The sequence below is a fragment of the Pedobacter cryoconitis genome (assembly GCF_003259615.1).
Lineage (GTDB): Bacteria > Bacteroidota > Bacteroidia > Sphingobacteriales > Sphingobacteriaceae > Pedobacter > Pedobacter cryoconitis.
This window is the reverse complement of sequence record NZ_QLLR01000014.1, coordinates 57,672-115,342: the sequence shown is the minus strand read 5'-3', so window position 1 is coordinate 115,342 and position 57,671 is coordinate 57,672. Positions and strand designations below refer to the sequence as shown.

24 protein-coding genes and 1 tRNA gene (2 of these 25 cut by a window edge) are annotated in these 57,671 nt (G+C 41.6%); 19 read left to right on the top strand and 6 right to left on the bottom strand.

Features of this window, described 5'->3' with window-relative positions:
• Positions 1 to 2,253 carry the 5' portion of a ligand-binding sensor domain-containing protein gene (locus tag LY11_RS14680; protein ID WP_146610851.1) on the bottom strand. 942 nt of this gene lie to the left of the window's left edge, so 2,253 of the gene's 3,195 nt are visible here — the first part of the coding sequence; it begins with the start codon at positions 2,251 to 2,253; its stop codon lies beyond the left edge, outside the window.
• A gap of 220 nt (positions 2,254 to 2,473) precedes the next feature.
• Here LY11_RS14680 and LY11_RS14675 point away from each other — a divergent pair, with 220 nt between their 5' ends.
• The 6 genes from LY11_RS14675 (at position 2,474) to LY11_RS14650 (ending at position 13,951) form a co-directional block, all read left to right on the top strand.
• Positions 2,474 to 5,653, top strand: coding sequence for a SusC/RagA family TonB-linked outer membrane protein (locus tag LY11_RS14675; protein WP_111634421.1), 3,180 nt, complete (start codon positions 2,474 to 2,476; stop codon positions 5,651 to 5,653).
• Between the two features lie 4 nt (positions 5,654 to 5,657).
• Positions 5,658 to 7,559, top strand: a complete 1,902-nt coding sequence (locus LY11_RS14670) for a RagB/SusD family nutrient uptake outer membrane protein (RefSeq protein WP_245952775.1) — start codon at positions 5,658 to 5,660, stop codon at positions 7,557 to 7,559.
• A gap of 24 nt (positions 7,560 to 7,583) precedes the next feature.
• Positions 7,584 to 8,279 (top strand): DUF3823 domain-containing protein, encoded by a 696-nt coding sequence (locus LY11_RS14665; RefSeq protein ID WP_111634419.1) that lies wholly within the window; start codon positions 7,584 to 7,586, stop codon positions 8,277 to 8,279.
• Positions 8,280 to 8,335: 56 nt separating this feature from the next.
• Positions 8,336 to 10,177: a glycoside hydrolase family 2 protein gene (locus LY11_RS14660; RefSeq protein WP_111634418.1), complete on the top strand. Its 1,842-nt coding sequence runs from the start codon at positions 8,336 to 8,338 to the stop codon at positions 10,175 to 10,177.
• Between the two features lie 25 nt (positions 10,178 to 10,202).
• Entirely contained in the window at positions 10,203 to 12,719 is a 2,517-nt protein-coding gene (locus LY11_RS14655; protein WP_111634417.1) for a glutaminase family protein, read from the top strand.
• Between the two features lie 71 nt (positions 12,720 to 12,790).
• Complete coding sequence (locus LY11_RS14650) at positions 12,791 to 13,951, top strand: aldose epimerase family protein (RefSeq protein WP_111634416.1); 1,161 nt, start codon at positions 12,791 to 12,793, stop codon at positions 13,949 to 13,951.
• A 60-nt stretch (positions 13,952 to 14,011) separates the two neighbouring features.
• On the opposite strand, the gene LY11_RS14645 is transcribed toward LY11_RS14650, so the two are convergent.
• Positions 14,012 to 14,902 carry a PorP/SprF family type IX secretion system membrane protein gene (locus tag LY11_RS14645; RefSeq protein ID WP_111634415.1) on the bottom strand — a complete coding sequence of 297 codons (891 nt, stop codon included), beginning with the start codon at positions 14,900 to 14,902 and terminating at the stop codon, positions 14,012 to 14,014.
• 30 nt (positions 14,903 to 14,932) lie between these two features.
• Positions 14,933 to 20,620 carry an MBG domain-containing protein gene (locus LY11_RS14640; protein WP_111634414.1) on the bottom strand — a complete coding sequence of 1,896 codons (5,688 nt, stop codon included), beginning with the start codon at positions 20,618 to 20,620 and terminating at the stop codon, positions 14,933 to 14,935.
• A 257-nt stretch (positions 20,621 to 20,877) separates the two neighbouring features.
• Between LY11_RS14640 and LY11_RS14635 the strand changes: the two genes are divergently transcribed.
• The 10 genes from LY11_RS14635 to LY11_RS14590 all read left to right on the top strand — a co-directional run bounded on the left by LY11_RS14635 (position 20,878) and on the right by LY11_RS14590 (position 30,007).
• A complete protein-coding gene (locus tag LY11_RS14635) occupies positions 20,878 to 21,885 on the top strand; it encodes a Crp/Fnr family transcriptional regulator (RefSeq protein WP_146610850.1) in 1,008 nt (335 codons plus the stop codon).
• A 127-nt stretch (positions 21,886 to 22,012) separates the two neighbouring features.
• Positions 22,013 to 22,912: an SDR family oxidoreductase gene (locus LY11_RS14630; protein WP_111634412.1), complete on the top strand. Its 900-nt coding sequence runs from the start codon at positions 22,013 to 22,015 to the stop codon at positions 22,910 to 22,912.
• 131 nt (positions 22,913 to 23,043) lie between these two features.
• A complete protein-coding gene (locus LY11_RS14625; protein ID WP_111634411.1) occupies positions 23,044 to 23,448 on the top strand; it encodes a winged helix-turn-helix transcriptional regulator in 405 nt (134 codons plus the stop codon).
• A gap of 137 nt (positions 23,449 to 23,585) precedes the next feature.
• On the top strand, positions 23,586 to 24,491 hold the full coding sequence (locus LY11_RS14620; protein ID WP_111634410.1) for an NmrA family NAD(P)-binding protein: 906 nt from the start codon (positions 23,586 to 23,588) through the stop codon (positions 24,489 to 24,491).
• A gap of 329 nt (positions 24,492 to 24,820) precedes the next feature.
• Positions 24,821 to 25,462 carry a hypothetical protein gene (locus LY11_RS14615; RefSeq protein ID WP_111634409.1) on the top strand — a complete coding sequence of 214 codons (642 nt, stop codon included), beginning with the start codon at positions 24,821 to 24,823 and terminating at the stop codon, positions 25,460 to 25,462.
• Positions 25,463 to 25,489: 27 nt separating this feature from the next.
• Positions 25,490 to 26,026, top strand: coding sequence for a hypothetical protein (locus tag LY11_RS14610; protein ID WP_111634408.1), 537 nt, complete (start codon positions 25,490 to 25,492; stop codon positions 26,024 to 26,026).
• Complete coding sequence (locus LY11_RS14605) at positions 26,023 to 26,679, top strand: hypothetical protein (RefSeq protein WP_111634407.1); 657 nt, start codon at positions 26,023 to 26,025, stop codon at positions 26,677 to 26,679. Before LY11_RS14610 ends, LY11_RS14605 begins: the two co-directional genes overlap by 4 nt.
• Positions 26,664 to 27,464 (top strand): sensor histidine kinase, encoded by an 801-nt coding sequence (locus LY11_RS14600; protein ID WP_111634406.1) that lies wholly within the window; start codon positions 26,664 to 26,666, stop codon positions 27,462 to 27,464. The genes LY11_RS14605 and LY11_RS14600 overlap by 16 nt, the downstream gene beginning before the upstream one ends.
• Positions 27,465 to 27,474: 10 nt before the next feature.
• Positions 27,475 to 28,146, top strand: a complete 672-nt coding sequence (locus tag LY11_RS14595) for a response regulator transcription factor (RefSeq protein ID WP_111634405.1) — start codon at positions 27,475 to 27,477, stop codon at positions 28,144 to 28,146.
• A 226-nt stretch (positions 28,147 to 28,372) separates the two neighbouring features.
• The gene (locus tag LY11_RS14590; protein WP_111634404.1) at positions 28,373 to 30,007 is read left to right on the top strand and encodes a lamin tail domain-containing protein; all 1,635 of its coding nucleotides are present in this window, start codon (positions 28,373 to 28,375) and stop codon (positions 30,005 to 30,007) included.
• Positions 30,008 to 30,052: 45 nt separating this feature from the next.
• On the opposite strand, the gene LY11_RS14585 is transcribed toward LY11_RS14590, so the two are convergent.
• Positions 30,053 to 30,811, bottom strand: coding sequence for a rhamnogalacturonan acetylesterase (locus tag LY11_RS14585; RefSeq protein ID WP_111634403.1), 759 nt, complete (start codon positions 30,809 to 30,811; stop codon positions 30,053 to 30,055).
• Positions 30,812 to 31,015: 204 nt separating this feature from the next.
• Positions 31,016 to 31,086 (bottom strand) — tRNA-Met (locus LY11_RS14580).
• A 195-nt stretch (positions 31,087 to 31,281) separates the two neighbouring features.
• Between LY11_RS14580 and LY11_RS14575 the strand changes: the two genes are divergently transcribed.
• Entirely contained in the window at positions 31,282 to 31,461 is a 180-nt protein-coding gene (locus tag LY11_RS14575; protein WP_111634402.1) for a histone H1, read from the top strand.
• A gap of 61 nt (positions 31,462 to 31,522) precedes the next feature.
• Here the strand turns inward: LY11_RS14575 and LY11_RS14570 are convergent, their stop codons facing one another.
• Positions 31,523 to 33,121 (bottom strand): DUF6377 domain-containing protein, encoded by a 1,599-nt coding sequence (locus LY11_RS14570; RefSeq protein WP_245952773.1) that lies wholly within the window; start codon positions 33,119 to 33,121, stop codon positions 31,523 to 31,525.
• A 250-nt stretch (positions 33,122 to 33,371) separates the two neighbouring features.
• Between LY11_RS14570 and LY11_RS14565 the strand changes: the two genes are divergently transcribed.
• Entirely contained in the window at positions 33,372 to 34,973 is a 1,602-nt protein-coding gene (locus tag LY11_RS14565; protein ID WP_146610849.1) for a glycoside hydrolase family 71/99-like protein, read from the top strand.
• A gap of 871 nt (positions 34,974 to 35,844) precedes the next feature.
• Positions 35,845 to 57,671 carry the 5' portion of a non-ribosomal peptide synthase/polyketide synthase gene (locus LY11_RS14555; protein ID WP_111634399.1) on the top strand. Its footprint extends 1,696 nt past the window's final position, so the window shows 21,827 of its 23,523 coding nt (coding positions 1-21,827); the start codon lies at positions 35,845 to 35,847; its stop codon lies beyond the right edge, outside the window.

Genomic DNA, 57,671 nt, shown 5'->3' with positions numbered 1-57,671 from the left:
AAATATATATTCTCCCGGAGCAAGTTTTGTGAAATATATCTTTCTGTTGGTCTTCAGGTATTGCCAGTTATTATAAAGGCCGCTTATTTTATAAGCATACTCAGTTTTTTCCGGAGAGAAGTAGCTTAAGGCAGCAAAATCAATATTAAAAGAGGACTGATTGCTGTTCAGGGTAAGCTGATTGGTGTATAAAATAGATTGCTGCAGCACTGAGTCTCCTTTTTTTGGCTGCAGCGTTGTATTGTCAATCTTAAAACCTGTTAAAAATAAAGGGGCAGTTTTGGTATTGGTCGTCAGCTGGTTCGGGAGAAAGCTGATTAAACCCTTTACACTGCCAAAGTACATTCTATCATCCGTGTCCTTATAAGAAGAGCTATAATTGAACTGATCGGTGAGCAGGCCATCTGTTTTGGTATAGACTTTAACCGTCTTTTTAAGCGGATCAAAACTGACTAGTCCGCGGGTACTGCTGATCCATAATTTATAGTGCTCATCTTCCAGGATATTAAAAAGGAAGTTGGCAGGCATACCATCTTTCACCGTATAAGATTTGAAAGTGCCCGTCTTTTTATTAAACAGCGATAAACCACCACCATCTGTCGTAATCCAGAGGTTCTTTTTACTATCCTGAAAGATACAATTTACAGTATTATTAGGCAGACTGCCAATAGCTGTACTTTCATTCCTGTAATTTTTATAACTGCTGTTTCCTAATTTAAAACTGAACAGTCCGTCATTGAAACTTCCGGCCCAGATTGTTCCGTCCGCATCTTCTTTCAGGTTATTGAAAAACGCGAAAGGTAAACCCGGTATAGGGTCAAAGTCATCCTTTTTGCGGTTGTAAGTATAAATACCTGCTGTAGTTGCAATAATAAGAGCACCGGCCCTGGTTTTATACAGGCTTAAAATGAAATCTGACCGGAGCAAACTTCCCTTTCGCATGTGGTAGTGTTTGGTAATCAGCCCTGTATTGATATTCATCACATCCAGCCCATGTTCAAAAGTACCGATCCAAAGCTGGTTCCCATCGGCAAGTAAACCGTGAATATTATAATGGGCGATGGTCTGTTTACTGCCATCAGGAAAATAAGAGGAAAACTTACCCGTTCCCGGTACTAATTTATTGAGTCCTGCATCTTCGGTTCCGATCCATAAATTGCCGTTCTGGTCTTTACAGATTTCCCTGATGTCATTTCCGCTAATGGAATTCTCCTGTTGGGAGGGAAAGTATTTGGTGAAAATAGAAGACTGGGCCGCATAATAATTCATTCCCCCAAAATAGGTTCCAGCCCACATTCCACCTTCTGTATCCCTGCAAAGGGAATAAATTGCATTGTCTGATAAAGAATAAGGGTTGCTGTTCTGTTTTTGCAGGTGAACCAGTTTCTGGCTTTGAAGGTTATAAATATACAGGCCGGATTCTGTGCCGATCCAATACTCCCGGTCGTTCATTTTTTTTATAGTCCTGACAAAAATGTGGGTCTTGTCTTTATTCATCACCAGCAGATCCTTTAACACATTTGTTTTAAGGTCGAATAATTTGATCCCCTGGTTTGTAGTGCCAATAATGAGCTGCTGATCATTCGTTTCTTCGATCGCAGAGATCCAGCCTATTTCTACCGAATTCTCTGGAGACTTTAATACGGTGTTCTTTGGAGACTTTAAATAAAGGATTTCAAAAGTCCGCGAAGTTTTGTTGTATTTGCCAATATAACCAGAAGGGCTGCTCACCAGGATCTCCCCATTCGGGCGGCAATAAATATAAGTCGGCGTAAAGGAATGACCGAGTTCTACCCAGGTTAACTTTCTTTGAACCGGGTTGTAAGTGAATACTTTTCCTGCACTGAGTATCCACAAATTACCCTCATGGTCGAGCGCGAGCACAGCTATGCCCATACTTTTTGTTTCCCTGACCAGGGTGAAGGATTCATTGACTGCATTATAATGATATAAACCCTGATCTGTACCTACCCAAAGGCTTGCTGGTTTGTCACTGAGCAAAGAATGAACCTTATCATTGCCCAGACTTTGCGGGTTTGCCGGATCATGCCGGTAAGTTTTGAAAGAATAACCATCAAACCTGTTCAAGCCATCCTTGGTTCCCATCCACATCAAACCACTATGGTCCTGAGTACTGCAAAACACACTATTATTAGACAGCGCATTCTCTACCTGGTAGTGTTTAAAGTAGTAGGGCTGTGCCTGTAACAGGGTGGCAGAAAGCAATAAAAAAAATAAGGTTAGAATTCTCAATTTGATACAGTCATTATCTCAAATATATCAATTATTATAATGCTGAATCGATTTTATAATATAAACTCTGGAAGAGGAACCGAACATAAAAATAGAGACAAATTGAAGAATTATTGATACAAACGTGTGCAACAACCAAAAGCTAAAAAACTAATATTTGATTGTAGCCGGAGAGAACGGGCAAATTTATCCGGCTGCACCTAACCAAATATAAATCTTTATGGAAAAAAGTCTACACGCTTATTGCAGAAGTGTGCGCTTAAAGCAGTATCCGCTTAAAGCTTTTATCTTCTGTATTTTCCTCCTTTTCTCCTTCGCCAGTACCGCGCAAACCAGCAGCGTGAGCGGAACGGTAACGGACGACAAAGGACAGACACTGATCGGTGTCACAGTAAAAGTTAAAAATACCAAAATTGGCGCTATGTCTGATGCTAACGGGAAATTTAAACTGACCGTTGCAGATAAAAATGCCGTTTTAGTATTTGCTTACATCGGATACACTACGCAGGAAATCCCTTTAAACGGACAAACTGAGCTCTCCGTTAAACTGAAAGACTACGACAATGACTTGCAGGAAATCGTGGTCACAGGGTATGGTTCACAAAAAAGAGAATCAATTACCGGGGCCATTTCCTCAGTGACCAGCAAGGATATAGAGCGGGTACACGGAGGCGCTACAGTAAGTACAGCACTGGCAGGAAAGATTCCCGGGGTTACTTTCCGGATGACAGATGGCCGGCCGGGAGCAAGCGCCAGCATTCAAATCCGTAACATGGGCCGCCCATTGTATGTGATCGATGGTATTCAGCAGGATGAGGGCCAGTTTAACAACATTGCACCCAACGATATTGAAAGTATTTCGGTATTGAAAGATGCTTCTGCTGCCATTTATGGCGTGCGAGCAGCAAATGGAGTAGTGGTAGTGACCACTAAAAAAGGAACAACAGGTGAAAGCCGGATCAACGTCGATGCTTACCTGGGTGTGCAGAACTGGTCAAGGTTTCCCGATGTAGTGCGTACGTCTTACGATTATATGCGTTATAAAGCAGATGCGGAGATGAATTCTAACGGGAAAACCAGTATTACGCCAGCAGAACTGGATAAATACAAACTCGGCACCGATCCTGCCTACAGAAGTTTTGACTGGCGGGATTATATCCTGAAAAGTAATAACAATGCCCCTCAGAATTCGGTCAATGTGAACTTTACCGGAGGAACGGATAAAATGAGTTATTATGTTTCCGCGACGAATATGTATCAGAATTCTGTATTGGGAAAAGAGTATGAATTTAAACGGACCAACATTCAATCTAACATTACAGCAACTGTAGCCAATGGTCTTAAAGTAGGGGTAAATATTAACGGAAGAATTGAAACCCGCGAAAATCCTGGTGTTCCGGGTACGGATGATTACCTGCTGGCACGTTTGGCTGTACTGCGGAACAATCCTCTGGAACGTCCTTATGCCAATGATAACCCAGACTATCTGAACGACATCGGGCATACAGAAACCAATTATGCTTTTTTAAATAAAAAACTTTCAGGGGTATACAGGAACGACTGGAGAGTGCTGCAAACCAATTTTAATGCAGAATACCAGATCCCGGGCGTAAAAGGACTGGTTGCTAAAGCCGTATATTCCTATTACCTGGCAGATTATGTACTCAACAACCATGAGTATACCTATAACACTTACACTTACCGTCCCGCTACTGGTACTTATGACGTTACAGGTGGTAGTAATAATCCATACCGGGAACGCGAACAGAAAAAAGAGTTTGCGACCACTTTTCAGAGTCAGTTAAATTATAACAACACTTTTGGTAAACATACTGTAGGTGCCACACTGGTTGCGGAAAGGATTGAGCTGAAGCATCAGCGGAATTATATACACTCTTCACCAATTTCCAATAACCTGCCTTTAATTTATTTTCCAACTGCCGACAGGTATGATGACGTAGATGATGGTGAAGCACGTATCGGCTATATTGCAAGGTTAAACTATAATTACAACAATAAATATTATCTGGAAGCTTCTGCAAGAAGGGATGCCTCTTACTTATTTGCCCCTGATAAAAGGGTAGGTTATTTTCCGGGCGTTTCTGCGGGATGGAGAATTACTGAGGAAGGGTTTATGAAAAATATTGTGGGGGATAGAAAGATCCTGGGTGATCTGAAGTTCCGTGCTTCTTACGGCATACTTGGGGATGACCGGAATCCGAATGATCCGAATCAGTCTATTGTACCTCCATATGCTTATCTTCCAGGTTATAACTACAACCAGGGAACGGTTATTCTGGATGGAAACCCGGTGATTGTTTCCAGGGATAAAGGAATTCCTTTAAACAGAATATCCTGGTTAAAGAGCCGGACTTTTGATGTTGGTGCAGACTTCAGTATGTTCAGCAATAAGCTGACAGGTACGATAGATTATTTCTATAGAAAACGTACTGGATTACTGGGTGGCAGAAATGATATTATTGTTCCGGTTGAACTGGGCTACGGACTGCCGGATGAAAATGTGAACAGTGATGCACAATATGGTCAGGAGATCTCTTTAAATTACAGCAGTAAAGTTGGACAGGTTAACTTTAATATTGGGGGTAATATCTCCTATACCCGGTCTAAAAACCTGCAATCTTATAATCCATTATTCTTTAATTCCTGGGATCAATACCGCAACTCGTCCGAAAACAGGTTTACCAATATAGATTGGGGTTACGTGGCTATCGGTCAGTTTACTTCTCAGGAACAAATCAACAATTACCCGGTAAATATTGATGGTAAAGGAAACAGGACCCTTATGCCCGGCGATTTGATCTATGAGGATCAGAACGGCGACGGTAAAATTGACGGGTACGACAATAAGCCAATTGGCTTCGGTTATGGCAAGCAGCCTAATATTAATTTTGGTTTAAGCTTTGGCGCAAGTTATAAATCTTTTGATTTTCACGCAGATTTTTCCGGAGGAGCGGGTTATACCTGGTACCAGAATTATGAAACCAGGTGGGCCTTTCAGAACAATGGGAACCTGAACAGCATTTTTGAAGACAGATGGCACAGGGCTGATCCATTTGATTTAAACAGTGAATGGATTCCGGGCAAATATCCTGCAAACCGGTATAATGATGGCGGACATAGCAACAACCGTAACTCTACTTTCTGGCTGCACAGTGTCAAGTATATCCGGGCAAGAACGATAGAGTTTGGCTATACTTTACCAGCTGCAATGCTGGCTAAAATCAAAGTTAAGCGGGCAAGGTTCTATGTAAACGGATACAACCTGTTTTCTATTGATAATATGAGCCAGTATAACGTTGACCCGGAAGTTGCGGACGACAATGGTCTTCAGTTTCCACAGAGTAAAGTGGTTAACGTAGGCCTTAATTTAACTTTTTAAGCACATGATGAAGAAGATATATACAGTACTCACCTTTACTGCCCTTTTATTGACCGGGGCTTGTAAAAAAGACAGTGCATTTTTAGATGTACCCCCTAAACAAATTATTCCTGAAGAAATTGCTTTCTCAGATCCGGCTCTGGCGCTCTCTGTTTTAGGAGATTTGTATAACCGGCAACTGGATTTTTCAAGTTTAGACGGGGATGGCTGGCGATCATTCGTTGATTTTAGTGAAGCTTTTCCTTCTGAAAATGGAAGTTATAATATCGTTCAGCGCACAGGCTGGGGTTATGGAGAATGGGGGATCTGGGATTATGGGTATATCCGCGATATGAATCTTTTTATCAAACGGGCCACTGCAGCAACCAAACTGACGGAAACAGATAAGGCGAGGTTCATTGCAGAAGCACGTTTTCTCAGAGCTAATTTCTATTTTGAAATGGCAAAACGGATGGGCGGATTACCGCTGATTACAGAGCCTATGCAGTATGATTATTCCGGTAATATAACCAATTTACAGGTTCCAAGATCCAAGGAGTCGGAGGTTTATGATTTTGTGATCAGCGAGGCTGAAGCGATAAAATATATATTACCAAACGATGTAAACCAAAAATCAAGAGCATCTAAAGGGGCTGCACTGGCAATGGAAGCGCGGGCAGCCTTATATGCCGGGTCTATTGCCAAATATGGTTTTAAAACTCCGCAGGTTACTTTGCCTGGTGCGGAAGTGGGCATACCTGCTGGTTTGGCTGGAGGTTATTATCAAAAAGCCCTTGCAGCTGCGCAACAGATCATCAACGGGCAGGCTGGTGGTTATCAGCTGTACAAAGTTTTACCTGATCTTTCGGAGAACTTTGCGGCAGTGTTTCTGGATAAAAGCAGTGTCAATCAGGAATCTATTTTTATTGAAGATTTTAAAGTAAACTCTGCAAAAGTTCATGGCTTTACAACTAACAATCAGCCATTCTCTATTTCGGATGAAGGGCTGGATGCCGGGCGATTGAACCCTTCTTTAAACCTGGTACAGGCTTTTGAAAAACTGGACAATACTTATGCACCTATTGCTACAAAAGACGGACAGGGTAATCCTCTATATTACACCAATCAGCTGGATGCTTTTGCAGGCAGGGATGCCCGGTTAGCAGGAACAATTTTATTGCCTAATGGAGCTTTCAAAGGTAAGAATGTTGATGTCTGGGCTGGTTACCAGTTAGCTGATGGTAGTATTTTAACAAGTGATGATGCCAGTCACCTGGCTAAATTACCCGGAACTGATGTTGCCGTTCAGGTAGTGGGGAAAGACGGGCCGGTTAACGGGCAGGAGTTCAGGTCACAAACCGGGTTTTATATCCGCAAATATTTAGACCCGCAGGTGGGGTCCGGAAGAAGGGGAAGACAGAGTGATGTCGCTTTTATCCGCTACCGTTATGCAGAGGTTTTATTGAATGCTGCAGAAGCCGCTTTCGAATTGGGAATGGGTAGTGTTGCCGATGGATACATCAACCAGGTGCGTGCCAGAGCTGGTTTAACCAAAGCGATACAGGGAGTCACATTTGATCAGATTGTCCATGAACGCCGGGTAGAACTGGTCTTTGAAGGGCATACTTTATTTGATATGAAAAGATGGCGTTTAGCGCACATCGTTTGGGACGGAAGTAAAATGTCTGTGGGCCAGCTGGTGAGTGATATTGGGTTGTCTACTAAGAAAAATACCCAGCCTTATGGACTCTGGCCATATAAGTACTATAATCCTGGAAACCCAAACCATGGCAAATGGCTCTTTAAAGAAGTACTGCCTACAGCAGTTACCGGGGCAAACATGTTCCAGATGGGAAATTATTATTCGACTATTGGCAATGATGTTTTATCCGCAAATCCAAAAATTGTTAAACAACCAAACCAGTAAACCTGGTTTTTAAACGCTGCAATTATGAAGTTAAAACCTATATATATGCTGTTACTTTTACTCCCGGTTTTCTCCTGTAAAAAGGATAATTACAAGGAGCTTTCTACCACTTTAAAAGGAAAGATCCTGTATAATAATGAAGAAATTGGCTTGGAGTATGACCGGGTTCCTTTGGAATTTTACCAATTGGGTTTCGGGAAAAAGGGTGCGATGACGGCAAGCTTTGCTCAGGACGGAAGTTATTCGGTGCTTTTTTCTGATGGTGATTATAAACTCATTATCCCTAACGGACAGGGGCCTTTTAAATGGCACCAAAATACAGCCGGGGTAAATGATACTTTAGCCATTGCGGTGAAGGGGAGCCAGACTTTGGACTTGCAGGCAATTCCATATTACCTGGTCAGAAACGCAGTTTATAAAGCTTCCGGAACTGAGCTGACTGCCACCTTCCGGGTAGATCAGATTATTACAGGCAGTATGGCTAAAAATATTGAACGTGTAAATTTATACGTGAATAAAACTCAGTTTGTTTCTGGCTCAGACAATATTGTCAGTTCAGAGCTATCTGCAGGGGCTATTACCGATCCCGCTGCTTTAACCCTTAAAGTTAATGTTCCGGCTATTGTTCCGGCGCAGAATTATGTTTTTGCCCGTATAGGGGTAAAAATAGTTGGGGTGGAAGACATGATCTTTTCACCTCTTCAAAAAATCCAGTTGTAACCACGAAATATCAGTTTTAACCACGAAATACCAATTGTAACCACAAACTAAATAACATGATCAAGAAAACGCTAACGGGAACAATGCTCTTGCTTTTAGGCTTTGCTGCAAATGCACAGCAGACTAAATGGGCCTTAATTAAAGACAAAATTGTTTCTCCATGGGCAGAAAAGGTAAATCCTGCTGCTCCTTTGCCGGAATATCCGAGGCCGCAACTTGTGCGGAATAATAACTGGAAAAACCTGAACGGGCTTTGGGAATATGCGATTATACCAAAAGACGCGCAGGAACCTGCAAAATACCAGGGCCATATCCTGGTGCCGTTTGCTGTAGAGTCTGCTTTATCCGGAGTCGGTAAAACGGTCGGTAAAGACAGTATATTATGGTATAAAAATATCGTCACACTACCTGTATCAGCAAAAGGTAAAGACGTGCTGCTGCATTTTGGAGCGGTAGACTGGCAGGCAGAAATTTTTGTTAATGGCAAAAGCGCGGGCAAACATGAAGGGGGCTTTGATCCTTTTTCGCTGAACATCACTTCGCTGCTCAAAAAAGGGACGCAACAGGAAATTAAAGTACGGGTATGGGACCCAACTGACCAGGGACCTCAGCCAAGAGGGAAACAGGTGAAAAAACCTGAGAGTATCTGGTATACACCGGTAACGGGTATCTGGCAAACGGTTTGGCTGGAAGCTGTACCTAAATCTTATATCCAATCGACCAAACAGACCCCTGACATTGATGCACACTGGATTTCGGTGAGTGCTGCAGTTGAAAATAGTCAGCCTGGTGATCAGTTGAAAATCAGTATATTAGATGGTAAGGCTATCGTTGCCGAAGAAAAAGTAGCGGTGGATGCGACGGCAGAGATTTCCGTTAAAAATGAAAAACTCTGGTCGCCGGAAAGTCCGTTCTTATATGACATGAAGATCACGCTGCTGCGCAATGGGAAACCTGTAGATGAAGTAAAAAGTTATTTCGCGATGCGTAAAATTTCTATGGCTCCGGATGCGAAAGGTATTCAGCGGATGCTGCTGAACAACAAATTTGTATTTCAATATGGCCCGCTCGATCAGGGCTGGTGGCCGGATGGTTTATATACTGCCCCTACAGAAGAGGCGATGGTATACGACATTGACGAACTCAAAAAAATGGGGTTCAATATGATCCGTAAACACATTAAAGTTGAGCCCGCAAGGTATTATAACTATTGCGACAGGGTTGGGATGTTGTTATGGCAGGATATGCCAAGTGGCGATCTGGGCAATGGTTGGGAAAGCCATCCCGGAGTACTGGACCGCGCTTCAGATAAAAACAGGACTGCCGAATCTGAAGGATATTACCGTAAAGAATGGGACGCGATCATGAATACCTTGCATAATTTCCCTTCAATAGTGGTGTGGGTGCCCTTTAATGAAGCCTGGGGACAGTTTAAAACGGTTGAAATTACAGAATGGACGATGAAAAAAGACCCTTCCAGGTTAGTAAACAGTGCAAGTGGTGGTAATTTTTATACGACAGGTCATATGGTGGATCTGCACAATTATCCGCAACCGGCCATGCCAAGACCAGATTTGTTTGGCCAAAAACAGCTTCTTGTTTTAGGGGAATTCGGTGGATTAGGTTTACCAGTGGATGGACATACCTGGCAGCAAAAAGATAACTGGGGTTACCAGTCTTTCAAAAATTCCGGTGACCTGTTTAACAAATATGAATCCTTCACCAAAAGATTAGAAGAATTAATCCCATTGGGACTGTCGGCTGCAGTTTACACACAGACCACAGACGTAGAAGGTGAAATCAATGGCTTTATGACTTACGACAGAAAGGTGATTAAAATGCCTGTTGAAGAACTAAAACGCGTAAACGATAAACTTTATTTAATACCTGCACCTTAATTATAGCAATCATAACATACATAGCATGAAACGATTATTTATCTCTTTGGCTTTAGCGGGTTTGCTGCTGAACGCGTCCGCTCAGCAAAAGAATCCGTCTGTAAAGCAACAGCATTCTTCCGCTGGGCAGCAGCGGATCGCTCCGGCATATCCACTGCTTACACATGATCCTTATTTTAGCGTCTGGTCATTTACAGACAGATTAAATGCTTCGGCTACCAAACATTGGACGGGCGCAACACAGTCACTGACAGGTTTGTTAAAAGTCGATGGCAAAGTTTACCGCTTTCTGGGCGGACAGGAAGAAAGCTTCCAGACAGTCCTTCCTGCTTCAGACGAAAAAGCATATACCGCAAAATATGTAGAATCGGAACCAGACAAGGGATGGAATGAAGCAGGATTTAAGGAGTCGGACTGGAAAACCGGAACAGCTCCTTTTGGGGATGGTTCAGCGACTACGCAGTGGAGAACCAAAGACTTATGGATGCGCCGGACATTTAATCTGGAGCAGACAGATTTTAAAGGTTTGAAACTTAAACTGATGAATGACGATGATGTAGAAGTCTATTTAAACGGAACCCGGATTTTCACCTGCAAATGTTTCAATGGCAAGTTTATCTATATACCTGTAGATACGAAACTTTTAAAAAAAGGGCAAAACTTACTGGCTGTTCATGTTAAAAATAATGTAGGCGGTCAATGGCTGGATGCAGGATTGGTGTACGATAAACCAGCTGCAGGCACGCCCAATGTTTTACTGGCCAAACAGACTAAAATCGGAATAACTGCAACTCAGACTTCTTATAGTTTTGATTGCGGAAATGTAAACCTGGATGTGGACTTCACTTCCCCGCTGCTGATGAGTGATTTGAATCTTTTATCGCGTCCTGTTTCCTATGTGTCCTTTAAAGTGAAAGCTAAAGACGGTAAAAAGCACAATGCGGAAGTTTACTTTGGGGCAAGTACTGGTTTAGCAGTGAATACAGAATTTCAGGAAGTAAAAGCTGAACAGTATAAAACCGGGCAATTGTCTGTTTTAAAGGCAGGTACTACAGAACAGGCGATATTGAAAAAACAAGGTGACGATGTGCGTATCGATTGGGGTTATCTGTATGTCGCTGCACCGCAGCATACTCAGGCTAAACAATACGCTGGCCCTGCAGATGAAGCTATAACTTCATTTACAACAGGTAAAACAGCCAGTAAAACAACGGCTCAATCTACCGGAAAGACCAGTACAACAGGCAAAAAGTTAATGCTGTCTACTGTACTGCCTTTTAACCAGGTTGGCACTTCACCAGTTGAAAAATACATTTTAATCGGCTATGATGATCTGTACGCTGTGCAGTATTTTGGCCAGAATTTAAAAGCCTGGTGGAACCGCAAAAATGACCAGACGATAGAAAAACAATTGGAACTGGCTAATACTGAATATGCGGCTGTGCTTCAAAAGAGTAAAGATTTTGACCAGAGATTTCATGCAGATAATGTAAAGGCGGGGGGGCAGAAATATGCCGGCCTTTCAGATCTTTCTTACCGTCAGGCTATCTCTGCGCATAAATTGGCAGAGAGTCCGCAGGGAGAACTTCTTTTTCTTTCTAAAGAAAATTTCAGTAATGGTTCTATCAATACGGTAGATATAACTTATCCTTCGGCACCGCTATTTCTGGTCTATAATCCTGATTTGTTAAAGGGAATGATGAACGGGATATTTTATTATAGTGAAAGCGGCAAATGGAAAAAGCCTTTCCCTTCGCATGATTTGGGAACTTATCCATTAGCCAACGGACAGACTTACGGAGAAGATATGCCGGTTGAAGAAGCGGGAAATATGCTGATCCTGACTGCTGCAATCGCCAGGGTGGAAGGGAATGCGGATTACGCTAAAAAACATTGGAAAACACTTTCTGTCTGGGCAGATTACCTGAGTAAAGAAGGATTTGATCCGGCCAACCAGCTTTGTACAGATGATTTTGCCGGGCATATGGCCCGCAATGCAAACTTATCTGTGAAAGCAATTGTTGCTTTAGCAGGGTACGGAATGCTTGCAGATAAACTGGGGATGAAAGCTGAGGCTGTCAAATACACTGCGATGGCGAAACAAATGTCGCTGAAGTGGATGGAAATGGCAAATGACGGAGATCATTATGCGTTAACTTTTGACCAGAAAAATACCTGGAGCCAGAAGTATAACATGGTTTGGGATAAGGTTTTGGACATGAATATCTTTCCAAAGGAGGTGTTTAAGAAAGAAATCAAGTATTACTTAACGAAGCAAAATGCTTTTGGTTTGCCGCTGGACAGCCGCCGCAGTTATACCAAATCGGACTGGATTATGTGGACGGCAACGTTAACGGATAACCGTGCAGATTTTGAAAAGTTTATAGATCCGATTTATAAATATGCCCTGGAAACACCAACCAGAGTTCCGCTAAGTGACTGGCATGAAACTACAGATGGTAAACAGGTAGGCTTCCAGGCGCGAAGTGTGGTAGGAGGGTATGCGATTAAATTGCTGGACTACAAGTTACATGGTAAATAAAGTTAAATTTGGTTTGGTGGGTCTTGTCCTGGTGAGCTGTCAGGCAGGACCACCATTTAATTATAAAAATTATGAGGATTACTTATATCAGCGTTATAGCAATTGCAGGGACAATTTTTGCTTCCTGTAATTCAGCAACGAAATCAACAACTGTCGCGGCAGACAGCCTGCAAACGGTGAAACTTTCGGCAGATTCTTTTAAAAGAACAACCGATGGTAAGGAAACAGGTTTGTATATCCTGAAAAATTCTAAACATGCAGAAGCTGTATTTACCAATTATGGCGGCAGACTGGTTAGCTTGCTGATTCCGGATAAAGCGGGTAAGTTAACAGATGTAGTAGTAGGTTTTAATAGTGTGAACGCGTATGAGAAATCTACAGAACCTTATTTCGGGGCAACTATCGGGCGTTATGGTAACCGGATTGCTAAAGGTAAATTCACGCTGGATGGCAAGCAATATACTTTATTCACCAATAATGGGCAGAATACTTTACACGGTGGTAAAAAAGGGTATCAGTATGTGGTATGGGATGCAAAACAGCCTGATGCGCATACGCTGGAACTGGAGTATGTATCGAAGGATATGGAAGAAGGTTTTCCTGGAAATTTAAAGGTTAAAGTAACTTATACGTTAACGGACGACAATGAGCTGAAAATGGATTATGTCGCGACCACTGACAAGCCAACTGTGGTAAATTTAACCAATCACGCCTTTTTTAACCTGAATGGAGAAGGAAGCGGCAAGATTTTAGGCCATCGTTTACAGCTCTATGCAGATAGTTATCTGCCTGTTGATTCTACTTTAATTCCAACGGGTAAGATCGAAAAGGTAGCCGGAACCCCTTTTGATTTTTCTAAATCTTTAACGATAGGAGCCAGAATTGAGGCTAAAAATGACCAGTTAAGTTATGGTAAGGGTTATGACCATAATTTTGTATTGAATAAAACAGAAGGAATGGGCATGTTTCATGCGGCTACTGTTCAGGGCGATAAGTCAGGAATTGTACTGGATATTTATACCACAGAGCCTGGCATACAGTTTTACAGCGGTAATGCCATGCAAGGTAAAAATGTATTTAAGGACGGTTCCAGTGATGATTTTAGAACGGCAATCGCATTGGAAACCCAGCATTTTCCGGATTCTCCAAATCAGGCTTCTTTTCCTTCAACAGTTCTTCGTCCGGGACAGACTTATCAGACAAGTTCTATTTACAAGTTTTCAAACCTGTAATACCTAAAAATCCCCCAATTCATTGATTGGGGGATTTTTAGGTATTGAATTATGGGTGTGCTATTTATCTAAGCTCAGCCGCAGATTAATTTCGAAACTTCCATTGGTATAAGAGTTCAGGGCAGAAGTTTGTGTCGTATAGGTTCCGCTGATCAGGTACTTATTTTTCAAATCCATCCCTAAGCCAAAAGTTGCATTTTTCGTACTGTGGTACATGCCCAATACAAAAACCTGTTTGTTGGCCATACTGATTTGTGCGCCGGCATCCAGGATGTTGTCATAATTTTTAACGCCGCGGTAAGCGACTTTAGGTTCTGCCTGGATTCCTTCCGCGCCTCCGCTGATTTGCAGGTTATAACTGACCGCAGTATAAAATGTAGCCACATCGGCGAGTTTAATCACATCCTTTTTAAAGATGCTTTTTAAGTTTGGAAGCGATGCTTGTACACTTAGTTTATTGGAAGTATAGGCTATTCCGAAGTCACCATCCAGGTAAGTTCCGCGTTCATTATACTGACTAATATCCGGATCATTCGGATTCCCATAAATATCTGAATTCTGCAGGTTCTGATTCATAAATCCAAAGGAAACACCAAAGTGTAATTGACGGTTATCTGCATCTAAAGGCAGATGATAAGCATAACTACCTACTACTCTTGTCTGACGCTGTAAACCTGTACTTTCTTTGTTAAAAGACAAACCTAAAGCTGCGCGGCCGAAACCGTAGTCGGCGGTAATATTCTGGGTTAAAGGAGAACCGGGTACGTTATTCCAAAGTTTGCGATAAGCTAAATTTACTTTTAAACCCGGATCTATTCCTGCATAGGCAGGGTTAATCAGGTACTGGTTAGTGTAATACTGGGCACTTAATGGATTCAATTGTGCTTGTGCTGCGGTAACCGTCAGGGTAAAAACAGTAACAAGTCTTAGTATTTTATATAATGTATTCATGGAATGAGGCTATTTAAGTGTGAACTGCAATTATTGATTTCTGACAATGGTTATATATCCTTTGAAAACGCGTTTTTCTGTGCCGAAATCAATGATATAGAAATAGGTTCCTTCGTTTAGCGGTACACCATTTAAAGTCGCATCCCAGCTGTTGTCATACCCTTTTTTATTGTAGAGCAGTCGTCCGGCTTTGTCATAGATCTTCACTTCATTGTTAGGGTGCAAATCAATATTGTCAATAACCCATTTATCATTAATACCATCACCATTTGGGGTCATAATATTGACGGCTTTGATAGTCAGCAGATCGTCCAGTACGGTTACGGTATAACTTTGTGAATCCTGACAACCGCTGATATTGGTAGCAGTAACGCTGTAAGTGGTCGTTTGAGCTGGTCTGACAGTTAATACTGCACCGTTTTGTCCGCTTATAATTCCGGCACTGTTCGCCCAGCTGTAATTTAGTCCGCCTGTTGCGGTTAATAAAACGGTTTCACCTTTGCTAACCTGGTCTGCTTTGTTGCTGTTGATCGCAATTACAGGCATGGCATTTACTGTGATAAGGAAAGTTCTGCTATAGGTATCTGTTCCACCATTTGCAGTACCGCCGTTGTCTTTAACAGTCACTGTAACTGTTGCAGTTCCTGAGGCTCCGTTTTTCACTTTGTAACTGATAGTCCCTGTTGATCGGTTTCCGTTTACGTTCAGGCTGCTGAACAGGTTGGTATTGCTGCTGCTGATGGTCAGGGTAGTGTTTTGATTAGTTTCAGCGCCAGAACTGATCCCTGTAATACCAAAGCTTTGTGTCTGGCTGGTATAACAAATAGTTTGATTGGCGATAGCATCCAGTGTGGGAACTTCGTTCACATCGGTGAGGTTAACAACGAGTTCTTTTTCAAGGGACAGGCTGTTTTGTGTAGTTGATTTTACACGGATTTTATAAACCGCTTTATTTTCATAATCCAGTGGCTGCGTTGTATTCAGTTTGTTGCCGTTAATCGCAAAAAGTGCGTTGTCGGTATCACCTGAACCTGGAACCAGTGTGTAAGTGAAAATGGCAGTCGGGTCGTCAGAGGTACTGCTCAGCGTTCCTGCATTTGTGCCGGCAGGACTATTTTCATAAAGTGTTGTGGCAGCAAGATTCACATTGGTTGGGATACCCGCTTTTACTTTAAGTACGCCATCAATATAGCGTATGGTATAGTTGAGGGCTGATGCGTTTGTGGCGCTGATTGGATAATTACCTGCGCTGCTGTTTAAGGTAGCAGTAGTGCTGATTTGGGGTTGGTTGTTTAATACTGCTGGTGTTTCATTGTTTACAAAACCGGAGTAGCTGACTGTCAGAGCCGGGTTTGCCAATTGTGCAAAGCGTTCTTTGTCGTCGGCTGTAATGGTTAATGGTGCAGGATTAATAGTAAGCAGGGCATTGTTATTGGTTACTGTGTAGTTAACCAGTTTTTGATCCGGGTCTGCCAGGTTTGCAACAATTGGGTATTGCCCGCTGGTTACAGTAGCTGTTGCCGGAGCACCTGTACTGTGGCGTTTGGCTGTAATCTGATCTGCATTGACTAAACCGGTAATGTTACCTGTAAAGTCTGAATCAGCAGTGGATTGGCCATAGGTTTTGACCAGGTTGTTATTGGTAACCACAAGTGCTGCCGGGGTAATCGTTAAGTGACCAGCTGCATAATTGATGATGTAATTGTTTGCTGCTGCCCCTGCAGGCGTGATTGCGTATGCGCTGCCAGTTGGAGAAGCTGCGGTCGCAGTCGTGCTCAAAACTGGTTGTGTAGTCAGACTGTTGAAGGTATCACCGTTTACAAAACCATCGGCTGTTGAGGTTAGTGCTGGCAATGCGGCACCGTAGGCTTTTGTTTTGTTGTCTGCGGTAATAGTTAGTGTTGCAGGGGTAACTGTTAAAACACCCGGAGCATAATTAATCGTGTAGTTCGTGGATACTGCGCCGTTTACTGTGATGGCATATGGACTTCCAGTTGGAGAAGCCGCAGTCGCAGTAGTGCTCAGCGCAGGTGCCGTGGTCAGACTGGCGAAAGTATCACCATTCACAAAACCATCGGCTGTTGAGGTTAGTGCTGGCAATGCTGCACCGTAGGCTTTTGTTTTGTTGTCTGCGGTAATAGTTAGTGTTGCAGGGGTAACTGTTAAAACATTCTGTACATAACTCATATCATAGTTTGCTGACATTGCGCCAGTTGCTGTAATTGGATATAAGTTGCCAGTTGGAGAAGCTGCAGTTGCAGTAGTACTCAAAACTGGCTGTGTAGTTAAACTTTTGAGATTGTCACCGTTCACAAAACCTTCGGCTGTTACAGTAAGGGCTGGTAATGCCGCTCCGTAAGCTTTAGTTTTTGCATCCGGAATGATAGTTAACAACGCGCGGGTAACTGTTAAAGTACCCGGAAAATGAGTGATCGTGTAGTTCGGGGATACTGTTCCGCTTACATTGATAGCATATGGGCTGCCTGCAACTGAAGAAGCTGCAGTAGCAGTGGTGCTTACATCGGGCGGGATCTGCAGATTGGCGAAACCATCACCATTTACAAAACCATTGCCTGTTATGGTAAGGTTTGGCAATGCTGCACCGTAAACTTTATTTTGATTGTCTGCGGTGAGGGTTAAAGCTGCCGGGGTAACTGTTAAACTACCCGGAGCATAACTGATTGTGTAGTTTGCTGATACTGCGCCGCTTGCTGTGATTGTATAGGGGTTGTTCGCAACTGAAGAAGCTGTTGTAGCAGTAGTGCTCAGTGCAGGCAGGGTAGTTAGGCTGGCGAAAGTATCTCCGTTCACAAAACCCGTTGCCGAAGCAGTCAGCGTTGGCAATGTCCCGCCATATATTTTATCCTGGTTGTTTGCGGTAATGGTCAATGGTGCTGGTGAAATGGTCAATACCTGCTGAACCTGAGCGGCTGCACTGAATGTTCCATTTCCTGGCTGGTTAGCATTGATGGTTACTGTGCCAGCTTTTAAAATATGTATTTTGTTATTGACAATGGTTGCTATATTCAAATCACCTGAAGTATAAGTGACTGGTAAAAGACTGGTTGCGGTTGCGCCCGGATCTAGATCTGGATTTCCGTAAATTGCAGCAGCAATTGGGTTCATCGTGATAGTTTGCACGCCCGGATTGATGACAAATGAATATGCTCTTGCTCCGGAATAGGGTGCCACAGGACCTGTTGAGGCATCCACAGCCCTTATGACAATAGTAAATGTTCCGCTTTCAGTTGGTGTTCCGCTTAATACGCCGGCACCGCTGAGGGTTAATCCAGCTGGTAATATACTGGTCGAGGAATAAATGTATGGAGCTGTTCCACCTGTAGCCGTGATAGTTTGACTGTAAGGTGTTCCGATATTTATGGTGCTCAACCTGGTAGGGGCTATTGCGATATTGGGTGCTGAAGGAGTTAAACTATACACTTTAGAACCGGTAAATGAAGTTGCGCTGGTTGCTGTTATGGTGAAGTTAAAATTCCCTGTTCCGCTTGCGGTACCACTTAATACACCGGATGCGCTGAGTGTTAATCCTGTCGGTAAAGTTCCGCTTGTGATGGCAAAAGTATAAGGTGCGGTATTACCTGAAGCCGTGATTGTCCGGCTATAAGCAGTTCCTATTGCTAGACCTGTAAGAGTTGCAGGGCTGATTACTATAGGTGGGCGAGTAACGATTACAACTTTAGTTGCAGAAAGACTGTTAGTACTACCATCGTTGATGACAAAAGAAACAATCCTGTTTGATGTGTTGGTTGAAGTTGTGAAAAAAGTTATAGCGCTAAGTGCATTTTGCCATTGTGCAAGAGTTGCTGTTGAACCAGCAGATGTTAAAGACAATACTCCTGAATTGAAAACACTACTGATATTACCAAAAAGTGTAGTGCTTGTATTGCTAAATGCCAATAGATCGGGAGTATCAAAGTTTCCGATAGTTATAGTAGCCGATGCTAATGTAGTATTGTCAACATCACTTACTGTAATCCCGTTATCTACCGGGATAGCGATTTGTGCAAATGTAGTATTACCAGCGGAGGCTGTTAATATCGGTATATCATTTACCTGTACCACCTTTACTACTTTATTTACTGGAAAAATGGAGCTTATTCCGTCTGAAAGCAGAAATGAAACTGTTCTGTCGGGAATACCTGGTGTTTCAGAAGAGTTAGTATAGGTTATACTGCGTATCGCAGCCTGCCATTGGGCTGATGTTGCAGTAGTTGATCTCAATAGAATTGTTCCTGTAGCAGCATCATAAGGATCACTTATGATATTTCCCATAGTAAGTCCATTGTTCGTATAATTTAAGATGTCTTGTACTGCATTTAAGTTTGTTGTAAGCTGTACTTTTGTTGAAATTACCTGAACATTATCCGGATTATTCAGTGTTATTGCAGCATCAACGGCAACCGGCGTGGAAGTGACGTTATTTCCTTCTGTGAATATAGTATTACCTGGTGAAGCAACTAATGCCGGGACAGCTTGTATTGTCCAGTTATAAATTATTGGCGTAGGATCAACATTACCTGCTGCATCTATCGCTGCTATACTAATGGTATGATTACCAGTAGATAAGTTCCGCGCCGGGTAGAAATTATCAGCCACTTCGGGGTTAAAATTGTCAATCTTAACAGTATAGGTTGCCGGAGATTCACTACTCGAATACATAAATGTATAACTTTTTAAAAATGTGGCTGCTGGCGGGGAATCGGTAAGGGTAGTCTCTGGCGGAGTTTTGTCTAAGGTGAAAGGCTGCCCGGATGTATATCCGGCTGTTATCTGATTGCCTGCCAGGTCTTGAATTCCTGTTCCCGAGGATTTTAAATCCAGTCTTAAGCTACCGTCACCTGTATTATTTGCTGTAACTGTATAAGTTGTACCTGAACCTGTAATGCTGGCAATTGAACCTGCGGCAGAGCCAGATCTTGTCAGTACAAAATCATCGGCAGTTACTCCAGTTACACTTTCAGAAAATGTTACGGTATAAGCAACACTAATGTCTTTTGTTGGGGTTGTACCGACACGGTTAATGGATGTTACAGTTGGTGGGGTAATATCCGTGGGGCCAACAGGAGAACCGATCTGTATCTTGTTTACGCCTAGCCATATAGCTTGATTGCTTCTGCCATAAATTCTTACTTCATCAATATTTTGAAATACTTCGGCGCTTAATAAATCTGACTGCGTAACTGTTCTGGCATCAGAACCAATAAAAGTGACATCTACTATTCCTTTGGAGACACCGCCATCATATGCTTCTACTATAACAGGATTATTACTGCCCCAATCATAGAGTTGTAAAGACTTTAATGAAAAATTGTTAGCCTGGGAGCTGCTTTTTATAATTAATGCCTCGTAACCTGTAATATCCATGTCTGGTGAATTTGGTGTTATACCAAAAAAACCATTTGAACTGTTAAACCAGGTAGCATTAAGATATTGCACACTTTGATTCGGTACTAACGTACCATTGGCCTTCATTCCTGAAAAGATTTGCAGATCGAAGTCAGTGATATTCACTGCTCCCCCTGAACCATCAGAGGCAATAGCCCCAATGACTGTACCATTTGCAGTGTTGAAAGTTAAAGTGGGTGAGGTAGAGAGTGTATTCTGCGCTTTTAAATTAAAAAAAGCAAATAATAGCACAAGAACAGAGAGTAGTCTTTTTTTACCAAAAAGACCTGACGAGCGTAGTCGTTTTTTCATACAGGTTAAGATAGATGAGCGTGTTATCTTGATTTTGAGTTAGAATATTTAATATAAAAATTGTGTCTTTAGCGCTATGTAAAAGGATAATTTAAAAGGTTAACCTTTAAATAGGATTTCTGGATTTCGATTTACATTTATAGCTTGTATTTTATATTAAATTTAGGTTTAGCAAAAATAGTTTTGTATACGTATGAATCATCAAATTATTGTTATTAAGTAATACTAAATTATAATCCTGTACAATTCTTTTATAATTGACTAATAATATTTCTATTTTAGCGCCTCTTTATATGCCCACAAATAGCGTTCTGACCAGTAAACCTTCTAACCCAAATTTAAGCGCTGTTATACAGCAGCTTGATGCGTTACACCTTTTAACTGATGCGTGTAAAAAAGATCTGGCTGAGCACAGTTTTGAACTGACAGTTTCGCAAGGACAATATTTAATGAAAAGGGGTGATTATTGTACTCATATTTATTTCATTATAGCGGGCTTCTTCTCTGGCTGGGCTACTGGAAATGGTCAGACCATAACCTCCTTTATTGCTATTCCGGGAGAGTTTTTATCTGCAATAGAAGGAATGTATGGGATTAGCGAGTGTACGGAAGATGTTAAAGCGGAAGAAGATTCAGTACTGATTGCATTACCAGTTGAGCACCTGATCCGGTATTTTGAAGTTTATCCGGAAATGAATATCGTGATGCGCAAAGTACTGGAAACTTATTACAAAATGGCACACCAGCGTTCTGTGTTTTTCAGGGTAGGTACAGCTTCAGATAAATATCTTTATTTACTGGATACCTATGGTGATTACGCCAGCCGGATTCCCTTACACGTAATTGCTTCCTTCATTAATGTAAAGCTGAATACCCTGCAAAAAATTATCAAACAGTATGCGGGAAAGTCTGCACACACGCAGTTATCAAAGTCTGATATTATTGTTTTTATGGACCAGGAACGGCCTTTCTTTCAGAAAAAGTTAAGTATTACCCAGCTTTCTTCCAAACTTAAAATCACGCCCCATCTGCTTTCTTATTTATTGAATGTTTACTTCAAACAGAATTTTAATCACTTCGTAAATAGTTACAGGATTCAATATGTGCTGAACCAGCTTCTGATTAAAAACTCTATCAAGCAATACAGCCTGGATGGATTAGGAAGAGAGTCTGGCTTTTCTTCAAGAAGTTCCTTTTTTAGTGAATTCAAAAAATACACAGGTGTAACTCCGCTTTTGTATCTTAAGATGAATTGTAATAGCTAAAGCTATATCCTGGATAAACGCATTCTCAGAACTCGTTTTTGGCTAAATCAAAAGTGGATATGGCTACATTTACTATGTCCCGGGCACTGATCTTTGTTGCTGTCAATGTTCAACTAAAAATTATATTATGCGTGTATTTGTCACAGGAGCCACAGGCTTCATCGGCTCTGCCATCGTTCGGGATTTAATTGGTGCAGGTCACCAGGTTTTAGGTTTAGCGCGTTCAGATTCAGCCGCCAGTCTTCTTTTAACTGCGGGTGCTGAGGTACACCGTGGTGATCTGGAAGATTTAGATAGTTTGCAGCGTGGTGCGGCTCTGGCAGACGGAGTAATTCATACTGGTTTCATTCATGATTTTGCAAGATTCAAAGAAGTATCTGAGATAGACCGGTTAGCTATTGAGGCTATTGGTGCTGTATTAGCAGGTTCTGATCGTCCTTTTATTGTCACTTCAGGTACTGCGCTGGTTAGCCCGGGAAGCCTGGCAACAGAAGATATTATACCTGTTCCTGGTGTAAGTACGCATCCCCGCATGTCGGAGCAGGCAGCAGATGCGGTAGCTGCGAAAGGTGTCCGTATTTCTGTGGTGCGTCTTTCGCCATCTGTTCATGGGGAAGGGGATCATGGTTTTATTCCGATGCTCATCAATATTGCGCGCGAAAAAGGTGTTTCAGCTTATATTGGAAATGGACTTAACCGCTGGAGTGCTGTACATCGGGAGGATGCGGCTGTTTTATACAGACTGGCATTAGAGAATACAGTTGCAGGAGCGAGATTTCACGGCGCTGCTGAAGAAGGAATTCCTTTTAGAACTATTGCTGCGGTTATTGGCCAGCAATTGAATATTCCTGTTGTCTCGCAATCCGCAGAGGAAGCAGCGGTTCATTTTGGGTGGTTTATAGGTTTTGCTGGTCTGGATTGTCCGGCATCCAGTAAGCTCACACGAGAAAGGCTGAACTGGCATCCAGCTCACACTGGCTTAATCCCGGATATGGAACAGTCAGATTATTTCAACATTAAAAAATAAAAAAGAGCTGTGTGAGGATTGCAGAGTTATGGTTTTTAGTACCCATAAAATTATGCTGGTCAATACATGCAGTACAATAACACGGGAATGATTATTAATTGATTAATTTGTAATCAAACGAAAATAATAACATGACCGATACCGAAATTATTAAAGCATCGCAGGCCATCTGTGATGCACTTTCAGCAGAAGAAGATGGGCTAAAAAGAGATGTTCTAGGTCATTTAGGCAACACATGGTCACTTTTGATTATTCAAATGCTTGGGGTTAATGGTAAGTTGCGTTTTTCCCGTTTGCAGGAACAGGTAAATGGAATAAGTCAAAAAATGCTGACTAAAAGCCTTCGTGAGCTGGAACGGGATGGATTAATTACCAGAACTATGTTTATGGAGGTCCCACCAAGGGTGGAATATGAACTGACTGAATTGGGACGTGGGTTATTAATCCAGATCCTTCCGTTATGGACCTGGGTACTGGATCAGTCGGACGATTTCAAAGCGGCGCGTAATGCTTTTGATCGCAAAGCTCAAAAGTAATTGTAATCTAAATCTAATAAGGGTAATTAAACTGGTTCATTCTCAGGATTGTATCCTGATGGTTAGTAGGGAACCCGCATGTGCCTTATCTTTTTTCAGCGCTATACTTTATAGGTTTGAGAAAGATTTAAAAGCATATGTATATAGTTACAGGTTCAACCAGCAACACCGGAAGTGTTGTTGCACATCAATTATTAGACGCAGGAAAACAGGTTAGGGTGATTGGCCGGAGTTTGGAGAAATTGTCACCTTTCACCGACAGGGGAGCAGAGGCTTTTGTTGCCGGGCCTACCGATGCAGAGGCTTTAATTGAGGCTTTTCAGGGAGCTAAAGCTGCCTGGATAATGCTTCAGCCAAATTACATTCCTGATAGTGCTGATTTTTCAGGATACCAGGCTCAGGTTACGGATGCTATTGCTCAGGCTATTACAGCCAATCCCCTCGCGTACGCTGTTACGCTGAGTAGCTGGGGTGCTGATCGGGAAAGTGGTTCAGGCCCTGTTCTTGGTTTACATCATATGGAACAAGTGATGAATACGCTGCCTATTGAAAATTTACTGCATTTAAGAGCTGGATACTTTATGGAAAATACCCTTTCTTATCTGCCTTCTATCCTGAAAAACGGAAAGATTTCAGGGCCTTTTGATCAGGACATGCAATTGCCGTTTATCGCAACCAAAGATATTGGACATGCGGCTGCGGAGGCTTTGATCAGGCTTACATTTAAGGGGAAACAGGTGCAGGAATTGCATGGTCAGCGTGATCTGAATATCCGTGAAGCAACAGCCATGATTGGAAATGCAATTGGAAAACCCGGGTTGGTTTATGAGCAAAATACGATTCTGGAATTTAAATCAGGTTTGATGGCTGCCGGGTTTTCGGCAAATGTTATTGCATTAATGGAGGAGGTCGTTATTGGGATGAATAGTAAGCATATCACTACTTCACAAATACGTACAGCAGCCTCTACAACCTCAACTTCTTTTGAGAATTTTCTGGAGGCCTCTTTTGTGCCGGCTTATAACAAGATGCAATATAAATAGTAGTATAGATTTTTCGAAAAGACAAGCCTGAATAAGGCTTGTCTTTTTTTTGTTCGATTTGTTCATCTTCTGCTGAGCTGGCCGTCTGTCCTTTTACATGCAGAATAAAACCAGATATTAGTTCACGTTTAAGCTCGTGCGCATGAAGCCCTGTCTTTTATACATAAAAATAGTTTAAGGTAAAAAGGTAGAAACACCTTAAATAATCAGGTATTTCTATCTCGTTACAACTCAATATTTTAAAATAATTTAGCCGTTCTCCATAGCAATAAGGCGTAAACTGAAAAGCCATAAAAGAGTAAGTAATCTAACCTAAATCAAAAATTACAATGGGACAATTTGCCTCCATTATTTCCCTGACCAGGAAAGAAATCCTGACATTAACTGAAAGTCATATTATGGATATTCCAATCGCTACTCAGGATCTGAATTTGATCACTACCTCACTCACGCCACGAAGAAAGGTTTCGGTTACTCCTCCGTTCCCTGAATCAGATCTTCCTGATGATCAGCTGTCTAAAACGATCAGTAAGGCAATTAATTCGGCTTATCTAGAGTCAAATTATTTATTTAAGGCTATTTTTCCTTCGATAGATTTGCCTCTTGAGAATACTGATTTTGGCGTTGTGCTTAATTATGGTCCTGTGATGGGAGATTTTAAAAGTCTGACTAATCAACTGTCCCTCTTTTTGACCAACAGTAATTTACAGCCTTTACTTGCTGCTGAGCTTGCCAAACAACTGCAGCCACAGGTCATAGCAAGTGGAAACACGGCATCCGCAACTTTTGGAAGAGTAGCAACAACTAATCTAAAGATTGATGATCCGGTGATTACCATAGAATATTTATTTTGGGTAGCGGCTTTCGGGATATTCCGCACAGGAGGATTAAATGAAGCTGGTGAATCTAATTATGCAGTGGTATACAGTTGTAGCGCTGCCAATGGAATACTGCAAAGTATTATGAAATAACAATTTATCTATTAAAATTAAGAAATCATGGAAAATTCTAATCCCATTCAATCTGTACAAATATCTGATTCCACTATTATTGCTGATGTTCCGCCGACCATCCCATTAAGTGTTGCCATCGCAAGAGCCAGCTCCTGGAGAAAAATGATAACCTCACTACCAGAAGAATCCAAATTGCCATACACAAATGCAGCTTGCGATTCGGTTGCGCCATTAATACCTTCTCAATTAATTTTCAGGGCAATCAATATCAATATGAGAGATATAGATTTACTAAAACAAGAACATCCGGACGCAAGTTCTGTGAGGTTATATATGAGTATACCTGATCCGGATTTTCCATTTCAGATTTGTGGGATGCTTGTTCCGGTTGATGCACAGAATAATGATATGCTGACAAGATCTGGCGATGCAAATACGTCAAAGGAAGATATGCTAAATAATGAAGCCTATTCTACTGTGTATGATTTCACTCAGCCTTGTCCAACTTTATGCAACACGACGAGTCCGCTATTTGATGAGCTTAACAGTGTTGAACCTTATTTGAGGTATACAACATCATGAAATTTTCGGCCAGTTTAATCTATACCGGGGTAATTGTTCCAGCGGGTGTTTTAATTCCTATTGTTGTTGCTTATTCAAAAAGAAAGTATACCAACAGGCCCTTAGAAATAATCTGGTATTATTTACTGCTGGATGGGGTTGTAAATTTGCTGGCTGTATTACTTGCAGATCATGAGATTAACAATCTTCCGGTTTTACATGTTTTCACTATACTGGAGTTTTTGTTGTTGAGTTATTTTTATCTGTCAGTTTTAAGGGAGAAAGCAGCTGGCAGAATTATCAAATATCTGCTGGTTATTTTCCCTGTATTCTGTATTGTAAACTTCCTGTTTTTTCAAAGTATTTATCAGTTTAATACTTATGCCAGGCCAGTCGAAGCATTAATCATTATGGGGTGTAGCCTGGCTTATTTTGCGCAAACAAATGACGCAGACACCAGGTGGTCATTCAATCCCCTGAACTGGATTAATACCGGGATATTGTTATACTTTTCAGGTGCGCTGTTTATTTTCTCTTTCTCGAATTTAACAGTAAAACAGATGAGTGAAAAGTACTATGCAATTAATATTTTAATGTGGAATATCCACGCCACACTTTTATTGTTGATGTACCTTTTAATTGCCTTTGGTTTTAGTAAATGCAGGATAAAATAGGAGAGAATATTTTTTTGTTAATCATCTTGTGCACCGGAGGCATTTCTCTGCTGGTGATCTCTTTTGTGATTTTGTTTATCAGGAATCAGAAAAAACTGCTGAACAACAAACAGCAGATTCACGATTCCGAAATGACTTATCAAAAAGAATTGATGCGGGTAGTTATACAATCACAAGAGGAAGAAAGAAAAAGGATTGGTCAGGATTTACATGACGATGTTGGGGGTTCTTTGTCAAATTTGCGCATGTTAATTAATCGGAATTATCTTCCTGAGGAACAGGCGGACGGCACTATAAAAGCTAATCACAAGATGCTGATTGATAAAATTGTACAGGATGTGCGTAACATCTCGCATAATTTATCACCTCCTGCTTTAGTATTATTTGGCTTCACGGTTGCGCTGGAAGAGTTAATTGATAGTATAAATGGTGAAGATAGTTCGCTGATAACTCTTCGTAATGATGTAGAGGCTCTTACAGATAAATTGCCAAACGATATTGCCCTCGCTTTAATCAGGGTATTGCAAGAGCTTATTTCCAATACGATTAAGCATGGAGGAGCAAAGCGGATAGAAATATCCATTTTTATGGAGAATGGTTTATTAGCTATTCAATATAGGGATGAAGGAGCGGGATATGATCCTGGTGATCAGAAGAAAAAAAAGGGAATGGGAATGCAAAATATAGAAAGCAGATTGAATATGGTCAATGCAAATTACACGGTGAAAACTGCTCCAGGTTGTGGGTTTTCTATGTTTATAGCGCTGAATATAGCATCAATTTAGATATTAATTTATGTCAGATAGAATACGTATTGCTGTTGTTGACGATCAGAACCTGTTTAGGGAAGGTCTGGTTAATCTTTTAGTGACCAGACCTGATTATCAGCTGGTAGCACAGGCTGAAAATGGAAAGGTATTTCTGGAGCAACTAACCAGGCTGGAAAACCTCCCTGATGTGGTATTGGTTGATATGAATATGCCTGAAATGAATGGGGTTGAACTGAATGCTGTTTTGCATAAGGATTATCCTTCGATAAAAGTAATCATACTTTCTGTACATGGTGAGGAGCGTTATCTAAGTAAAATGATTGAAGCAGGAGCTTGCTGCTATCTGATCAAGAATTGTGAAACCAGCGAATTGTTCTCGGCTATTCACAACACGTATCATGTAGGGTTTCATTTTAATATCGAAACTTTAAATGCAATGCGCAATGCTGCTAAATACCGCAAACAGGGTTTGAAAAATGTGAGCAGTATACCTATTAATCTTTCGGACCGGGAAACGACGATCTTAAAGATGATTTGTGATGAACTAACGAATATTGAAATCTCAGAAAAGTTGTTCGTGAGCAGTCGTACTGTTGATGGGCACCGGACAAATCTGCTCACCAAAACCGGCTGTAAAAATACAGCAGGCCTGGTCATCTTCGCCATCAAATATGGCATCTTCGAAGTTAAATTCTAATAGAACCTTTTATTGTTTCCTGAATCGTGGTTATCAGGTGTTTTTACCTGCTAACCAGGTTAAAACACCTGTTTACCAAGCCGGGATATTCTACGCTGAGAGAAACCTTTATTCTGCCTTTACTTTGAGGTGTCAAATGATTAGAGCGCTTTAATTTAAAACTGACAAAGGCAGAAACCGAAAAGCCTTAACAGAGTAGGTAAACAGCCCCCTTAAAACTACGACCATGAATACTGAATTAACCGTTGAATCAGAAGCATCAGATATTATTGATGCTTTAAAAGAACAGGCATCAACTCTTTTAGCATCCGTATTAACAGAGCCTTTAACAGATTTTAGTGTAACCTCTTTAGGGAATTTTCCTTATTACTGGCAAAATCCTAATAATCTGCAGTTTAATGCAACGACTTATGGCTGGATCAGCTCAGCTTTGACAGCGGGTGCAGCTCCTGTAACGCTTGACGAACCATTTACCAATGTTTTCATTGAAGCATTGAGTAAAGTAGTTTATAAGCTTTCTACTGCGGATCAGGCTGCATTGAACGCGGCGCAAAAAGCGGCAACTGATCAGCAATTTGCACTCTTAAAACTTTGGACATCAATTTATGGTCCGGTTGCGGCCTCCGGTAAACAACAGCCAATAGACATTATAATGAGTACTATTGCAACTACCTGGGCCAAACCAGCTACTGATTTGTATACTATTCAGCAAAGTAAGAATCTACATAAATTATTAAACCTTACGCCGGCAAGTGGTCAGCCAGTTTTACCAGTTTTTGCTAATTATCTGAATGCGCTGGGCAGCAGTATTTCTCTGCAAAATGCAACAACAATGAATGCTGGATATTTGAGTACTGCCTTGAGTAATGTGCAGTCTGCCACTGCTGATAACGGTGGAATGTTATTGGATGATAGTGCTACTGTTTATCACCCTGCTTTTGCGGTAAGCACCCCATTAGCTGATATTATTAATGGCTTAAGTGCAACCAGTAATAAGATTGAATTAAACATGACCATTAACCGTACATCTGAAAGCGAGTTGAAAATAAATATAGAAGGCGGGGCAAGTTTTGAAATCCCAATTGCTTCTTTTCTCACTTTATCAGTAGATGGCAGTGCAAGTTATTTTTCAGATACGATTGCAACCTCTTCTAATACGGTGAGTGTGAAAATGACTTTTACTGGTGTTACCTTAGTTAATTATGGTCCTACAGCATTTAGTATGGCAACTGGATTAAACTGGTCATGGATGAAGCCGATAACTGATGCCATCAAAAATGGTTCGAAGGATATTTCAGGTTTTGCTTTCTCTCCAAAGCCAAATATAGATTTTTCTGAAGGAGGCCCTTTCAGCTTTTTAACAGGCGTTGCAATTAGTAATTATCCCTCTGTTGTGATCACTGTAGAAAGTGACTCTTATGAAAGTATTGAAAAAACTATTGAGCAAACAGTTTCTTTAGGTGTTTCGTTCCTGGGTATACCTTTAGGCGGGGGCTCAGAGTCCACTTATTCGCATGATGCGAGTTCCAGCAGTTCTTCTTCGACAGTTACCATTACTTTAAATCCTCCTCCATCGATGGTTGCTGGCACGAATGAAAGTTCAACAGGCTGGGTGCTTGGTGCAGAAACCAGTTATCCTGGAGCTGTTCAGAGTAATTTTCAAATTGCTGTTGGATTGGGATACCCGGCTTATCAGCTTTACCAGGATAATACAGGGGCTACTTATTGCAGTGCTAAAAAACAAAAAAGCCATGCAGAAGGAGCTAAATTCGTAAAGGCTTGTCTGAAAGCACATGCTGGAACAAGTTGTAATGGTAAGCCATGGATTGCTGACAACCAGGCTGGTACAATCTGGCCTTAAAATTTAAAATAGCGTCTCTTTTATAGCTGCCTCTTTCCGGGGCGGCTATTTTTTATAAATCCGGTCTGCCAGGCTCAGCTGCTGCTTTTTGATTTCACGCCATACAATCTCTGCAATTTTACGTGCACCCATTTCGTTAAAATGCGTGTTGTCTGTTTTTCCTTCCGGATAATTGGGATTTTCACCAGGTTTTAGTTGAAGGAAAAGCATTTTTGAGTTTTCCGGGCCTAGTTCCTGGTATAATGCCCGGCTTTCTTTGTCCAGGTCAATTAACTGTACTTGCTGTTCTTGTGCAACTTCGTGTACCAATCCTGAATAAATCTGATGTGTTTCCTCAATTTGGCCTGCAGTATTAAATTTACGGCGTGATACTGGTGTAATTAATATTGGAATTGCATTTTTTGCTTTTGTTTCTTTGATAAATAGCCTCAGATTGTTTTTGTAATCGGCTTCCGGAGTATAACTGGATTTAGCCGGAGACTCATCATTGTGCCCAAATTGAATGAATACATAATCACCTGCTTTTAACTGAGTTGAAATCTGCTTCCATAAACCTTCAGTAATAAAAGTTTTAGTGCTTCTGCCATTTTTGGCTATATTTTTTACGGTAACTGTAGAGTCGAAGAACAATGCAAAAGGCATTCCCCAGCCAGTTTCAGGGTAAGCCCTGATGTTTTTATCAGACATAGTCGAATCTCCCGCAAGATATATGGTGATGCTTTTGGCAGGCCAGCAGAAAGACATCAACAGGATTAATGGGGCAATGGCAAGCAGATAAATTAAGGGCTGTACTAATCTTTTCATACAATTCAGGCTTTTGAGTATTTGATTTCAGAAGCTTGAAATTACAATTAGCAAAGAGGTTAATAGAAAGATACAGACATTAAAAATGTGCAATCGTTGCCAAAAAACATTTAAAGGTTATCTGAGAGATAACCTTTAAGAATCAAATATAATAATACATGGAAAAAAGCTGAAGCCAGGTCAGGTGAACTTGCTGCTGCTTAGACGTCATGAGTGGAATCGAACCACCATATAAGGTTTATGAAACCTCTGCCTTGCCACTCGGCCACATGACTATTTGGGATTGTTTTAAGCTTAATGTTTAACAAACATAATTAAAGTATACTTAAATAGTAGTATTTATTTTGATTTTTATTTTAAATCGTTATGTTTACAGTGTTAAGCGTTGATTAGAAGGAGATAATATATTTTACACCTCCGGATCAGGAGCTTGAAACAATGAACTTGAAAAACATTTAATCAAAAGAACCATGAGCAAATTCGCGAAATTGAAAGAAGTAGTTGCTGCTACAGAAGCAGATGTAGAGAAGTTTTATAATTCAGGTAATGGCGCTGCTGGTACCAGGTTACGTAAAGCTTTACAGGAAATTAAAGGTATTGCTCAGGAAATCCGTACCGAGATTACGGAAAAGAAAAATGCTGGAAAATAAACATCAGATTGGGAATAGTTTAATTTAAAGCTATTCCCGATTTTTAAACCGGCATGCGAATTCATATAGCCTTTATACTCAGAATAGCAGCCTCAAATCCGTCTGGATTATTCGATTTATTCTTAATCCTTGTCCGGTAGTTGTAAATCGTATTTAAAGAATATTCCAGTATCCTGGCTAATTTATCCGGGTCATTTACGCCCAGGCGAATCAAAGCAAAGATCCTTAAATCTGTGTTTAATAATTGAGCAGGAAGTAGTCTGACCTGGTGCTCAACGGGGAACATTGCGTTAAATTCAGTAATGAAGTTTGGAAAGAGTTTTAGGAATGCTTTGTCAAAGTTGCTGAACAGCTCTTCACGTTCTTTTTTCAGATTGATATTACCCACCAATATTTTGATCTCGTCAAACTTTTTAGTCGTGAGCCTTTGCGTTATTGAACTTTTAATCTTTTCCATTTTGTTCAGATAATCAGAAATGATCTGCAGATAATACCCTATATATTCCTCTTTAATCTTTTCTGCTTCGTTTAGCTTTTCTATGGTATTGATCAGCGTCGCATTTGCTTCTAAAACCAGTTTTTCAGCTGCTTTAATTCTTTTCAGCTGCTTATAAATGATGCTGGCAAAAACAATAATTGTGATAGAAAGGATGGTGAGCAGTGCACAGTAAAAAAACAACATTTGCTTTTGCTGCTGCTCATGTAAAATTCTGGCGCTGGCGATGACTGGCAGAATCGCGCTTACCTGTACTTTTCGCTGTCTGGCACCGTAGTAAACTGCATCGTCCATAGCGGCTTTGATTAAAAGATAAGCGTCTTCTGTCTTATTTCTTTTATGCAGGAGCTGAGCGAGATTTAACATTGCCGCAGCTTCTTTTGTGGATGATTTTATATCGGCGACCGATGCCTTGATTAATAAATTAATAGCCACCTGGTTTTGGTGGTACTGGATATATATATCGCTTAATGTGGAGGCGGTGATTGCATACTGGTGCTCAGATAAACGATGGCTATGGATCAGTGAATTGAGCTTGAGCATAGCATGTTCAAGATCACCAGCCTTAATTAATTTTAAACCGCTATAATAAGCATAATCAAAAGAGCTGATCTCACAGAGTTTTAACGCAGAGTCCACATAAAGACTAGCATTAGATTGGTAAATTTTGGAATAATAATCATCCTGATCAAAATCTGCCAGATCGTAGTAAGTTCTTGCGTTTAGTAAATAGTATTCTCTTTTGACCGAGTCGGGCAGCTGGTTGATCTTTAAGGTGCGCAGTGTGTCAAAAGTTTCTTTAAACATACCTGAAGAAAGTAAGATAAAACCTGTTTTTAATTTGGCGTAGGCAATTTTCGTGGGGTCTTTCAGTTGATTACTGATCCGTTGTAACTGGTTTGCATAGTGAAATGCTTTGTCATACTGGAAAGATTTATATTCATTGTATAACTTCAAATTGATCAGGTACTGATCTTTTAAATCCAATGCTTTGTATTCCAGGGATGCTTTCAGAAAGTCTATACGCCGTTGTTTTTGTGCATCTAATTTTGATTTCTCCTTTAAAATAAGTTTAAGTTTTTCTATCTCTGTTGCAGGAGATTGGGCGGCACAGTAAAGGCAACCGATAAATAATAAGGTTAGATTAAGTACCAGGTGTTTCATGCTATTTGTATAGAATTTTGAACGTAATTAAGCTACTCATTAAATTCTGGTTTATATTCTTCGTAAAAGTATTCGTTGTTTATTGTATTTAGTTGTCTGATTGTTAGTGTTTTGTGAATTTAAATTCTGAATGTAAGTTTATATTATTTCCCAGAGAACCCGGATTACTTTAATTAGCTGAATATACTGCTGTCATTTGTAGAAATACCTGAAGCGCAAAGCATAGGGTAGCTCACCAAATATTCTACTTATGAAACAATTAACTATTTGCTTACTTATAGCCATGGCTTGCCTGGGTTGTAAGAAGTCAGTCACCCCACAGCAAGATGAAATGGGTACATCTAAATCGCTTACCGCAGCGAATGCAATTTCAAAGTCAACCTCCAAGAAAATTTTCATGCACTGGATGCCCTGGTTCGAAACGCCGGATTCAAGAGGTGCATGGGGGTATCATTGGAAAATGAACACGCAAAATCCGGATGTGATTACCAATGGTAAACGTCAGATCGCAGCTTATGCTTATCCCAAAACAGGGCCTTATGCTTCTGGAGATCCTGACATCATTGAATACCAGTTATTACTGATGAAATATTCGGGTGTTGATGGGGTCATGATTGACTGGCCGGGTACAAGGGCACGTTATGATTATCCGGATAACCTTGCAAATTCTAACGCATTGATCTCCAGGCTAAATGCGCTGGGTTTACAATTCAGTATTGTGCAGGAAGACCGGAACTGGGATGCCGGGCAAACCAGCGGCGCAAATGGTGACTTTGTTTATATGCAGAATAATTATTTTAATCAAAGTAATTATCTGAAGGTGAATAATGTGCCTGTAGTTTTAAACTTTGGGCCAATAACCTTTCATCAGCCTTCGGAATGGAACCAGATCCTGGCAGGTCTTAATCCAAAACCAAAAGTTATTCCATTGTATGGGAATACAAACCAGGTGGGGCCAAATAATGCAGGAGGAGAGTTTCCATGGATTTATGAAGATCATCCTACTGTGGTTAATAACTACTATGCACAGGCTTCTGATTTTCCGATTTCAATCGGAGTGGTTTATCCCGGGTTCAAGTCTTTTTACCAGGCTGGAGGAGCGGATGGACCTACCTGGCAGATTGCCTATAATGGGACCAGTACTTTTTCAACCTTACTGGATAAAGCATTAGCTTCCAGTGTAGGGATTATTCAGTTTGCAACGTGGAATGATTACGGAGAGGGCACTATGATTGAACCTACTGCAGAATTTGGCTATGGATTCTTAACGACTATGCAGCAAAAACTGGGGGTTTCTTATGGGCAGCATGAATTGGAACTGATTTATCGTTTATATCAATATCGTAAACAGTATAAAGGTAATTCCGGTGTTCAGCAGCAGCTTAACCAGGTGTTTGGTTACTTTGCTGCGCAGCAGGTGAGCAGTGCTGAAGGGGTACTGAACAGCATTGGGGGAGGAACTACGCCGCCACCAGCGGGCACTGGTATTACGATTAAAAATAAATGGCTGAATACCTTTTTGTTTGAAGAAAACGGACAGGTTAAATATGGTTCTTCCAATACTGATGCCCGCTGTAAATGGATTTTAGAGCAGGTAAATGGACATACCAGGATTAAAAATGTAAGCACAAATCATTATCTGAATATTGAGCATTTATATAGCTATGCTGAAAGTTCGGTAATTCCTGATACTTTTTATAGCAGTTATTGGGTAATTGAAGATTACAATGGCTTTAAAAGGATTAAAAGTGAATGGAAGAACACCTACCTGAATTTAGAAAATCAAAGCGGGTTTGCGCAGGCTACCACCATTAATGCGACTGCCGGGAGTAGTCAGTGGACTTTGAATTAATAATTTTAAATGAATGATGCGTCAAGGGACTATCAAGGATAGACCCTTGACGCATTTTTCGTTTAGATATTCACAATTGTTGATTATTTCGTCAAAAAAATGATTTAAAATCCATAATCTGTTCTTTAGTATTAACCACGATAATATGTGGATTCGTGTAATAAAGAAATGATTATAGTTTTAAAAATTTATACTTGAAGATTATTAAAGTGTTTTTATGAGAAAACAATTGATTTTTAAAAATTTGATGATGCTATTCGTTGTTGCAAGCGTTAGTCTGGGTTTCATTTCGTGTAAAAAAGACCAGAAGACTACTGAGAATAAATCAGTGTGTATTACCGTTCAGGAAAATAAGACCAGAATGGAGGAGAATGTAATTGTACCCTGTCGAGGTAAAAGTTGTTGAATCATAAAATATAGCCAGATACAACTTAAAGCATATCAGTTGGTTGTGTCGATGTAAGGCTGTGCTGAAATCAAGTCTTAAAAAAATAAATTAACGCTCACTCTATTTTGCAGGGTCCCGCCCGGCAGATAAAAATAAATATAATGACCTCTCTCCCTCAAAGCCCAAACTGTAAAATTTCGAATGTTTTTAACTGTAAATTGATCTTTTTTAAGGTTAATCATAATCAATAGTTATCAATAAATTAATATTCGATATTTACTTTGGAGCAATCTATTAAAGTGTTTGTGATAATTTAAAACTACTATGAAAACCGGAATTACAATTGAAGAATTGGATTTGCTGTCTGCATGCGCAGGCGATAAATCAAACGCAATACCGCTATACCTAAAAGCGGTCAATATCCTGGAATTATAATTCCACCATACCTCCACAACTACATCTACACCTTAAAAAACAATAATTATGTCACTGCATACTTTTCCGCTACACCCTGCACAACAAGATGTGTATATAGATCAATTGATCAATACAGAAGCTCCATATTATAATGTGGGGGGATACATCAGATTAACCGGCTCCCTGGATAAAGAAAAATTTATCCAGGCTGTTAATTCGGCCTTAGAAATTTTTGATGCGCTGAAGATGAAATTTGATCTCAATGATCCGGTACCTGTTATTTACATAGATGATACTTACCAGAAATTTGAGTTACCAGAACTCGTTTTTGAAGAGGGAGAAAATAAACGGGCGGAAATTGAGCAGTGGATCAAAGAACGTTTGGCTATACCCTTTGAAGTAAAAAAAGAAAATATCCTGACTGAACAATACCTGATCCACGTTACAGATCAGGAACATTTATATTATTTTAAACTGCACCACCTGATTACCGATGGTTACGGTCTTTCAGGATTAAATCAGTATGTCGCTCAAAAATACAAGTCATTAGTGACTGGTGAAGCTGTTGTTTTTAAACATCCATCTTATATCGAAGAGGCGGCAAGGGCTGCTGCTTACTATAGTACTGATGCTTATAAAGCTGAAGGTGATTACTGGAAGAAAAAACTCGAAAAAAGACCATCGCATGTGTTGAGCAGCAGGTATCCGACTGATGAAAAGTGGAATACGAAATGTGATACTTTCATTATGGAGTTCACGCCTCAGGAGAGGAGCAAGCTTGAAGCATTACAGCTGAAAACCAAGGCTTCTATACAACAACTGACTCTTGCGGCACTGATGATCTATTTTAGCAGTATACAAGATCAATCTGAATTCGTTTTTGGTATACCTTTACACCGCAGAAGAACAAAACAGCTGCGTGTTATCCCCGGAATGTTTACCGGCATAATCCCGTTTTTAGGGAGCTGTGTTCCGGGAACAAAAGTTATAGATTTATTAAAATCAATTGCGGCTTCACAAAGAGAAGACTATCGCAATCAGAATTATCTGATAGGTGATTTGAGCAGACATTTCAAAATCAATGCGGTAGAAGATGCACTGATTGAAATTGTAGTGAATTATGCGCCAATGGATTTTCAGCTGGACTTTGGCGATGGGCTGACTGGTACAGCGAATAATGTACCCAGCGGACATTTACCTTTCCCAATGGAAATGTTCTGGTATGATTATGGTCAGCAGCAGCCTTTACAATTGAGAATGGACTTCCAGGTTCAGTATTTTGACAAGAAAGAGGTCGGATTACTGGCGGAACGTATTCTTTTCATGTTAGATCAGTTTGATTATATGCTGGATAGCGATATTTCAGAGATCAATACGCTGCCAGGAAAAGAACGTGAATTACTGAAATCACTGAGCCATTCGCCGGCATCTTCTTTTGCACATGATCCAAAAATGTTAACTGAATTGCTGGATGAACAGGCAACGCTCAGACCGGATGCCGTTGCCATTAAACTGGAAGGAGCTGAATTAACTTATAAACAACTGCAAGAACGTTCTAATCAGTTGTCCCATTACCTGCATGGCCTTGGTATAAAAAAGGATACGATAATTCCAATTTGCATAGAACGTTCCATTGAGATGCTGATTGCGATCATAGGTATTATGAAAGCGGGCGCTGCTTATGTCCCTGTTGATACCTCTTATCCGGCAGAAAGAATCAACTATATGCTGGAAGATACCGCTGCTGAACTGATGATTTGCAGTAAAGAAACAAAAGCGCAGCTCACCAGTTCTATACAAGTAATTACGATTGAAGAAGGCTCCCCGGTTTTTGAAGGACAGCCTGGGGACCATCCTGCGGTTATCCCTGAAGGTAAAGATTTATGTTATGTGATTTATACCTCCGGATCTACGGGTAAACCGAAAGGGGTAATGGTAGAGCATGCCGGAATGATCAACCACTTATTTGCTAAAATTGAAGATCTGGAAATGGACGCAGAAACGGTATTGGCCTTTACCGCGTCTTATACATTTGATATTTCAGTATGGCAGATGTTTGCTGCACTTTTATGTGGCGGACGCACTGTTATTTATACAGATGAACTGATTTATAAACCATCAGCGCTGATCGGGGCTGTCGCACAGGATCAGATTACTATTCTGGAATTAGTGCCGTCTTATTTGGCTGCTGTGTTGCAGGAAGAAATGGACATCCCGCTAGAGAAACTTCGTTATCTGATGGTAACAGGGGAGGCGGTTAATCAGCATGTATTAAGCCTGTGGTTTGGCCACCGGTATTATGCGAATATCCCGGTAGTTAATGCTTATGGTCCTACAGAAGCATCGGATGATATTACGCACCATATCATGTATGCTACGCCGAAAAATATTAATGTCCCGCTGGGTAAACCCGTAAGAAATCTGCGCATTCATATTTTTGACCAGACGATGGAGTTAACCCCGATGGGTATTCCCGGTGAAATCTGTGTAGCAGGTATCGGTGTTTCAAGAGGTTATCTTGGCAGACCAGAACTCACTAAGGAGAAATTCATTAAAGATCCTTTTAGTACAGATCCGGCGCAGCGGATGTACCGTACTGGTGATTTAGGCCGCTGGTTGCCAGATGGGACTATTGAATACCTTGGACGTATTGATGATCAGGTTAAAATCAGGGGATACCGTATTGAACTGGGAGAGATCGAGCATGCTTTACAGCAATCTGGTTTTGTGAGCCAGGCTGTAGTCATCGCAAAAGAAGAGGTGAACGGAAACAAACGACTGCTTGGATATATTGTGCCTGCGGCCGGATATGATAAAGATGGAGTGCTTGATTATCTGAAGGAAAAACTTCCTGCTTATATGATTCCGGCACTTGTAGAACTGGAGCAATTGCCATTAAGCGCAAATGGAAAAATAGATAAAAAGGCGCTTCCCGATGCAACTGCCGAAGCGGTAATTACGACAGCATATGTTGCCCCACGTGATCAAACGGAAGAATTTCTGGCTGCACAATGGCAGCAATTATTGCAAGTATCACCAATTGGTGTTTATGATAGTTTCTTTGAACTGGGAGGACATTCACTACTGGGTATGCGGCTAATTGCAGCGATTACGAAGGAATTACAGGTGGTCATCACGATGAAAAAGTTATTCCTTTATCCAACTATTGCAGCACTGGCTGCTCATATAGCGCAACAAGAAAAAGGAACACAGTTAACGATTATTTCACAACCCCGGACAACCAGAATGCCGCTGTCTTTTAGCCAGGAAGGTTTATGGTTTATTGATCAGCTGGAAGGGAGCAGTCATTACCATATCCCCCTGGTCTTAAAATTACAGGGTAAACTGAATACAGAGGCTTTACAGTTTGCTTTAAAAGATATAGTAAGCCGTCATGAAATACTCAGAACGGTAATTGGACAGCAGGACGGGATTGGCTATCAGCAGGTTCAGTCTGCAGATTACTGGAAAACTGAAGAAATCAATGCAAATGTGGATTTGCAAGGTGCGATCACCGCATTCATGTATCGCCCTTTTGACCTTTCTGCCGACTATATGCTGCGTGCAAGTATTATCGCGGGCGAAACAGAGGAACATATACTGGCCATTACTATCCATCATATTGCCGCGGATGGGTGGTCTACGCCAATTATTATCAAGGAGTTATCTGTATTGTATAACCATTATGCGGGTTACCAGAACAGCCTTCTTCCTCAGCTTTCTTTGCAATACGCAGATTATGCGATCTGGCAAAGGAACTATATGACTGGCAGAGTTTTGCAGGCAGAGCAGGATTACTGGAGAAAGCAGCTTTCCGGAACAGAGCCATTAAACCTGGCTACGGACTATACAAGGCCCCCTGTTCAAAGTAAAAAAGGAGCAATACTTGAAGTTGAAATCGGGAATGATTTATTGCAAAAACTGAATCATTTCAATAAAGAACAGAACGTCACGTTATTTATGACACTGATGTCTGTATGCAAGGCATTATTGTACCGGTATACCAATCAGGAAGATATATGCGTAGGTACGCCTCTTGCGGGAAGAAAGCAGCAGGAAGTGGAAAACATGATTGGCTTTTTTGTCAACACGCTTGCCATACGTAACCAGGTTAACGGATCACTTTCTTTCACTGAATTACTGCAAATGGTGAAAGAAACACTGCTGGAAAGTTACGAACATCAGGATCTGCCTTTTGATGAAGTGGTGAAAGTAGCGGGAGAAAACTGGGATATGAGCAGAAGTCCTGTTTTCCAGGTGATGTTCCTGTTACAGGATGCGATGGACCTGTCCAGTATCAAACTGGAAGGGATTTCCGCAACAGCAGAGAATGTAGAACACAGCATCGCTAAATTCGATCTTTCTTTTATCGTTACGGAAAAGAAAGAGGGCTTGACTTTAGGCATAGAATACTGTACAGATCTGTTTGAGCGGGATACAATTCTAAGAATGGCTGAACATTATATTCAACTGCTGGAAGCCGCGGCCGGGTTACCTGCATTGCAAATTGGTCAGCTTCCAATGTTGACTGCTGAAGATGAACATCAATTGCTGCATGAATTTAATCAGCCAGTAAACAGGCTGGCCAGAAACAGGACTATTCTGGATGTATTTGCAGAAAAAGTGAACGCAGCACCGGATGCTATTGCAGTTTGGTATCAGCAAACCCAGGTAAGTTACCGGGAACTGGATAAACTATCCAATCAACTGGGGCATTACCTTAGAGATCAGGGAGTAAAAGAAGATTCACTGGTACCAATTTACCTGGACAGAGGGCTTGAAATGATCATCGGGATCATGGGTATCTTGAAAGCAGGTGCTGCTTATGTACCAGTTGACACGCAATATCCGGCAGAAAGAGTGAAGTTTATGCTGGAAGATATTGATAGCAACTGGTGTCTGACTAATGGGGCATTTGCGGAAGCTTTACAGGAGATTTCATCAGGAAAAAAACTTGATATTACTATACTTGACTATGCGGCTATTTCCAGTTTGCATAAAAAAAGCACCAAAATAAAGACTTCTTTATGGCCGCATAACCTGGCTTATATGATTTATACTTCTGGTTCGACCGGAACTCCAAAGGGAGTGCTTGTGGAACATGGCGGGGTCGTGAACCTGGCTTCAAGCCAGGCGAAAGCATTACGTTTAGCGCCGGGTATGAGAACATTACAATTTGCTTCCTTCGGGTTTGATGCTTCTTGTTATGAGCTTTTTAATACGCTGTTAACTGGTGGCTGTTTAGTGATCCCGGAAAAGGAAGATATTTTATCTGCAGATCGTTTCAGTAGGTTTATGAACGATTACGGGGTTGAAGTAGTTACCCTGCCACCATCTTATCTGAATGTCATTAAGGATAATATACCTGTTTCGGTTAAAACTATTGTATCGGCAGGAGAAGCGCTGAACAGTGAAGCAGCACGTAAAATTCAAGCTTATGGTATCCGTTTGGTAAATGCTTACGGACCAACAGAAAATACGGTTTGTGCAACTTTATCTGATGACCCGGTTAAAGAAAAAGGAAGGGTGGTTATCGGGAAACCGATCGCTAATGTATCCGTACATATTTTAGATGAATCAGGACAACTGGTGCCAATAGGTGTACCGGGAGAGTTACATATTGGTGGAGTTCAGGTAGCCAGAGGTTATTTTAACCGTGCTGAGTTAACTGCTGAGAAATTCATTACTGATCCTTTTATGCAGCATGCCAGGCTTTACCGTAGTGGGGATCTGGCACGCTGGTTACCAGATGGAAATATCGAATACCTGGGAAGAACAGATGATCAGGTAAAAATCAGAGGTTACCGGGTTGAATTGGGAGAAATCGCCGCCGTGATACAGCAAAGCAAACTGGTCAGGGAATCAGTGGTGCTGGCCAGAGTAAACGGTGACGGAAATAAACAATTGGTAGGGTATATTATTCCTGCCGAAAATTATAACAGGGAAGAATTGACTGCTTATCTGAAGCAGGTCCTTCCTGAATACATGATCCCGTTAGTGGTAGAATTGGAATTTTTCCCCATGTCAACCAGCGGGAAAGTGGATAGAAAAGCATTGCCGGATCCTGTAGGAGAGCTGCTTAAGAAAAAGATATATGTAGCACCGGGTAATCCAACGGAACAAGTACTGGCGGTGATCTGGGAAGATTTAATGGCGATAGATAGCGCAGGTGTAAATGATGATTTCTTCGAATTGGGAGGACATTCGCTGCTTGCTATCCGGTTAATTGCAGCTATCCGTAAACAATTGCAGGTGGAGCTTGCAGTGAAAGATATTTTCATCCACCGTACCATTGCTTCGCTGGCTGTACATATTCAGCAGCAGGAGAATAGTATTTTGTTACCCGCACTTACTCCACAGGTAAGGCCCGTTCATATCCCATTGTCCTTTAGCCAGGAACGTTTATGGTTTATTGACCGCCTGGAAGGAAGTACACATTATCACATTTCTACGGTACTGCATATCAAAGGGAAAGTAAACCGTGAGGCTTTACAATATGCGCTGCAAACGATTGTCAACAGGCATGAGGTGCTGAGAACTGTCATCAGAGAAGAAGAAGGCGTTGCTTATCAGCATATTTTAGCTGCTGATGAGTGGGCGCTTAAGAAGGTGGATAACACTGATGGAATTCATGACTTAGCCAATCAGCCTTTCGATCTGGCTGCGGATCATTCGTTACGTGCAGGTTTATTAAACAAGGCAACTGATGAATATACATTGTTGATTACCATGCACCATATTGCTTCTGATGGCTGGTCGGTAGCTATTCTGGCCAGAGAACTATCCGAATTATATGGAGCTTATATAGCAAACCGGGAGCATCAGCTGCCGTCTTTACCAATACAGTACGCTGACTATGCGTTATGGCAAAAAGCATACGTAACGGGTGAGGTGCTGAAACAACAAAAGCAATATTGGATCAATAAATTATCCGGATTATCACCGCTTAATTTAACAACTGATTATCCAAGACCGGCTGTTCAAAGTAACCATGGTGCGCTATTAGGGTTCACTTTAGACAAAGAACTGACTGCTCAGCTGAATACCTTAACGCAAGCGCAAGGGGCTACGCTGTTTATCACCATGATGGCTGCGTTTAAAGTCTTGTTATACCGCTATAGCGGCCAGACAGACATTTGTGTAGGTACGCCACTCGCTGGAAGGAAACAACAGGAAGAAGAAAACCTGATTGGATTCTTCGTGAATACATTGGCTGTAAGAAGCGATTTAAGTGATAATCCTGTATTTACAGACTTCTTACAGCAGGTCAAAGGGACATTGCTGGAAGGCTATGATTACCAGGATATGCCGTTCGAAAAGATTGTAGAGGCAGTGGCCACAACCAGAGATCTGAGCAGACATCCGCTGTTCCAGGCCATGTTTGTATTACAAAATATGCCGGATGAGGTTGTATTTGAATTGGGAGATTTGTCCCTGACTACGACGGATCTGGAAGAAACCACAGCTAAATTTGATTTAGTTTTTACCGTAGTTCCAAAAGGAGAGGAGCTGTTATTAGGTATTGAATATGGTACTGATCTGTTTAGTGCGCAAACCATTCAAAAGATGGCTGGTCATTATAACCAGTTGTTGAAAGCTATAGTAGCTGATCCTGAACAAAAAACAGGAGCGCTGAATATCCTGACAGAACAGGAAGAAAAAGAGCTGGTGAAAATATCCAGCGGCCAGCTTATTAATTATGGGGATGAGCTGACTTTTGTTCATGCTTTCCAGACGCAGGTGAAAAATACGCCGGATGCACCAGCATTAAGATTTGAAGAACAGGTGCTGAGCTTTGCAGAATTAAATGAACGGGCCAATCAGCTTGCACATTATCTAAGGACCAAAGGGGTAAAACGAGATAGTATGGTCCCTATTTGTATGAATAGAGGACTGGATATGATCGTTGCAGTTGTAGGTATCTGGAAAGCAGGAGGAGCTTATGTTCCTGTTGATCCAAAATATCCGCAAGACAGGATCAGCTATATGCTGGCAGATTGTGAGGCAGCTGTCGTGATTGCTGATCCTGTGAGCCAGGCAGTTTTACCTTCAGATTTGAAGGTTACTGTGATTGCATTGGCGCATGACCTTGAAATATTGCAAAGTCAGCCGGTGGATTCACCAGAAATTATGACCACTCCGGCAGATCTGGCTTATGTGTTATATACTTCAGGATCTACAGGAAAGCCAAAAGGTGTACTGGTTGAGCATGCTGGTTTATTCAACCACTTGCTGGCCATGGTGGATGAGTTCACGATGAACGAAAAAACTATCCTTGCTTTTACCGCGCCTTATACTTTTGATATTTCTGTATGGCAAATGGTAAATACGCTGATTTGTGGTGGTTGCACTATTATTTATCCGGAAAGTCTGATCCTTCGTCCGGATGCGCTGATCAGAACAGTTGATCAGCAGGAGGTAACACTACTTCAGTTAGTACCTTCTTATCTGAATGCAGTATTGCAGGAAGAGACAGAGGTGACTTTAAGTGCTTTACAATATCTGCTGGTTACCGGAGAAGCCGTAACACGTGCATTATTGGCGTTATGGTTTGCACATCCGCGTTTCAAATCTATACAGGTAGTCAATGCTTATGGCCCTACAGAAGCTTCTGATGATGTAAGTTTTTACTTCATGAGTGATACGCCGGATGCAGTAAATATTCCAGTGGGTGTACCGATACAAAATCTAAGGTTATATGTATTGGATAGTGCGGGGCAGCAGTGTCCGATAGGCATACCGGGCGAAATCTGTGTAGCCGGTATCGGCGTGGCACGTGGTTATCTGAAACGCCCTGAGCTGACCGCAGAGAAATTTGTAGAAGATCCATTACACGCTGGTGAAAGAATGTACAAAACAGGTGACCTTGGAAGATGGTTGCCTGATGGAAATATGGAATATCTGGGCCGTATGGATGACCAGGTTAAAATCCGTGGTTTCCGTATTGAGCTTGGAGAAATAGAAAGTGTATTACAGGATCATCCTTTGGTAACGCAGGCGGTAGTAGTCGCTAAAGCGGACGAAAGTGGTATTAAGCGTTTAATCGGGTATGTTGTTCCCGAAGAAGGAGCTGACAGAGACGAACTGGCTGAATACCTGAAAGAAAGATTACCAGAATACATGGTGCCGGTGATTTTTATGATGAAAGTATTTCCATTAACGGCCAATGGTAAAATTGATAAAAAAGCATTGCCTGATGTGGCTTCGGCTACCTTAAGGGAATATGCAGCACCACGTGATCAGAGCGAGCAGCAATTGGCTGAAATCTGGGAACGTTTACTGGAAATTCCACAGGCAGGTATTTATGATAACTTCTTTGAACGTGGCGGGCACTCTTTATTAGTGATCAGGCTGATCGCGGCGATCAGGAAAGAAATGCACACAGAACTGCTGGTTAAAGACGTATTTATACGTCCAACTATTCATGAACTGGCTGCTCATATCAGGTTAATGGAAGTTAAGGAGCTGCATGCTGGCATTATCGTTCAGACAAGGCCAGAACTTATCCCCTTATCTTATAGTCAGGAGCGTTTATGGTTTATTGATCAGCTGGAAGGAAGTGTACATTACCATATTCCGGCTGTATTCAGATTGAACGGCATGGTCAATAAGCAGGCATTAAGTTATGCTTTGCAACAGATTATTAACCGTCATGAAGCGCTTAGAACTGTCATCAGAGAAAAAGAAGGAGTTCCTTTCCAATATATTTTAGCACCGGATCAGTGGCAGCTGGAAGAGTTGACCCTGGAAGGTGAGCTGCATCATCAGATTAGTGCATTTATTGACCGTCCATTTGTTTTGTCGGCAGATCATATGCTTCGGGCAGGATTAATTCAGCTTGGTAATGAAGAACATATACTGGTTGTAGCCATTCATCATATTGCTTCAGATGGCTGGTCATCTGCTATTATAGTTCGTGAACTTTCTGCGCTGTATACTGCTTACCTGGAAAATACCGTGGCAGCATTGACCTTACCAGAAGTACAATATGCTGATTATGCAATCTGGCAACGTCAATATCTGAAGGGAGCGGTCCTGGAATCATTACAGCATTACTGGAAACAGCAGTTGTCTGGTCTTGAACCGCTCGCTTTGCCTACTGATTTTATCAGACCAGTTGTACAAAGTACAAAAGGCGCGATGCTGACTTTTAGCATAGACCCAGAACTCAGTAAAGCATTGAATGAGTTAAGTCAGCAGCAAGGTACTACATTGTTTATGACGCTGATGTCTGTTTTACAAGTGTTATTATACCGCTATACCGGACAGGAAGATATTTGTATCGGTACTCCCGTAGCAGGCAGAAGCCGTCAGGAAGTGGAGGAACTGGTTGGTTTCTTTATCAATACGATCGCTATACGTGCTGGTTTGAATGAAAATCTTTCTTTCACGGAATTATTGCAGCAGGTAAAAACTACGTTGCTGGAAGCTTATGAGCATCAGGAATTGCCATTTGAAAAAGTAGTGGATACGGTAGTGAAAAGCAGGGATATGAGCATCAGCCCATTGTTCCAGGTGATGTTTGTTTTACAAAACGTACCGGATCATGCGGGTTGGGCTATGCCGGGCCTTACTTTAACAGAAGATGAAGTAGAGCTGACTACCGCAAAATTTGACCTGATCTTCAATATGGAAGAAGCTGAAGACGGGTTAATCCTCAACATTGAATACTGTACAGATTTGTTCAGACCTGCAACCATCAGCAGAATGGCCGGGCATTTTGAACAATTGTTAAGGGCAGTGACCACTACTCCCGCACAGCAGATCAGTGTGTTGCCTTTATTGACTGCACCAGAGAAACAGACGTTGCTGCAAACCTTTACGGGTGTACGGGCAGCTTATCCTAAAGAAGAAACTATTGTCTCGCTTTTTGAAGCACAGGCACTTAAAACACCGGATGCTATTGCGGTAAGTTATGAAGCTGATCATTTGACCTACCGTCAGCTGCATGAACGCGCTAACCAGCTTGGACATTATTTGTCCAGTATCGGTGTAGTGAAAGAAACACTGGTACCGCTTTGCATGAATAACGGACTGGATATGATCGTAGCCATCCTGGGTGTATTAAAAGCGGGTGGTGTTTATGTACCTATGGACCCTGCTTATCCTGAAGACCGTATTCAATATATGGTAGAAGATACCGCAGCTGCTATTGTGATCAGTAACAGTGCTGACAGTAATGTTTTAAAAACTATTGATGCAATCCGTGTACTGGTTGAAATGGACACTGATTTTGAAATGATCAGTAAATATTCAACTGAACCAGTGCCTGTAGCTGTAAATGCAGAAAATCTGGCTTATGTAATTTATACTTCTGGTTCTACTGGCCGCCCTAAAGGGGTATTGATTGAACATAGGAATGTGGTTAGGTTATTTGAAACGGAAACGCCATTATATGATTTCAATGCACAGGATGTATGGACGATGTTTCACTCGTTCTGTTTTGACTTCTCGGTTTGGGAAATGTATGGCGCACTGTTTTATGGCGGGCGTTTAGTCCTGGTGCCTAAACATATTTCCCGTGATATTACCTTGTTTGCTGAATTGCTGGTTAAAGAAAAAGTGACTGTACTGAACCAGACCCCGTCTTCATTTTATGTGCTGCAGGATTACCTGGTTACTTATACGGATACGATAGCGGTACGTTATGTAATTTTTGGCGGAGAAGCATTAAATCCGGGAAAACTCAGACCATGGAAGGAAGCTTATCAGGACTGTCTGCTGATTAATATGTACGGTATTACCGAAACAACGGTGCATGTTACTTATCAGTTGCTTGATGACCAGCACCTGACCAGCAGCGCGAGCATCATTGGTAAAACAATACCAACGTTAAGCGCCTATATTCTGGATGCGAAACAGAACCCTGTACCAATTGGCGTTCCGGGAGAACTTTACATCAGCGGTGCTGGTGTGGCCAGAGGGTATTTAAACAGGGCAGAATTATCTGCGGAAAGATTTATTGCCAATCCATTTGAAGCGGGAGAAAGATTATACCGTACAGGTGATTTAGCGCGCTGGTATCCGGATGGAAATATTGAATACCTGGGCCGTATTGATGATCAGGTGAAAATCCGCGGTTTCCGTATCGAGCTTGGAGAAATTGAAAGCTGTTTACAGGAAAGTGGTCTGGTGAGCAATAGTGTGGTTTTAGCAAGAACAGGTCATTCAGGCGATAAACAATTGGTAGGTTACGTGGTACCAGAAGCGGCATTTAGCAAAGAAGCGGTGCAGAAATGGCTGGGTACACGTTTACCAGAATATATGGTGCCGGCTATATGGGTGATGGTAGAAGATATTCCGCTGACATCCAATGGAAAAGTCAACCGTAAAGCATTGCCAGAGCCGGAGGTGGATAAGTTGTTAAGCACCGTGTATGAAGCCGGACGCAATGAAACAGAAGAAAAACTAAGCTCAATCTGGCAGGAACTCCTTGGGGCAGAACGCATTGGTATTCATGATAACTTCTTTGAACTGGGAGGAGATTCCATCAGTATTATCAGGGTTGTGAGTAAGATCAAGCAACTATTTAATAAAGAAGTAAAGGTATTTGAAGTTTATAAAGCTGCTACGGTTGCGCAACTGGGAACGGTTGTAGATAGCAAAGCTGTTTTATTAAACAGCAGAGTATTATACGATCAGATCACAGCAGAAATAGCAGAACTGAAAAATACGATGCTTCCGAAACTGGAAAATGCAGCAGCGATTGAAGATGTTTATCCGATGAGTGATATTGAACGCGGAATGATTTATGTTTCGCTGTTAAATCCAAAGGAGGCATTATATCATGATCAGTTTGTATGTCCGGTTCCGGTAACTTTTGATGCAGGCTTATTGAAAAGAGCGTATGAACTGTTAGCCGCGAAACATAGTATTTTAAGGACTGCTTTTAAACTTGATGTAGATGGGAATGATCTTCAGCTTGTTCATAAAACTATTGATGTAATCATTCCATCATTTGATATTAAGGATTTAAAAGAAGAGTTTGTAAAAGATACTGTAGAGCGGTATTTGGAAGAAGAAAGAGCTACTCCTTTTATTCCTGAAAAAGCACCTTTATGGAGAGCGGCTGTGTTTACCCAAAAAGAGCAGAATATCCTGGCTTTCCAGTTTCACCATGCGATATTGGATGGGTGGAGCCTGGCTTCTCTGAATACAGAACTCTTCAATTTATGTAATCAATTGATCCGTGAGCCGGAGCAGGTTGTATTGCCTTTATTGAAATGTACTTATAAGGATTTTATCATTGAAAGTCTGATCGCAAAAAATAGTGATGACCATACACAGTTCTGGGAAAATGAACTGGAAGATTATAAACGTCTTGATATTTTTACCACAGAAAATGACTTCCAGGTCTTAAACCATCAGTTTGATGCGGATGTGGTTACCTTATTGAAAGAAAGAACAAAACAGGACAATATCTCTCTGAAAGGTTTGGCAATGGGGGCTTATTTGTATGCGCTGAATTTGCTTACACAAGAAGATGAATTAACTGTAGGTCTGGTGACCAATAACAGGCCGCTGGTTGAAGATGCGGATCAGTTATTGGGCTGTTTCCTGAATACAAATCCTTTCAGGTTAAAAATCTCTGCTGAAGAGTTGACATGGAGCAGCTATTTTGAGGCTATAGAAGCGCAATTGTTGTCACTGAAAGAACGCGACAGAACCAGCCTTTTTGAGATCACAAAGGCTACCGGAGAGCAGTCGTCTCATGACAATCCATTCTTTGATGCTTTATTCAATTATATCAATTTCCACGTTTACAATAAACTGGATGCGGGGATTGCAGAAACCATTGCTGATGAATCTGCACAAGAGGAATTGGCTATTGCAGGTTATGAGCTGACCAACACTTACCTGGATTGTACGGTTAATACAACAGGTGATACATTCAGCATCCAGTATATCTTACGTAAAAAGCTGAAATCAGGTAAAAAACTGGCTGAGCTGCTGGAATATTTCAACAATATCATTCAGGCTTATCTGACTGATTATACAGGATTGATCAAAGAAAGTATCATTCTTCCTGTGCAGGAATCTACTCAATTGTTAGAAGTCTTTACGGGTGTACCGACAGGTTATCCTCAGGAAGAAACTATTATATCACTTTTTGAAGCGCAGGCGATTAAAACGCCTGATGCAATTGCAGTAAGTTATGAAACCAGTCATTTGACTTACCGTCAGTTGCAGGAACGCTCTAATCAGTTGGGACACTACTTATGTGAGATAGGTTTGACTAAAGAAATGCTCGTGCCGGTTTGCATGAGCAATGGACCGGACATGATTGTCGCTTTATTAGGCGTGTTAAAAGCAGGTGGTGCTTATGTACCAATGGACCCTGCTTATCCACAAGACCGTATTCAATATATGGTGGAAGATACGGCGGCGACTATTGTGATCAGTAACAGCACTGATAATGAAACATTAAAATCTATCAGCAGCATCCGTAAGCTGGTTGAAATGGATACAGACCAGGAGCTGATCAGCCAATATCCAGTTTCTCCGGTAATGGTGAAAGTGGATCCGGATAATCTGGCTTATGTAATTTATACTTCCGGTTCTACAGGCCGTCCTAAAGGAGTGCTGATTGAACATGTGAATGTAGTCAGGTTGTTTGAAACAGAATCACCACTATATGATTTTAATGAGCAGGATGTCTGGACTATGTTTCATTCCTTCTGTTTCGACTTCTCGGTTTGGGAAATGTATGGTGCGCTGTTTTACGGTGGCCGCCTGGTCATTGTACCTAAGCATATATCCCGTGATACCACTTTGTTTGCGAAATTATTAGCCGAAGAAAAAGTGACCGTACTGAACCAGACTCCATCTTCATTTTATGTGTTGCAGGATTACCTGGTTACCTATACCGACACGATTTCTGTACGTTATGTGATTTTTGGCGGGGAAGCATTGAACCCAGGGAAGTTGAAACCGTGGAGAGAGGCTTATACAGATTGTCTGCTGATCAATATGTACGGTATTACTGAAACAACGGTGCATGTTACTTATCAATTGCTTGATGAACAGCATTTGAACAGTAGCGCGAGTATTATTGGTAAAACGATACCAACGCTGAGTGCCTACATTCTGGACGGACAACAAAATCTGGTACCGATAGGTGTGCCGGGAGAACTTTATATCAGTGGTGCTGGTGTTGCCAGAGGATACCTGAACAGAGCAGAATTAACAGCGGAAAGATTTATCGCCAATCCATTTGCAGAAGGGGAAAGATTATACCGTACAGGTGATCTGGCAAGATGGTATCCGGATGGGAATATAGAATATTTAGGCCGTATTGATGATCAGGTAAAAATCCGCGGTTTCCGTATTGAGCTTGGAGAAATTGAAAGCGCTTTACAGTTGAGCGGACTGGTGAGCAATAGTGTGGTATTGGCAAGAACGGGTCATTCTGGTGATAAACAACTGGTAGCTTATGTGGTACCTGAAAAAGAATTCGATAAAGAAGCCGTACAAAACTGGCTTGGTGATAGGTTACCGGAATATATGGTGCCTGCGATCTGGGTATTGATGGAAGAAATCCCGCTGACCTCCAACGGAAAAGTAAACCGCAAAGAATTGCCTGATCCACAGGCAGGTGCATTGTCTGAACATGAATATATCGCACCGCGTACCGCTACGGAAGTGAAAATTGCAGCGATCTGGCAGCAATTATTAGCGGTAGCCCGCATTGGTATTTATGATAACTTCTTTGAACTGGGGGGACATTCCCTGCTGGCTATCCGGTTATTAGGTGCCATGCGCAGAGAGCTGAAAGTAGAAATGCAGGTAAAAGAGCTGTTTGCACATGCAACTATTGCAGCATTGGCGGCTTATGCAGACAAATCATCAGACCGGATTTTATTGCCGGCAATTACCGTACAGCCTAAGCCGGAACGTATACCACTGTCGTTTGGACAGGAGCGTTTATGGTTCATTGATCAGCTGGAAGGCAGTACACATTACCATATTCCTGCGGTGCTGAAAATGCAGGGCAGGGTGAATAAAGAAGCTTTACAATATGCGATACAACAGGTAATTAACCGCCATGAGATCTTAAGAACAGTGGTGCTGCAAGCTCCATATGGCGGAATGGTTGAGCAGCAGGTATTGCCTTCAGATTTATGGCAACTGGAAGAAATAGCAGAATCAGCTATTGTTGACTTTATTGACCGTCCATTTATATTGTCGGCAGATCATATGCTGAGAGCTGGATTGATCACTTTAGCAGCGGATGAATACAGGCTGGCGATAGTGATGCACCATATCTCTTCTGACGGCTGGTCAGTGTCTCTGCTGGTGAATGAAATTACAACGCTTTACAATGCTTATACTACGCAGCAGGTAGTTTCTTTAGCTCCTTTACCTATACAATACGCAGATTATGCGTTATGGGAAAGGGCCTATCTGACCGGAGCAGTTTTAGCGCAGCAACAGGCTTATTGGGAAAAACAACTTGCAGGATTGGAACCGCTGGAACTTCCGGCAGATTATCCAAGACCAGCTGTTCAAAGTACAAATGGTGCTGTATTGCGTTTTGAAATAGAAGAAGAGTTAACGAGCGGTTTGCATGCCTTAAGTAATGAGCAATCGGCTACTTTATTTATGACTTTGTTTGCGTCTTTCCAGGTTTTACTGCACCGTTATAGTGGTCAGGAGAGTATCTGTGTGGGTACTCCGGTAGCAGGCAGAAGACAACAGGAAGTGGAAGAGCTGATTGGTTTCTTTGTCAATACATTGGCGATCCATACTGATTTGAGCGGAAATCCTTCTTTTGCTGATTTATTACAGCGCGTTAAAACTACGTTGCTGGATGGATACGAGCATCAGGATATGCCTTTTGAAAAAATAGTAGAGGCGGTAGTGAAAACCAGGGACTTAAGCAGAAGCCCGCTGTTCCAGGTGCTTTTTGTGATGCAGGATACGGTTGCCACGAGTGCGGATGGTTTCCATGAGATCGCTATTTCAGCAGTTGAAAATGAGCATGTAGTGGCGCAGTTCGATCTTACTTTTACCCTTGCAGAAGAAGCAGGCGTATTACAGTTAAGCATAGATTACTGCACGGACATTTTTGCCGGGGATACGATTGCCCGCATGGGCAGACATTATCAGCAGCTGCTGAGATCTGTTGTGGAAACACCATCACAGGATATTGCAGCACTGGTAATGCTGACACAAGAAGAAGAAAATACATTACAAGAAATAGGACAGGGGCCATTGGTTGGTTATCCTCAGGATGAAACGTTTGTAAGCCTGTTTGAAAAGCAAGCTGCAAATACACCTGATGCGGTTGCCCTGGTCTATGAAAATGATACTTTAACTTATCGGCAACTGAACGAGCAGGCGAATCAGCTGGCTTATCATTTGATTACTTCAGGAGCTAAACCAGATATTCTGATACCGGTATGTATTAACCGTTCACCAGAAATGATTATTTCCATTTTAGGGGTTATGAAAGCTGGTGCGGCTTATATCCCTGTGGACACTAATTACCCGCCGCACCGGATCAGTTATTTACTGGAAGATGCGAAGGCAACGATCGTGATCAGTAACAGTACAGTGAGTAATGTGATACCAGCTACTTCTGCCACATTAGTTTTAATGGATGTGGAAAGGGGAATGCTGAAACAATATCCGGTCACTAATCCAGCAACAATCGCTACACCGCAAGATTTATCTTATGTGATTTATACTTCTGGATCTACAGGTACGCCAAAAGGGGTATTGGTAGAACATGATGGGATGCTGAATCACTTATTTGCCAAAGTAAATGACTTGCAGTTAAATGCAGCATCTGTGCTGGCTTATACTGCATCTTATACTTTTGATATTTCTGTATGGCAGATGTTTGCCGCGCTATTGTGTGGTGGCCGCACAGTTATCTACGATGATGTACTGATTTTACAACCGGTTTCTTTTATCGGGCAAGTTGCTGAGGATGAAATTACTATTCTTGAATTGGTGCCTTCTTATCTGAGCGCATTGTTGCAGGAAGAGCTGGATGTGAAACTGGAAAAACTGCAGTATTTACTGGTGACTGGTGAAGCTGTTAACCAGCCTTTACTGGAGCAATGGTTCAGCCATCCTCTTTATGGAAATATTCCGGTCGTGAATGCTTACGGGCCAACGGAAGCATCAGATGATATTACACATTTTGTAATGTATGAAACACCAGTTGGTAACAGCGTTCCTTTAGGTAAACCGGTACAGAACCTGCATATTTCCATTCTGGATAAATCCGGACGTTTATGTGCACTGGGAATTCCAGGAGAGATTTGTGTAACCGGGGTTGGGGTATCACGTGGTTATCTGAACCGCCCGGAGCTGACTGCAGAGAAGTTTGTTACCAATCTACAGGGGGAAAGAATGTACAAAACGGGAGATCTTGGACGCTGGCTGGCAGACGGAACTATTGAATACTTAGGGCGTATTGATGATCAGGTGAAAATCCGCGGTTATCGTATTGAGCTGGGAGAAATAGAAAAAGTATTGCTGCAGCATGAACAGGTGACAGCGGCAGTTGTGGTTGTGAAATCAGGAAACCTGGTTGGCTATATCACAGGCGCAGCTGCGGATAAAGATACAATCCGTCAATATCTGCTGCAAAAATTACCTGAGTACATGGTACCAGTCTTAGTAGAATTGGAGCAGCTGCCCTTAACAGCGAATGGAAAAGTGGACCGGAAACTATTGCCTGATCCATCAGCCGCGTTATTAGTGAATAACTTATATGCAGCTCCGCGTAATGAAACAGAACAAACACTGGTTAGGATCTGGGAAGAGCTTTTAGAAACCACAGAAGTTGGTGTAAATGATAATTTCTTTGAGCGTGGCGGGCATTCCCTGCTGGCGATCAGGTTGCTTGCACTCATCCGCAGCAGACTGAAAGCAGAACTGGTCGTGAAAGATATATTTGTCTATCCAACGATTGCCGGTCAGGCAGATTTTCTGTTGGCACAGCATCCTGCTGATTTATTGCCACCGGTAACTGCACAATTACGTCCGCAGCATATTCCGCTTTCATTCAGCCAGGAGCGTTTATGGTTCATTGACAGGCTGGAAGGAACTGTTCATTACCATATACCGGGTGTATTTAAATTACAAGGTGAATTGAACAGAGAAAGTCTGCAATATGCTATTCAGCAAATTGTGAACAGACATGAAGTATTAAGAAGTGTAATTCACTGGTCTGAGGAAGACAATAGTGCTTATCAACAAATATTAGCACAAAATCAGTGGCAGTTGTCTGCTATTGAACCGGAATCAGGATCGGGAGATTTTACCACTGCGATTCAAGCGTTCATTCAAACTCCTTTTGATCTGTCTGCAGATCATATGTTAAGAGCCGGATTAGTTAAGCACAGTGAAACAGCTCATTTGTTAGTCTTGGTTACCCACCATATTGCTTCTGACGGCTGGTCTGAAGGTATACTTGTGAAAGAACTGACTGAATTATACAATGCACATGTAGAACAACGCGAAGCGTCATTGTCACCAATGCCATTACAATACGCGGATTATGCAATGTGGCAGCGCAATTATTTACAGGGAACAGTCTTGACTAAACAACTGGATTACTGGACCACGCAATTGGCTGATACCACTGTATTGGATCTGCCTGTTGATTTTACCAGGCCAGCTGTACAAAGTACAAATGGTGCGATGGCTGACTTTAAACTGGATACTGAATTAAGCAAACAATTGTTGCAATTCAGCCAGCAGCAGGGCACGACTTTGTTTATGACTTTACTGGCTGCATTTAAAGTATTGCTGTACAGATATAGCGGTCAGGATGACATTGCAGTGGGTATACCAGTAGCAGGAAGAAAACAGGAAGAGGTAGAGGGACTGATCGGTTTCTTTATCAATACCCTTGCTATACGTACCAATTTAAGCGGACAACCTGCATTCAGCGACTTGTTGAAACAGGTTAAAGAAACCCTTTTAGAAGGATATACTTACCAGGATACACCTTTTGAAAAGGTTGTAGACGCGGTAGTTGAAAACCGGGACATCAGCAGAACACCAGTATTCCAGGTGATGTTTGTATTGCAGAATACACCGGAAGAAGCTGAAGTGAAATTGGGGGATATGGTCTTATCTGTAGAAGAAACTGAGCATACTTCTTCAAAATTTGAGCTCACTTTTGTGCTGAAAGAAAATGAAGATGGGCTGGATCTGAGTATAGAATATTGTACGGATTTGTTCCATGCAGCTACTATCGCCCGGATGGCAGGACATTATGAACAGTTATTGCAAGCAATTCTTTCTGAGCCTGAACAGCAGATTAGCAGCATTAATTTCCTGACAACAATAGAAGAACAGCAAGTATTAGAAGATTTCGCAACCGCTCCGGTTAATTATCCGGTTACAGCAGATCAAACCTTAGTATCTCTATTCAGAGCACAGGCGTTGAATAATCCTGATGCAATCGCATTGGTAGCTGAAAATATCAGCCTGACTTATGGAGAACTGGACAGAAAATCTGATCAGCTGGCACAGGAGCTGAAAGGCAAAGGAGTTGATGCAGAACAGCTGATTCCGGTTTGTCTGGACAGAAGCCCGGAACTGATTATCAGTATTCTGGGTATCCTGAAAGCGGGAGGTGCTTATGTACCTGTTGACGCTGGTTATCCGCAGGACCGTATCGCTTACATGTTAGCAGATTGTAACAGCAGCCTGGTCATCACGAATAATAAATATGCAGCGTTATGCCATAAAGAAGAGGCAAGCCTGATCTTGATTGAAGAGCTGGATGCGATTTGGAGTAACGAAGAAGTAGTGTTCAATTCAGACATTTTGCCAAATCAGCTTGCCTATGTAATTTATACTTCGGGTTCAACTGGTCGTCCGAAAGGAGTAATGGTAGAACACCAGAGTGTGGTGAATTTGGTCAACTGGCATATCGGCGCTTATGAAGTCACTGCTGAAAGTAAAGCGACTGCCATGGCAAGTATCGGATTTGATGCTTTTGGCTGGGAAATCTGGCCTTATCTAGGTGCTGGAAGTACTTTGCATTTGCTGGATGATGACACACGTTTATCTCCGGAAGAAGTTGCCAAACATTATAGCTCAGCCGGTATCACGCATAGTTTTGTGGCTACAGGTCTGGTTAAAGAAATAGTTGATGCTTTACAGCAGCAGACTAATGCGCTGCAATATCTGCTTACAGGAGGTGACCGTTTACCACCGGTAGATGTAACTCATTTATCGTATGCACTGGTTAATAATTACGGGCCAACAGAAAATACAGTTGTTGCGACTAATTATACTTTATCAGCAGCTACAAATGATACGCTGCCATTTATCGGTAAACCTATATCCAATACCAAAGCTTATATTCTTGATGCTAATCTGGCACCTGTTGCCATAGGAACACCGGGTGAACTTTGTATCAGCGGTACGCAGCTGGCAAGAGGTTATCTGAATTTACCAGAATTGACGGAAGAAAAATTTGTTGCCCATCCATTTATAGCCGGGGAAAGGTTATACCGTACCGGAGATTTGACACGCTGGTTGGCAGATGGAAATATAGAGTATTTGGGAAGAACAGATGAACAGGTTAAAATCAGGGGGTACCGTATTGAACTGGGAGAAATAGAAACGGTGTTATTGCAAAACGAACTGGTTAATCAGGCGGTAGTGATCGTGAACCCGGATGATCATGGTAATAAGCGTTTAGTGGCTTATATCGTACCATCAGGTGTATTTGACAGACAGCTTTTAGAAGAGTTTCTGAAAACACGTTTACCAGTTTACATGGTGCCTGCACTTTGGGTGGAATTAACAGCTATTCCACTGACAGCGAACGGAAAAGTAAACCGTAAAGCTTTACCTCAGCCTGTTGCTGATGGCGAAATTGATACGACATCTTATGTTGCACCACGTAACGAAAC

Excerpts from the sequence above, each read along its gene's own strand:
- LY11_RS14615 (WP_111634409.1), top strand. The coding sequence starts at position 24,821 with ATGGGACAATTTGCCTCCATTATTTCCCTGACCAGGAAAGAAATCCTG.
- LY11_RS14670 (WP_245952775.1), top strand. The coding sequence starts at position 5,658 with ATGATGAAGAAGATATATACAGTACTCACCTTTACTGCCCTTTTATTG.
- LY11_RS14665 (WP_111634419.1), top strand. The coding sequence starts at position 7,584 with ATGAAGTTAAAACCTATATATATGCTGTTACTTTTACTCCCGGTTTTC.
- LY11_RS14570 (WP_245952773.1), bottom strand. The coding sequence starts at position 33,121 with ATGAAACACCTGGTACTTAATCTAACCTTATTATTTATCGGTTGCCTT.
- LY11_RS14655 (WP_111634417.1), top strand. The coding sequence starts at position 10,203 with ATGAAACGATTATTTATCTCTTTGGCTTTAGCGGGTTTGCTGCTGAAC.
- LY11_RS14640 (WP_111634414.1), bottom strand. The coding sequence starts at position 20,620 with ATGAAAAAACGACTACGCTCGTCAGGTCTTTTTGGTAAAAAAAGACTA.
- LY11_RS14595 (WP_111634405.1), top strand. The coding sequence starts at position 27,475 with ATGTCAGATAGAATACGTATTGCTGTTGTTGACGATCAGAACCTGTTT.
- LY11_RS14585 (WP_111634403.1), bottom strand. The coding sequence starts at position 30,811 with ATGAAAAGATTAGTACAGCCCTTAATTTATCTGCTTGCCATTGCCCCA.
- LY11_RS14600 (WP_111634406.1), top strand. The coding sequence starts at position 26,664 with ATGCAGGATAAAATAGGAGAGAATATTTTTTTGTTAATCATCTTGTGC.
- LY11_RS14630 (WP_111634412.1), top strand. The coding sequence starts at position 22,013 with ATGCGTGTATTTGTCACAGGAGCCACAGGCTTCATCGGCTCTGCCATC.
- LY11_RS14575 (WP_111634402.1), top strand. The coding sequence starts at position 31,282 with ATGAGCAAATTCGCGAAATTGAAAGAAGTAGTTGCTGCTACAGAAGCA.
- LY11_RS14675 (WP_111634421.1), top strand. The coding sequence starts at position 2,474 with ATGGAAAAAAGTCTACACGCTTATTGCAGAAGTGTGCGCTTAAAGCAG.
- LY11_RS14660 (WP_111634418.1), top strand. The coding sequence starts at position 8,336 with ATGATCAAGAAAACGCTAACGGGAACAATGCTCTTGCTTTTAGGCTTT.
- LY11_RS14650 (WP_111634416.1), top strand. The coding sequence starts at position 12,791 with ATGAGGATTACTTATATCAGCGTTATAGCAATTGCAGGGACAATTTTT.
- LY11_RS14605 (WP_111634407.1), top strand. The coding sequence starts at position 26,023 with ATGAAATTTTCGGCCAGTTTAATCTATACCGGGGTAATTGTTCCAGCG.
- LY11_RS14620 (WP_111634410.1), top strand. The coding sequence starts at position 23,586 with ATGTATATAGTTACAGGTTCAACCAGCAACACCGGAAGTGTTGTTGCA.
- LY11_RS14625 (WP_111634411.1), top strand. The coding sequence starts at position 23,044 with ATGACCGATACCGAAATTATTAAAGCATCGCAGGCCATCTGTGATGCA.
- LY11_RS14590 (WP_111634404.1), top strand. The coding sequence starts at position 28,373 with ATGAATACTGAATTAACCGTTGAATCAGAAGCATCAGATATTATTGAT.
- LY11_RS14610 (WP_111634408.1), top strand. The coding sequence starts at position 25,490 with ATGGAAAATTCTAATCCCATTCAATCTGTACAAATATCTGATTCCACT.
- LY11_RS14565 (WP_146610849.1), top strand. The coding sequence starts at position 33,372 with ATGAAACAATTAACTATTTGCTTACTTATAGCCATGGCTTGCCTGGGT.
- LY11_RS14645 (WP_111634415.1), bottom strand. The coding sequence starts at position 14,902 with ATGAATACATTATATAAAATACTAAGACTTGTTACTGTTTTTACCCTG.